Source organism: Anaerococcus tetradius ATCC 35098, from assembly GCF_000159095.1.
GTDB lineage: Bacteria > Bacillota > Clostridia > Tissierellales > Peptoniphilaceae > Anaerococcus > Anaerococcus tetradius.
Window position 1 is genome coordinate 28,288 of record NZ_GG666303.1, and the last position, 51,835, is coordinate 80,122.

Annotated in this window: 53 protein-coding genes, 1 tRNA gene and 4 pseudogenes; 56 read left to right on the plus strand and 2 right to left on the minus strand. The window is 33.4% G+C overall.

The annotated features are described in order from the left end of the window. Window positions 1–138: 138 nt before the first annotated feature. From HMPREF0077_RS08770 to HMPREF0077_RS08845, 17 genes and pseudogenes are all read left to right on the plus strand, one after another. Window positions 139–450 carry a hypothetical protein gene (locus HMPREF0077_RS08770; protein WP_004837651.1) on the plus strand — a complete coding sequence of 104 codons (312 nt, stop codon included), beginning with the start codon at window positions 139–141 and terminating at the stop codon, window positions 448–450. A 1-nt stretch (window position 451) separates the two neighbouring features. Continuing rightward, entirely contained in the window at window positions 452–610 is a 159-nt protein-coding gene (locus HMPREF0077_RS08775; protein WP_004837652.1) for a Maff2 family mobile element protein, read from the plus strand. Between the two features lie 140 nt (window positions 611–750). Next, window positions 751–945, plus strand: coding sequence for a helix-turn-helix domain-containing protein (locus HMPREF0077_RS08780; RefSeq protein WP_004837653.1), 195 nt, complete (start codon window positions 751–753; stop codon window positions 943–945). 822 nt (window positions 946–1,767) lie between these two features. Further along, window positions 1,768–2,214 (plus strand): hypothetical protein, encoded by a 447-nt coding sequence (locus tag HMPREF0077_RS08785; RefSeq protein ID WP_004837656.1) that lies wholly within the window; start codon window positions 1,768–1,770, stop codon window positions 2,212–2,214. Between the two features lie 222 nt (window positions 2,215–2,436). Beyond that, window positions 2,437–2,708: pseudogene (locus tag HMPREF0077_RS08790) on the plus strand (type II toxin-antitoxin system RelB/DinJ family antitoxin). 296 nt (window positions 2,709–3,004) lie between these two features. Beyond that, a complete protein-coding gene (locus tag HMPREF0077_RS08795) occupies window positions 3,005–3,319 on the plus strand; it encodes a hypothetical protein (protein WP_004837658.1) in 315 nt (104 codons plus the stop codon). 204 nt (window positions 3,320–3,523) lie between these two features. Continuing rightward, window positions 3,524–3,724, plus strand: coding sequence for a response regulator transcription factor (locus tag HMPREF0077_RS08800; protein ID WP_004837660.1), 201 nt, complete (start codon window positions 3,524–3,526; stop codon window positions 3,722–3,724). A gap of 16 nt (window positions 3,725–3,740) precedes the next feature. Then, a complete protein-coding gene (locus HMPREF0077_RS08805) occupies window positions 3,741–3,962 on the plus strand; it encodes a hypothetical protein (RefSeq protein ID WP_004837661.1) in 222 nt (73 codons plus the stop codon). A 35-nt stretch (window positions 3,963–3,997) separates the two neighbouring features. After that, window positions 3,998–4,159: pseudogene (locus HMPREF0077_RS10530) on the plus strand (ClbS/DfsB family four-helix bundle protein); the annotation flags it as partial. 107 nt (window positions 4,160–4,266) lie between these two features. Beyond that, window positions 4,267–5,829: a ribosomal protection-like ABC-F family protein gene (gene abc-f, locus HMPREF0077_RS08810; protein ID WP_004837663.1), complete on the plus strand. Its 1,563-nt coding sequence runs from the start codon at window positions 4,267–4,269 to the stop codon at window positions 5,827–5,829. A 68-nt stretch (window positions 5,830–5,897) separates the two neighbouring features. Beyond that, window positions 5,898–6,182, plus strand: a complete 285-nt coding sequence (locus tag HMPREF0077_RS08815; RefSeq protein ID WP_004837664.1) for a DUF3847 domain-containing protein — start codon at window positions 5,898–5,900, stop codon at window positions 6,180–6,182. A 339-nt stretch (window positions 6,183–6,521) separates the two neighbouring features. Then, window positions 6,522–6,743: pseudogene (locus tag HMPREF0077_RS08820) on the plus strand (MobA/MobL family protein); the annotation flags it as partial. Between the two features lie 181 nt (window positions 6,744–6,924). Then, window positions 6,925–7,440: a PcfB family protein gene (locus HMPREF0077_RS08825; protein ID WP_040349679.1), complete on the plus strand. Its 516-nt coding sequence runs from the start codon at window positions 6,925–6,927 to the stop codon at window positions 7,438–7,440. 176 nt (window positions 7,441–7,616) lie between these two features. After that, a complete protein-coding gene (locus tag HMPREF0077_RS08830; protein ID WP_040349680.1) occupies window positions 7,617–8,228 on the plus strand; it encodes a class I SAM-dependent methyltransferase in 612 nt (203 codons plus the stop codon). Window positions 8,229–8,309: 81 nt separating this feature from the next. Further along, window positions 8,310–8,528: pseudogene (locus HMPREF0077_RS11185) on the plus strand (phage replisome organizer N-terminal domain-containing protein); the annotation flags it as partial. 391 nt (window positions 8,529–8,919) lie between these two features. Next, entirely contained in the window at window positions 8,920–9,876 is a 957-nt protein-coding gene (locus HMPREF0077_RS08840) for a DUF3137 domain-containing protein (protein WP_004837670.1), read from the plus strand. Between the two features lie 8 nt (window positions 9,877–9,884). Beyond that, on the plus strand, window positions 9,885–10,538 hold the full coding sequence (locus HMPREF0077_RS08845) for a LemA family protein (RefSeq protein ID WP_004837671.1): 654 nt from the start codon (window positions 9,885–9,887) through the stop codon (window positions 10,536–10,538). A 328-nt stretch (window positions 10,539–10,866) separates the two neighbouring features. On the opposite strand, the gene HMPREF0077_RS08850 is transcribed toward HMPREF0077_RS08845, so the two are convergent. Continuing rightward, window positions 10,867–11,769, minus strand: coding sequence for a diacylglycerol/lipid kinase family protein (locus tag HMPREF0077_RS08850; RefSeq protein ID WP_004837672.1), 903 nt, complete (start codon window positions 11,767–11,769; stop codon window positions 10,867–10,869). Between the two features lie 121 nt (window positions 11,770–11,890). Here HMPREF0077_RS08850 and HMPREF0077_RS08855 point away from each other — a divergent pair, with 121 nt between their 5' ends. The 28 genes from HMPREF0077_RS08855 to rpe all read left to right on the plus strand — a co-directional run bounded on the left by HMPREF0077_RS08855 (window position 11,891) and on the right by rpe (window position 37,107). Next, on the plus strand, window positions 11,891–13,303 hold the full coding sequence (locus HMPREF0077_RS08855) for a CapA family protein (RefSeq protein WP_004837673.1): 1,413 nt from the start codon (window positions 11,891–11,893) through the stop codon (window positions 13,301–13,303). Beyond that, on the plus strand, window positions 13,300–13,866 hold the full coding sequence (locus HMPREF0077_RS08860) for a phosphatase PAP2 family protein (protein ID WP_004837674.1): 567 nt from the start codon (window positions 13,300–13,302) through the stop codon (window positions 13,864–13,866). The genes HMPREF0077_RS08855 and HMPREF0077_RS08860 overlap by 4 nt, the downstream gene beginning before the upstream one ends. A 26-nt stretch (window positions 13,867–13,892) precedes the next feature. After that, window positions 13,893–13,979: transfer RNA gene (locus HMPREF0077_RS08865), tRNA-Leu, on the plus strand. A 136-nt stretch (window positions 13,980–14,115) separates the two neighbouring features. Beyond that, window positions 14,116–15,504 carry an MATE family efflux transporter gene (locus HMPREF0077_RS08870; protein ID WP_004837675.1) on the plus strand — a complete coding sequence of 463 codons (1,389 nt, stop codon included), beginning with the start codon at window positions 14,116–14,118 and terminating at the stop codon, window positions 15,502–15,504. 72 nt (window positions 15,505–15,576) lie between these two features. Continuing rightward, window positions 15,577–16,293, plus strand: a complete 717-nt coding sequence (gene pyrH / locus HMPREF0077_RS08875) for a UMP kinase (RefSeq protein WP_004837676.1) — start codon at window positions 15,577–15,579, stop codon at window positions 16,291–16,293. After that, on the plus strand, window positions 16,293–16,853 hold the full coding sequence (gene frr, locus HMPREF0077_RS08880) for a ribosome recycling factor (protein ID WP_004837677.1): 561 nt from the start codon (window positions 16,293–16,295) through the stop codon (window positions 16,851–16,853). The genes pyrH and frr overlap by 1 nt, the downstream gene beginning before the upstream one ends. Beyond that, on the plus strand, window positions 16,854–17,948 hold the full coding sequence (locus tag HMPREF0077_RS08885; RefSeq protein WP_004837678.1) for a type II secretion system F family protein: 1,095 nt from the start codon (window positions 16,854–16,856) through the stop codon (window positions 17,946–17,948). Between the two features lie 9 nt (window positions 17,949–17,957). Beyond that, window positions 17,958–18,326 (plus strand): type II secretion system protein, encoded by a 369-nt coding sequence (locus tag HMPREF0077_RS08890; protein ID WP_004837679.1) that lies wholly within the window; start codon window positions 17,958–17,960, stop codon window positions 18,324–18,326. Further along, window positions 18,323–19,039 (plus strand): prepilin peptidase, encoded by a 717-nt coding sequence (locus HMPREF0077_RS08895; protein WP_004837680.1) that lies wholly within the window; start codon window positions 18,323–18,325, stop codon window positions 19,037–19,039. The genes HMPREF0077_RS08890 and HMPREF0077_RS08895 overlap by 4 nt, the downstream gene beginning before the upstream one ends. After that, on the plus strand, window positions 19,036–19,500 hold the full coding sequence (locus HMPREF0077_RS10385; protein ID WP_004837681.1) for a pilus assembly FimT family protein: 465 nt from the start codon (window positions 19,036–19,038) through the stop codon (window positions 19,498–19,500). Before HMPREF0077_RS08895 ends, HMPREF0077_RS10385 begins: the two co-directional genes overlap by 4 nt. Continuing rightward, the gene (gene comGE, locus HMPREF0077_RS08905; protein WP_004837682.1) at window positions 19,484–19,792 is read left to right on the plus strand and encodes a competence type IV pilus minor pilin ComGE; all 309 of its coding nucleotides are present in this window, start codon (window positions 19,484–19,486) and stop codon (window positions 19,790–19,792) included. Before HMPREF0077_RS10385 ends, comGE begins: the two co-directional genes overlap by 17 nt. After that, window positions 19,793–20,284, plus strand: a complete 492-nt coding sequence (locus HMPREF0077_RS08910; protein WP_004837683.1) for a PulJ/GspJ family protein — start codon at window positions 19,793–19,795, stop codon at window positions 20,282–20,284. Further along, window positions 20,281–21,081 (plus strand): hypothetical protein, encoded by an 801-nt coding sequence (locus HMPREF0077_RS08915; protein WP_004837684.1) that lies wholly within the window; start codon window positions 20,281–20,283, stop codon window positions 21,079–21,081. Before HMPREF0077_RS08910 ends, HMPREF0077_RS08915 begins: the two co-directional genes overlap by 4 nt. 65 nt (window positions 21,082–21,146) lie before the next feature. Further along, window positions 21,147–22,340: an acetate/propionate family kinase gene (locus HMPREF0077_RS08920; RefSeq protein ID WP_040349682.1), complete on the plus strand. Its 1,194-nt coding sequence runs from the start codon at window positions 21,147–21,149 to the stop codon at window positions 22,338–22,340. Between the two features lie 63 nt (window positions 22,341–22,403). Then, window positions 22,404–22,583 carry a 50S ribosomal protein L32 gene (gene rpmF, locus HMPREF0077_RS08925; RefSeq protein ID WP_004837686.1) on the plus strand — a complete coding sequence of 60 codons (180 nt, stop codon included), beginning with the start codon at window positions 22,404–22,406 and terminating at the stop codon, window positions 22,581–22,583. Between the two features lie 53 nt (window positions 22,584–22,636). Further along, a complete protein-coding gene (gene plsX / locus HMPREF0077_RS08930) occupies window positions 22,637–23,611 on the plus strand; it encodes a phosphate acyltransferase PlsX (protein ID WP_004837687.1) in 975 nt (324 codons plus the stop codon). After that, complete coding sequence (locus tag HMPREF0077_RS08935; protein ID WP_004837688.1) at window positions 23,608–23,832, plus strand: acyl carrier protein; 225 nt, start codon at window positions 23,608–23,610, stop codon at window positions 23,830–23,832. Before plsX ends, HMPREF0077_RS08935 begins: the two co-directional genes overlap by 4 nt. Further along, window positions 23,832–24,551 carry a ribonuclease III gene (gene rnc, locus HMPREF0077_RS08940; RefSeq protein ID WP_004837689.1) on the plus strand — a complete coding sequence of 240 codons (720 nt, stop codon included), beginning with the start codon at window positions 23,832–23,834 and terminating at the stop codon, window positions 24,549–24,551. Before HMPREF0077_RS08935 ends, rnc begins: the two co-directional genes overlap by 1 nt. Further along, the gene (locus HMPREF0077_RS08945) at window positions 24,544–25,623 is read left to right on the plus strand and encodes an elongator complex protein 3 (RefSeq protein ID WP_004837690.1); all 1,080 of its coding nucleotides are present in this window, start codon (window positions 24,544–24,546) and stop codon (window positions 25,621–25,623) included. The genes rnc and HMPREF0077_RS08945 overlap by 8 nt, the downstream gene beginning before the upstream one ends. Beyond that, complete coding sequence (smc, locus tag HMPREF0077_RS08950; protein WP_040349683.1) at window positions 25,614–29,132, plus strand: chromosome segregation protein SMC; 3,519 nt, start codon at window positions 25,614–25,616, stop codon at window positions 29,130–29,132. The genes HMPREF0077_RS08945 and smc overlap by 10 nt, the downstream gene beginning before the upstream one ends. A 44-nt stretch (window positions 29,133–29,176) precedes the next feature. Beyond that, window positions 29,177–29,653 carry a peptide deformylase gene (gene def, locus HMPREF0077_RS08955; protein ID WP_004837692.1) on the plus strand — a complete coding sequence of 159 codons (477 nt, stop codon included), beginning with the start codon at window positions 29,177–29,179 and terminating at the stop codon, window positions 29,651–29,653. After that, window positions 29,646–30,584, plus strand: coding sequence for a methionyl-tRNA formyltransferase (gene fmt / locus HMPREF0077_RS08960; RefSeq protein WP_004837693.1), 939 nt, complete (start codon window positions 29,646–29,648; stop codon window positions 30,582–30,584). Before def ends, fmt begins: the two co-directional genes overlap by 8 nt. Then, on the plus strand, window positions 30,577–31,878 hold the full coding sequence (gene rsmB, locus HMPREF0077_RS08965; protein ID WP_004837694.1) for a 16S rRNA (cytosine(967)-C(5))-methyltransferase RsmB: 1,302 nt from the start codon (window positions 30,577–30,579) through the stop codon (window positions 31,876–31,878). The genes fmt and rsmB overlap by 8 nt, the downstream gene beginning before the upstream one ends. Next, complete coding sequence (rlmN, locus tag HMPREF0077_RS08970; RefSeq protein ID WP_004837695.1) at window positions 31,859–32,884, plus strand: dual-specificity RNA methyltransferase RlmN; 1,026 nt, start codon at window positions 31,859–31,861, stop codon at window positions 32,882–32,884. The genes rsmB and rlmN overlap by 20 nt, the downstream gene beginning before the upstream one ends. A 2-nt stretch (window positions 32,885–32,886) precedes the next feature. Next, window positions 32,887–33,612, plus strand: a complete 726-nt coding sequence (locus tag HMPREF0077_RS08975) for a Stp1/IreP family PP2C-type Ser/Thr phosphatase (RefSeq protein ID WP_004837696.1) — start codon at window positions 32,887–32,889, stop codon at window positions 33,610–33,612. A gap of 8 nt (window positions 33,613–33,620) precedes the next feature. Then, window positions 33,621–35,579 (plus strand): Stk1 family PASTA domain-containing Ser/Thr kinase, encoded by a 1,959-nt coding sequence (gene pknB / locus HMPREF0077_RS08980; protein WP_004837697.1) that lies wholly within the window; start codon window positions 33,621–33,623, stop codon window positions 35,577–35,579. Beyond that, window positions 35,576–36,448 carry a ribosome small subunit-dependent GTPase A gene (gene rsgA, locus HMPREF0077_RS08985; protein WP_004837698.1) on the plus strand — a complete coding sequence of 291 codons (873 nt, stop codon included), beginning with the start codon at window positions 35,576–35,578 and terminating at the stop codon, window positions 36,446–36,448. The genes pknB and rsgA overlap by 4 nt, the downstream gene beginning before the upstream one ends. Further along, on the plus strand, window positions 36,442–37,107 hold the full coding sequence (gene rpe, locus HMPREF0077_RS08990; RefSeq protein WP_004837699.1) for a ribulose-phosphate 3-epimerase: 666 nt from the start codon (window positions 36,442–36,444) through the stop codon (window positions 37,105–37,107). The genes rsgA and rpe overlap by 7 nt, the downstream gene beginning before the upstream one ends. A 119-nt stretch (window positions 37,108–37,226) precedes the next feature. On the opposite strand, the gene rpmB is transcribed toward rpe, so the two are convergent. After that, window positions 37,227–37,415 (minus strand): 50S ribosomal protein L28, encoded by a 189-nt coding sequence (rpmB, locus tag HMPREF0077_RS08995; RefSeq protein ID WP_004837700.1) that lies wholly within the window; start codon window positions 37,413–37,415, stop codon window positions 37,227–37,229. 194 nt (window positions 37,416–37,609) lie between these two features. Between rpmB and murB the strand changes: the two genes are divergently transcribed. The 11 genes from murB to HMPREF0077_RS09050 all read left to right on the plus strand — a co-directional run bounded on the left by murB (window position 37,610) and on the right by HMPREF0077_RS09050 (window position 51,835). Further along, on the plus strand, window positions 37,610–38,512 hold the full coding sequence (gene murB, locus HMPREF0077_RS09000) for a UDP-N-acetylmuramate dehydrogenase (protein ID WP_004837701.1): 903 nt from the start codon (window positions 37,610–37,612) through the stop codon (window positions 38,510–38,512). Further along, window positions 38,512–39,372 carry an RNase adapter RapZ gene (gene rapZ / locus HMPREF0077_RS09005; RefSeq protein WP_004837702.1) on the plus strand — a complete coding sequence of 287 codons (861 nt, stop codon included), beginning with the start codon at window positions 38,512–38,514 and terminating at the stop codon, window positions 39,370–39,372. Before murB ends, rapZ begins: the two co-directional genes overlap by 1 nt. After that, entirely contained in the window at window positions 39,354–40,076 is a 723-nt protein-coding gene (locus HMPREF0077_RS09010) for a tyrosine-protein phosphatase (protein ID WP_004837703.1), read from the plus strand. The genes rapZ and HMPREF0077_RS09010 overlap by 19 nt, the downstream gene beginning before the upstream one ends. 12 nt (window positions 40,077–40,088) lie before the next feature. Next, window positions 40,089–40,991 carry a DNA-binding protein WhiA gene (gene whiA, locus HMPREF0077_RS09015; protein WP_004837704.1) on the plus strand — a complete coding sequence of 301 codons (903 nt, stop codon included), beginning with the start codon at window positions 40,089–40,091 and terminating at the stop codon, window positions 40,989–40,991. A gap of 12 nt (window positions 40,992–41,003) precedes the next feature. Then, window positions 41,004–44,456, plus strand: a complete 3,453-nt coding sequence (locus tag HMPREF0077_RS09020; RefSeq protein ID WP_004837705.1) for a DNA polymerase III subunit alpha — start codon at window positions 41,004–41,006, stop codon at window positions 44,454–44,456. A 9-nt stretch (window positions 44,457–44,465) separates the two neighbouring features. Continuing rightward, the gene (gene pfkA, locus HMPREF0077_RS09025; RefSeq protein ID WP_004837706.1) at window positions 44,466–45,425 is read left to right on the plus strand and encodes a 6-phosphofructokinase; all 960 of its coding nucleotides are present in this window, start codon (window positions 44,466–44,468) and stop codon (window positions 45,423–45,425) included. A gap of 8 nt (window positions 45,426–45,433) precedes the next feature. Next, window positions 45,434–47,206: a pyruvate kinase gene (gene pyk / locus HMPREF0077_RS09030; RefSeq protein ID WP_004837707.1), complete on the plus strand. Its 1,773-nt coding sequence runs from the start codon at window positions 45,434–45,436 to the stop codon at window positions 47,204–47,206. Beyond that, window positions 47,206–48,723: a class I SAM-dependent RNA methyltransferase gene (locus tag HMPREF0077_RS09035; protein WP_004837708.1), complete on the plus strand. Its 1,518-nt coding sequence runs from the start codon at window positions 47,206–47,208 to the stop codon at window positions 48,721–48,723. The genes pyk and HMPREF0077_RS09035 overlap by 1 nt, the downstream gene beginning before the upstream one ends. Window positions 48,724–49,128: 405 nt before the next feature. Beyond that, the gene (locus HMPREF0077_RS09040) at window positions 49,129–50,676 is read left to right on the plus strand and encodes a sensor histidine kinase (protein ID WP_004837709.1); all 1,548 of its coding nucleotides are present in this window, start codon (window positions 49,129–49,131) and stop codon (window positions 50,674–50,676) included. Next, the gene (locus HMPREF0077_RS09045) at window positions 50,648–51,253 is read left to right on the plus strand and encodes a response regulator transcription factor (RefSeq protein ID WP_004837710.1); all 606 of its coding nucleotides are present in this window, start codon (window positions 50,648–50,650) and stop codon (window positions 51,251–51,253) included. Before HMPREF0077_RS09040 ends, HMPREF0077_RS09045 begins: the two co-directional genes overlap by 29 nt. Before the next feature lie 330 nt (window positions 51,254–51,583). Further along, window positions 51,584–51,835 carry a hypothetical protein gene (locus HMPREF0077_RS09050; protein WP_004837711.1) on the plus strand — a complete coding sequence of 84 codons (252 nt, stop codon included), beginning with the start codon at window positions 51,584–51,586 and terminating at the stop codon, window positions 51,833–51,835.

The following is a 51,835-nucleotide window of genomic DNA, read 5'->3' on the forward strand; positions in this document are numbered from 1 at the left end:
TACTCAAAATTAGGAGGTTAATATGGTAAGGATAAGAAGTCCCACTTAAAACAATTTAATATATAAGGTATTTAGCGATTGAAATATAAGTTCAGTCGCTTTTTTAATTGAAATTTATAGATTAAGGAGAAAAAATTAATGGATAGAGAAATGATAAATATTAATGCAAATTTAGTTAAGGAAGCTGAATTTTCAGAAATTGAAAAAGATGGGAAAAGTGTTCAAGTAGCAAATTTTGCTCTTGTTAAAAATTATGGAAAGGGCAAAGAATACACAAATTGCTCAGTATATGGAATAAAGGTAGAAATTGTAAAAGAATTTGAAAAAGGAAATCTAATCCATGTTTTTGGATATTTCAAAGAAAACAAAAAAGGAGATAAGGTCTACAAGAACTTTGTAGTTAAATCACTAAATAAAATAGAAAATAAGAAAGAAAACGAGGAGGAATAATATGGAATTTTTTACAGCTGGAGTTGGAGTTTTAAAGACACTTGTAACTGCAATTGGTGCAGGTTTAGGAGCATGGGGAGTTATTAACTTGATGGAAGGTTATGGTAATGATAACCATGGTGCTAAATTTCAAGGTATTAAGCAATTTATGGCAAAATAAGGACGGAATAACACAACAAATTCTCTAAAACAAATCGCTAAATCAATGTAAGATTGAATGGAATCAATATTTATGCTGTAATTAAATAAATCTAATGAAGAGAAAAAGAGGGATGTTATGGCACTTAACTATAAACCATTATGGATACAGTTGGCAAAAAAAGGTTAAAGAAAACTGATGTAATAGCTATGGCAGGACTTACCACAAATGTTATGGCTCAAATGGGCAAAGATAAACCAATTACATTTAAGAATTTAGAAAGAATATGTAAGGCTCTATCTTGCACTCCTAATGATATTATTAGTTTTGAAGACAATTTTAGTGAAGAGGAATAGAAAATGAGTTTGAGGACAGAAGATCATGTCAGGGATTATGCGAAATTAGTATTAGGGTTTGATGAAGTTGAAGATGTTATAGAAATTCATAGAAATGAGGTGGAATAAAACTGGGAAATCTATAACAAATCGGAAGAGATGAAATGCTTGAATACCTAAATCATCTAAAAGAAATTCATACAGATGATGAGAGTAGGATAGCACTTAGCAAGATTGAAACAGTCTTAACTGAGAAAAAATATGAAATATGACGGAGACTTAGCAATCGAACTTATTCCATAACATTTAGGACTAATGTTTTTATGGGAAAATTAAATTCTAACAAAGTTCTAGGTGAGTATTCAAATTTTGAAAATGCAAACTTCGCATTGATATTTGAGTTATTTGAAAACATAGTCTATGTAATGGATAAATATGGAGATGAATATGTACCAGATAGTCCATAGGAATGGCTAGATAATTTCTCAACTTTTTCAATTTATCAAATTTTACCTCATAAGATTGAGTTATGGGATTAAATATAAAATCGGAAGAAGTTCATAAAAATATAAGACACACAGAAAGAACAATGACTACTCCCTTATTTCAATTAAGAGCACTGGAACTTGGTCTTTCCGTTTTATCCCTACTGACAATTTGACTTGTGAATGATATTTTTATAGAAAAGAATAGCAATTAATATAGATACAAGGAAGTAGCTACGCAAAAAGATTATGATAAATTTCAAGTCATTATGAAAGATGTTGACAAATTAAAATAGTTGTTTTAAAATGATAAAAAAAGTAGCTGTAGTTTTACGATAATTTAATTTGGAGGTTTAAAATGAGAAAAAGACATGTATTTATGACTATTGTTATTGCTTTTTTAATAGTTCTCACTTCTTGTAGGAGCAGGAAAAAACAAGACAAAATTGAAATATTTGATTCTAACAATATAAAAATTGCTGAAACAGAAAAACAAGAAGAGTTAGATTATTTTAGTAATTTTATAGGGATGAGCGTAGAAAATGTTAATGATAAGAAATTCGACAATTATTTTAAAGAAATACCTGACGATGCAATAAAATCTTATCATGTAATATTTACCAGCAAGGGTAAAGGCAGTGAGGCTGCAAAGATAGATTTCTATATTTATGAAAATTATCCTTATATTACAATGGAGGGAATACCTATGATTACAAGACCATTGACATGGCAACTTTCTAAAGAAGATTTAAAAGAATTTAATGATAAAGTACAAGAATTGAAAGACATGGATAATAAAAGATAAAGCGAAAATTTTAGGATTGTACTAAGCCCTAAAATTCGAATTAGAATTTAGGGGCTTTTTAATACTAAAATATACAAAAGAGTTTAAAGTGAAAATCGTTTTTGATTATTTATTATAAAAATCGAAAAGAGAATTTATTGCGTGCGTTATAATGACTATGCATAGACAATGTATTACTATGTGTAAATTTAGTCATATAATAGAGTGAAAGGAAATAATAATATGGCTACAACAAATTTGAATATAAGAACAGATAAAGAAATAAAAGAAGCTGCAGAAAAAATCAATTCTAGTTTAGGTTTAAATATGACTACTGCAATTAACATGTTTTTAAGGGCGAGCATTAGAGAAAGTGGCATTCCCTTTGAATTAAAACTTGATATTCCAAAAGATGAAACTATAAAAGCTAAAAAGAAGGAAGAATAATAGCAAAAGATAAGAAGTTCATAGATTACGATAATATAGATGACTTGAGGAAAGCCCTTGAAGTATAAGATAAAGTTTACAAGTAGATTTAAAAAGATCTAAAGCAGGCTAAAAAACAAGGGAAAGATATTGAAAAGCTCTTTGATGTTATTGAAAAAACAGTAAAAGATGAAGTAGAAATAACTGTTACATTTAAAGCGATAGACCTTGCAGTATCGATTTTAGAAGACTAGAAATAAGGTATATATAGGAGATAGAAATATTTTTGCTATAATACTACTATGCAACTAATAGACTAAGAATAGAAAATGAAAAAACTGGGTATAATGATATACAAAATTTGATTACTTTTAATGAGGTAATTATGAAAAGTTTAAAGTGGTATACCATAGCTGCATGTATTTGGATACTTATATTTCCTATAACAGGAATAACTGGGTGGGCTTTTATGATTAGTGGTCCACTTGTTATAGTAGGAAGCATCGTGAAATTTGTGTTCAAATTATTTAGAATAGACCTGTATTGGTTAACTAAACATAGCTTTCTTTTAGGAGTTTTACCAGACCTAATTATCTCTGTAATTGTTGGATTTTTACCAACTATTATTGGAATAGGGTTATGGAGAATCACTAAGAGATTATATCAATGGTTAGTCTTAATAAAGCCTGAGAATTGTTAGATTTAATTATAAAGAACATTTTAATACATGGGTTGGGTCAAGATGATAAAAGTTGGGATAAGGTAAAGGAGTATTTGAGAGAATACAATCAGATGATGATAGTAGGATTGCACTTGGCAAGATTGAAACAGCACAAACGAGAAAAAATATGGATTAGTTTGGGAAGAACACGAAGAAGAAGTAGATAAACAACTTGTTCATAATATGTCTGTTTTTAGAGGAATAGAAGTTTTAAGAGAGCTTGTAAAGGGAGATGATAAAAAGAAAATTACCCAAAAGCTTTTTATTAGCGAAAGAACTCTTTACAATCACCTGGCTAGTATTTATGACAAGCTAGGTGTAAGTAATGCCATAGGGGCTTATAACAAGGCAATGGACTTTGGTTACATTGACCCTGTGATGTAAAATGAAAGGATAATTTATGAAAAATACGAGAAAGTGCCCAAAGTGTGGGGCAAGTGATATTTTATTTGTGCCGGGATCTGCTGGGGCTTATGGGACTGGAAATAATATTATGACTGGCCATACAATTATGTCGGCAGTTTCTGTTGATAGGTATATTTGCACTAGATGTGGCTATAGCGAGGAGTGGATTGACCTTGACTACATGGATAAATTAAAAAAGAAATATGATGAGATTTAAATGAGAGTTAGTTTTATATGGGGGTGGGATAGATGATTAATGAAGAAGAGATATTTAAAGCTCATATGAGAAAATTGTCAGATGGAGCAACCAAAACTGCTACTTTGGAAGTATATAAGTTTCTTCATGTAAATACAGTAGCTCCCTTTGGAACATTTAGAACTAAGATTAGGAAATGGAAGAAGTTGGCACTATAATATTATAGAAAATTAAGATATCTAGGAGGTACAGAGCAATGGCAATTTATAAATTTTCTTTTAAATAGTTAGAGAGGTTAAGTCCTCTCAAAAAAAGAGGAGGATTTATGATATATATTGACAAATTAAAAAAGGAAGTTGGAACAAGAGAATTGTTTTTCATTGAAAAACTAAGCATAAATGAAGATGAAAAGATAGGACTAATAGGAAATAATGGAGTTGGCAAAACAACACTATTTAGAATACTTTTAGGAATAGATACTGAATATAGTGGTTATGTAGATGTAAAGATGAAAATTAGTTCTTTATTAAATAATGAAAAGAATGATTTAAAAGTTCAAAAATCTTACAGCCCTGGTGAATATCAAAGGCTAAGAATAGATGAAGTTTTATTAAAAGAGGAAAGTTTTCTTTTAATAGATGAGCCAACATCACACTTAGATATAGATCAGAAAGAAAAATTAGTAAAAGAATTAAAAAATAGAAACAAGGGATTTATAATTATTTCTCACGACCGAGATTTTATTAATCAAACATGTAATAAAATTTTTGAATTATCAAATAAAAGTTTAGAAGTTTATAATGGAAATTATACGTTCTACCTTGAGGAGAGAATAAAAAGACAAAAATTTCTACAAAGAGAATATTTTAATTATATTTCTGAAAAGAATAGACTATTAAGTGTAGCAAGTGATATAAAAAAACAGTCTTCAAGGGTAAAAACAACACCTAAAAGAATGGGGAATTCCGAAGCAAGACTTCATAAAATGGGTGGTCAAGAAAATAAGAAAAAACTTGATAAACAAGTAAAAGCTATAGAATCAAGAATTAATCAATTAGAAGTTAAAGAAAGACCTAAAGAAGAAAAAGCAATTGAGCTTTCAATGCCTGAAAATAGAAAAATCCATTCAAAAATTTTGATTAGGTCGGAAAAACTTAATAAAAGATTTGGAGATAAAGTTATCTTTAATAATGCAAAATTGGAAATAGAAAATAATAGGAAGATAGCTTTATTAGGTATTAATGGTTCAGGCAAAACTACCCTTATAAATATGATTATAAATAAAGAAGTGTGGGTTCATCCAAACTTGAAAATTGGTTACTATAGTCAATTAGGAGAAAGATTAAATCCATTAAATTCTATCTTAGAAAATGTATTAGAAACTTCAATTTATGACCAGTCTATAACAAGGATAATATTAGCAAGATTAGGTTTTAAAAGAAATGATGTATTTAAAGATATAAATATTCTTAGTGATGGAGAAAGAGCAAAGGTAAAATTAGCTAAACTAATAACATCAGACTTCAATTTTATAATTATGGACGAGCCAACAAACTTTTTAGATATTAGGGCAATAGAAGCTCTTGAGGGATTGTTAAAATACTATGATAGACCAATACTTTTTGTCACTCATGATATTTCATTTATAAATAACTTAGCAGATGAATTGGTGATGATTGAGAATAAAAAGCTTAATAGATTCATTGGAAATCTGAGCCAGTATAGAGAAAGTAAAGCAAGATCTTCTAAAAAGACAAGTTCTAAAGATTTTCTTATAGATTTTAGATTAACGGCGATAAGTAATCGACTTGCTATGGAAATTCCAAAGAGTGAAAGAGAAGACTTGGAGGAAGAATATAAAAATTTATTAAGTCAGAAAAACAAATAAGATATATAGCCTAGGCGATAGAAATTAAAAAATCTATCGTCTTTTTTATTACAAGAAAGGAGAACAGTATGAAAAAATTAGAACAACTAAGACAAGAGTCAAAAGTAATAAAAGACAAAATAGATGGTACAGAAGAAAGATTAAGGCAAGAAAAAAATCAAGAAAAAAAGATATTAAAACAAGACATAGTGAAAAAAAGAAAAGAAAGAACTCATAGGCTAATAACAAGAAGACCAATCTTAGAAAGCCTTATAGAAAATGCAGAAGAACTAACAGACGAAGAAATAACAATCATACTAGAAGAAGCAACAACCATTCGCTTTGGGTCTGCCCCAGCCAATTATCTCCAATGAAAATTTATTTGAGTTGTAGAGATAATTAGGCGAGTGTATTAAAAGTCAAGGGTAAATAAACTCGCTAACGCTCGCCCTTGACTTTTAAAATTTGAAATGAACAAAACAATTAAGCCGACTAACTGCCTGTACCCGTAAGGGTGAAACAACAAAAATTAATTCAGTAGTCGACTTTTTTAATTCTATCAGGTTCTACCCCTGCCAATCATTCACCACGAGCTTGCGAGTGGATTGAATGATTAGGCAAAGGGTATTTCAAAACGCTCTTTCACAAAATGGATATAAAAAATCTATTAAGCCTCCACCTAAAACAATCAAAAAAGAAAGGAAGTGATAAAAATGGCAGACAGTTTTCATTCTTCAGTAAACATAATATCAAGAGGAAAAGGCAAAAGTGCAGTAGCAAGTGCAGCATATATAAGTGGAGAAAAAATAAAAAATGAATGGGACGGAGTAACCCATGACTACACCAAAAAGCTAGGAGTAATTAGCAAGGAAATATTTTTGCCAGATCACGCACCAAAAGAATATAAAGACCGAAAAACCTTAGGTGGAAAGGTATTGTAAGCTATTTTAAAGTATAAAAGGTATAAATACCTAAGAAAGCTATAAAAACATCAAAACAAAGCATTCCACCACCAAGAACAATAAAATAAAAACAATCAAAGGGAAGTATAGAAAAATTAAAGCCTATACTTCCCTTTTTTTAATTCAAACAAAGGAGAGAAAACATGATAAACGAATAAATAAGCAAAAACCAGGTCAAGCAGCACAAACCATAATAACATACACAATAAAAGCAGCAAAAGAATCAATCAACTTAGACAAAGAAATAAGAAAAAAGATGAATGATACTTTAGAAAAAGCAAACGGAAACCTCAAAAGTCTTATGGGCGATGAAATGAAAATAAAAGACCTCTACAAAAAAGGACAACTAGAAAATATAAGAGTAGATCAAAGCGACCTTAAAGACTTAAAAAAAGAACTAAACAAACTTGGAGTAAGTTTCTCAGTAATGAAAAACAAAGAAAGCAAAAACTATGAAATATTCTTCCAAGCCAAAGACATAAAAGTAATGGGATATGCCTTTAAACAAATCCTAGCTAAGGAAAATAAAAAAGAAAAAGAAAGTATCTTAAAACAAATAAAGAAATATAAAGACCTATCCAAGAACAAGGATAAGGCAAAAGAGAAAGTCAAAAGGAAAGTAAAAGAAAAAGTAAAACCAAGCAAAAAAGATATGACCAGAGAAATCTAAGGGAGTAAGGAAAAGTTACACCTTTAGATACTAAAACAAGACTTCCGAAAATTGGAAATCAAGAATTTCTATTATCGAAAATCTGGAATATATCAATGTAGAAAGGATATAAAATTGAATAAACATAAAATTTATGATAAAATAACAATGATAATTGTTATCAATAGGAGATGAAAATGTTAAAAAAATTTTTTGAAAATGTAAAAAATCCTAAAAATAATTTCGGTGGTCGTTTCATGGTGAAACAAATGAACATTGGTCACGAAAAAATGGCGAAATGGGGCAGATCCTTTCTGAATATTAAAAGCTCGGATGTAGTTTTAGATTTAGGATGTGGTGGTGGACGTAATGTTCAATACTTCCTAACAAAGGCTAGAAAAGTATATGGAATGGACTATTCAAAAACAAGTGTAGATATTGCAAGTTCAGTAAATAGCGAAGCTATAAGAGATGGCAGGTGTAAAATTATTGAAGCAGACGTGGCTAAACTACCTTTTGAAGATGAATCCATAAATATAGTAACTGCCTTTGAAACAATTTATTTTTGGAAGAATATAGAAGTATCTTTTAGGGAAATCCATCGTGTTCTAGTAAAGGACGGTCAGTTTCTAATATGCAATGAAGGAGCATACAGAGAACATAAAAACATAAAAAAATGGGCTGACATGCTAGATTTTGAAGTTTATTCTCCAGAATATCTCACAGAAACATTGACTAAGATAGGATTTAAATGCGAACATCATCTAGACGAGAATGATCATCTAGTATTTTTAGCTAGAAAATTATAAAAAATTGTGAATAATGAAAAATAAATTTTTAGGAGAAGTAGAGAAAAAATCTACTTCTTTTTTATTGCAAGGAGGATTAGAATGGCAACAAACAAAAGGTATTATTGGATAAAATTAAAAAAAGAATTCTTCACAGGCAAGAGGATAAAAAGATTAAGGAGAACATCTGGAGGAGATACCTACACGATAATCTAGATAAAGCTTCTACTCCTGAGCCTAAAAGATGAGGGCGATTTCTATTATGATGGAGTAGAAAGTGATTTTATAAAAGAGTTAGCATTAACCATGGATGAAACAGATACTTTTGCTGTAGAGGATACTATGTGGATATAGTCGGCAGAAAAGATAATAAAAGAATATGTACAAAATCAAATTAAAGAAGGTTATTACACTGACCAAGTATGTAGCAAAGAATACTTTGACCCGTTTTGGGGAGAGGAAGTTAAATAAAAACAAATAAAAAAATAGTGATAGCAGTAGTAGGGAAAGTGGCGCATGTGATGAACCCTTGACAGCCCAAATAGGGGCGTGCCGGTATTCTTCTTATAGGCCCTGTGCAAACTGCCAGCTAAGCCGATAGCTTTGATTAAGGAGCTTAGCAAAGCTAAGGATTGTTTTATGCTATTGAAATTAATTATCATTAGATGTAATATAAAAGTAAGTAAACTAAGAATTGGAAAAGGGTTAGGGGATGACAAGAGATTATAGGAACGTTTTCTTGGATGATCAAATTATAATAAGACTAAAAGAAGCTGATAAGACTTTGACCATAAAAGATAGTCCAGCAGGTATTAAAGATTGCAAGGAAAGCAAGCCCTCAAATAAATTAAACTTGAAATTGATAATGATGGCCCTTGTGGCTATAATTGTTTTTCAATCTCATTATTATTTTCTCTTCATTTTTTTGTTGGCATACTTTATACTTATGAAAAAGCCACAAGCAAGTGAAGGTGAAGGAGAGAGTGATACTGAAATTGTCTATAAAGAAAATATTTTAAAGCCTATCTTAGCTGAGATTTGTCCAGGGACGAGCCTTGATTATTCTCCAGCTAATGATTACGATGTCTATGAAAAACTCCTTCCTAGGGCGGATAAATATTATTCAGATTGTCATATACAATTTGCTTTCGAGTCCAAGACAGAATTTTCTAATATGACAGCTTATCATTATAGGTCTTCATCCAAGGGCAAAAGAATTTATATCGAAGATTTTGATGGTCAAGTCATGTTGATTAGACAACAGACCAAGCTAAGGGGTCATATTAGGATATTCCCTAAAAAAAGTTATAAGGGGGAGGATTACAATCCCTATCTAAAAAAACTAAGGGATGAAAGAGAAATTATAAGTGAATCCTTATCTTTTAATGAAAATTATGCTGTATTTGCCACAGATGATTTCTATACGAAATTAATCCTAGATCCAAGTCTTATAGAAAGATTAAATGCTTGGAGCGAGAGGATGAATATTTGCCTATATATTAGTGAAAGCATTATTGCCATAGCCTTTGATTCCAAGGCTAGTCTTTTTCCTTGTCCATCTACAATAAATGAAGTTAAGAATTTAACTCTTGTAGGCGAATATGAAAGGGTCAGATATTTACTGGGAGATTATTATGAGTTAATCAATATAATTAGGGATAAATTATAGGAGTGAGGATGTATAAATCAATCATATATATATTGGTTCAATTATTTTGGATAGGAGTAGTTTTTGCGGTTATGAATGGAGTAGGATTAGATAAGTATATAAATGGCAAATCTCTTCACATCTTTTTGCCAGTGGCAGTTATACTTATAGTAGGCTTTGCCTTTATCAAGAAATCAAACAAATTGAAGAGGTATCGAATAATAATAGATGAGTCAAAGAAAAATGTGGATATTGCTCTTGCTAAGAGATACGATACAATTTTACAAATGATGAAAGTTGCAAAATCTTTTGCCTCATATGAAAAATCAACTTTTTCTGACTTGGTTAAATTAAGGCAGGGATCAAGTATAGACAATATCAACAACAAAATCACCAGGCAAGATGAAGCTATAAATAAGATTTATGCCTTGGCTGAATCCTATCCAGAATTAAAATCATCTGAAGAATTTCTTAACCTTCAATCTGAGATAGACGAAGAAAACGAACAATTGGCGGCTGCCAAGAGAATAGTTAATTCTAATATAAGTATCTTTAACCAAGAAATAGTTTCCTTCCCAACTTCACTTATAGCAAGGCTAAATGGTTTAAAGGAAGTTGAATTTTTAGATGAGGAAAAGATAGACGATAAAAGAAATATAGATAATTTCGATTATAATCTCTAGTTGTAGCTACAAGTAAAAAATTTTAAAGTAGATAAGGACGGCAGATAAAGCTGCTGTCTTTTTTTTAGCAAAGACTTCTGAGCGTTTTATTTTTAAAATAATTTTATCTTTGAAGTTTGTACTTATGTTTATTTATAAATATTGCCTACAATATAAGTAGGATGGCTTATGAAGGTAATTGAATTAGAAAGCTTGGGAAATTATAAAAGAAAGACTATAATATTTTCTATTTTACAATCGAGAAAATACCGTCTACACCCCAGAAGCCTACAAGAAAGCCATAGAAGTAGGCTATATAAATCCTCTTATCTAGTTTTAGAGACCTTACTTACTCAAAATAAATCCACCTAATAGCAGAAGGCAAAATCTTAAAGTCTATTTCTTTGGCGGTAAATATTTCACCGTCGATATTTCCAAGAAAGGCTTTACTTGAAGAAATTTTGCCACTTTTTATTTTGTATTCATTAAGATGAGGGCTTGTTCCGTGTCTACCCTTCTTGTATTTTAGGATAAGCAAGGGTAGCTTATAAAAAGGAATCTTGTCGGCACAAACTAGGTTTATTATACCATCATCAATTACAGCCTTAGGGGCAGGGTTAAAGCCTGAACCGTAAAAACCTCCATTACAAAGAGCACTTATTAGAAAATCACCAGAAATATTTTTTCTAGACCCATCATCCATAGTCATAGTTATATCTAGCTTTTCGTATTGAATATTTCTTAGAGATGATATGACAGCGTAGATATAGGCTTTTTTACCGATAGATGGCTTTTTGTGAAGGAAGCGATAGGCCTCTTCGAGGACTTGGGTATCAAAGCCGAGACTAGTTACATTTATACAAAGCTTGTCATTTATCGCTATAAGGTCGATTGGTCTTGTCCTAAAGCTAAGGGCCTTTTCTAGGGAAAAATTCTTATAGTCGAAATTTTTGGCAAAATCATTGCCAGTGCCCATAGGTATAAGACCAAGGGCTATATCCTTGCCATAACCAGCATTTACTAGTTCATTCAAAGAACCATCGCCACCACAAACTATGGCGTATTTGTCGGAAAGCTTATCTTTGGCGAAGCTATCAATAGCATCTTTTATGTGGCCCTTATATCTTGTTTCTACAATTTCTATATCAATATCAGAAGGAGCCTTATTAGTTAAAGCTATTAGATCCTCTTTTTTTATATCAAATTCTGTTTTGCCAGCCTTGGAGCTGATTATAAATAATAATTTTTTCATAATTTCACCTTATTCATTATACATGAAAAATGTTTATAGATAAAGTTTGCTTCTCCAGACTAGAATAAAGAAAAGATGCAATATTTATCAAATATGTTAAAATAAAATAAGGAGTGATTATATGAAAAAGACTATACTTAATATATTGACAAGCCTTACTTTACTTATGCTTCTTGTTGGGTGTGGACTTAATTCCAAGACTACAGTAGACACTAATGCTAAAAACACAAGTGATCTTCTTGAAAACTTAGATAAAGCCACAAATGAAGAAGTTTCTGAAGAAGAAGGCGACAAGATAACTGATTCGAAAAAATCTGACAGGGAAAATGCAAAATCAAGATGGGAAAGAAGTCTTGCAAAAGAAAAAAATGACAAAAAAGCCCAAGCCAAAGAAAAAAAAGAAAGGGCAATTGCCGATAAGGAAATAAAAAAAGATAAAAAAACAATCTCTAAGAACAAAGAAAAGGATGAAGATAAAGAAGGAGACTATACAAAAATCAAGGCCAAATTTTTTGGTGATACCATGGCCCATATTGGTCAGGTTCAATATGCTCTTGCCTATGGGGGAGGAGAGTATGATTTTTCTAACCAGTTTAGCTATATAAAAGACTATGTTAAGGATAGCGACCTTGCCATAACTAATTATGAGACCACAAGTGATCCAAATAGAGAATACTCTGGATATCCTGCCTTCAATACTCCAGCATCCTATCTTAAAAACATCAAGGAAGCTGGCTTTGATGTAGTAACAACTGCCAACAACCACGCCTTAGACACTGACGAAGAGGGCGTTCAAACGACAATTGAAGCTATAAAAGAAGCAGGCCTTGATTTTGTTGGAACTAAGGCAAAGGAATCTGATAAAATTCTCTATAAGGAAATAAACGGCATCAAAGTAGCCATACTTGCCTATACCTACGGGGCAAATGGTAAGGAAGACTTGCTGGATGTAAGAGATGAAGTTTCCTCCCTTAACTATTTGAATGAAGAAAATGTCAAAAGTGATATAGAAGAAGCCAAGAAAAATTCTTGCGACTTTATAATAGTCTATCCTCATTGGGGTATAGAATATGAATCTTATCCTACAGATGAAACGATAAAACTAGCCCATAAAATGGTCGATTGGGGAGCTGACCTTGTTATAGGCAACCACCCACATGTAGTCCAACCAGTAGAAGTTTACAAAAGTGAGGACGGAAGAGAAGGAATAATAGCCTATGCCTTGGGCAATTTCATATCCAAGCAATCCCTCGAAGTTAGCGGTGACATAAGAGTCGAACAAGCTTTAAGCATAGAAGTTACTCTCGAAAAAGACAAAAAAACTGGAAAGAAGAAGCTTAGCGATATGAAACTTCACCCCCTATGGGTTGGGACAAACTATGACCAATACGGAGCAAGTAGCAAAACCTATCTTTGCGAAGATTTCCTTGAAGGAGGAAGCAAATACGACTTGGTAGATGATAATATGAGGGCAAGAATCCAACAGGCATATGATATGACTATTAAAACAGCCAAGACAGAGGTAAAAGAATGATGGGACTTCAGGCCTACGAATTAGGAATCTTAAATGCTATCCAAAAGATAAGAACAGACAACCTAGACAGCTTTATGGTAACCATAACATCCCTTGGTAACATGTCCATCCTTTGGTTTAGCCTAATCTTAGTCTTTCTAACAACTAGAAGATACAAGGAAATAGGAAAAATAATCCTAATTTCCTTTATCCTAAACCTAATCCTAGTAAATATAATCCTAAAAATATCAGTTGGAAGACCAAGACCCTATGAAGCAGCCAACTTCACAAACCTATTAATAAATCATCTCTCCGACAACTCCTTCCCATCAGGTCATACATCTTATGCTGCATCATTTGCAACAATAATAATATTACTTGCAAAATCCCAAGCCCTAAAGTCCTATATAGGAACAATAGCAATCCTTATAGCCTTTTCAAGACTCTACCTCTACGTCCACTATCCAACGGACGTCTTGGCAGGAGCCATTATAGGCGTACTATTAGCCATAGCAGCAATAAAAATATATCAAAGTAAGACCTATGGGTATATAAAAGAAAAATATAATTTACATCGGGCTTAAATCATGGTATAATAAAAAGGTATTAGGCCGGTGTGTTGGAATTGGCAGACGAGACAGACTCAAACTCTGTTGTCCACTAGGGCGTGTGGGTTCGAGTCCCACCACCGGCACCAAATACCTTTAAAGCGTTGATTTTTCAACGCTTTATTTTTGATAACAAACATTATTTTTAATTGAGAATATTTATAACTATAATAAAAATATATTATGTGATAAAATATATAATAAGTATTTTTTTTAGGAGATTTTATGAAGAATGATAGAAGGGAATTGATTCTTCATGGTAATATATACAGGGCTATTGCTCTTATTTCAATTCCTATTATTTTAAATAATTTTATCCAGCAACTTTATTCTTTGGCGGATGCTTTTTGGCTTGGTAAGTTAGGGACGGCGGAGTTTGCTTCTACTTCATTTACCTGGCCTGTTATTTATTTGTTTAATTCTATTGGTATGGGCTTGTCTATTGCTGCCATATCGCTTGTTTCCCAACTTCTTGGCAGGGATGATATTAGAAGTGCACAGAAATATACCAATACTTTAATAAATATATCCTTGATTTTTTCTGTTATTTTTATGTTAGTAGGTTATTTTACAGCAGATATTATTGTAGCCATGATGGGGGCTAGTGGTAAGCTTTATAAGTTTTCGGTGATTTATCTGAAGTATTCATATTTTGGTATTCCCTTTATATTTTTATATTTCATTTATTCTGCTATATATTCTGCTCAAGGGAAAAATTCTATACCTACTCTTATTAGTACAAGTTGTGTAATTCTCAATATGATTTTAAATCCTTTTTTGATTTTTGATAATATTCCTATTATTGGCCTAAGGGGCCTTGGTATGGGAGTTAAGGGTGCTGCGATTGCTACAGTTTTTACTCAAGCTTTGATGTGCTTTATGGGTTTTGTCCATCTTAGGATAAACAAGGATTTGATTAAGCTTGATCTTAACTCACTTTTTATTATAAAGTGGGAAAGAGAAATTCTTAAAAGGATTTATAGGATAGCTGCTCCTTCTGTAATTGGTCAGATGGGAACGGCGGTAGGTTTTATAATCCTTAATTCATTTATCCAGTCCTATGGAACAGATGCGGTGGCTGCCTACGGTATGGTAAACAGGATTAGTGGTCTGCTTAATATTCCTCCTGGAGGTATTGGTTCAGCTATAACGAGTATTATTGGTCAAAATATTGGTAATAGAAATATTGAAAGAGTAAAGGAAACTTTCAAGAAAGCTTCTTTTATAGTAATAATCATGTCGGTAGTCATAGCTATAATTTCTTATATTTATAGATTTGAAATCTTGCAATTTTTTATTGATTCACCGAAAGATTCACCTTTGATGGTTAAGGCTGAGTCTTATATGTCCTATACCCTTCTTACTCTTTTGATGCTTAATATGTTTTTTATCTATCAGGGTCTCTTCCAGGGAACGGGCAATAGTAAGTATTCTATGTTTGTCGATTTATTGAGACTTTGGGGCATAAGGATACCTCTCTTATTTGCCTTTAAATATTTTACAAGTTTGGGCGTTACGGGTATATGGATTGCCATGTCTATATCGAATGTCTTAGTTAGTCTTATTGCTCATTTAATCTACATTAAAGGGGATTGGAAGAGTGGGTCTTTTTAAAAATTATTGAATTTTTTTCCTTGCAAATGTTAACATCAATAGGTTATAATTAATGTAAGTAGGAGGATTATTTTGCAAGATTACAAAAGAGTTGTTCTAAAGCTAAGCGGAGAAGCCCTAGCAGGGGATCGAGGTTTCGGCTTTGATGATGATATTATTATAAATATATGTGAAAATATAAAGGTTGTAGCAGAACTTGGTGTTGAGATAGCTATAGTTGTTGGTGGAGGCAATTTCTGGAGGGGCAGATCTGGTAAGGAAATTGATAGGGCAAGCTCTGATACTATTGGTATGCTTGGTACTGTTATGAACGGTTTGAGAGTTCAGGGAACTCTTGAACAAATGGGTCTTGAGACAAGATTAATGACTGCCATAGATATGAAGGAAGTTGCAGAGCCTTACATCAGAAGAAGGGCTGTTAGACATTTGGAAAAGGGTAGGATAGTTATATTTTCTGCAGGTACTGGCCTTCCATATTTCTCAACAGATACAACAGCAAGCCTTCGTGCCCTAGAGATTGATGCTGATGTTATTCTTCTAGGTAAGACTGGAACCGATGGTATTTATGATAAGGACCCTAATGTTTATCATGATGCAGTTAAGTTTGATAAGCTAACTTACAGAGAAATTCTTCATAAAGAATTAAAGATAATGGATACAACTGCTACATCATTGTGCATGGATAATGATATGCCACTATTTGTTTTTGGTATTGATGATCCAGCCAATTTAGTAAGAATATTTAAAGAGGAAAGTCCAGTAGGGACTATAGTAAAGGAGAGTTTTTAATGATTTATGAGCAAATTAAAAAGCAAGCAACTGACGAAATGAACAAGGCTGTAGAGTCTTTTGAGAAAAGAATTTCTACAATCAAGGCAGGTCGTGCTACTGAAGCAATTCTAGATGGCATTACTTTTTCATATTATGGAACAGAAACTCCAATCAATCAAGCTGCAACAGTTTCTATACCAGAAGCAAGGCTATTAGTTATCAAGCCTTGGGATAAGTCTAATATTGGTCCAATAGAAAAGGCTATACTTAAATCTAATGTAGGTATCACCCCACAAAACGACGGGGAGATTATAAGACTTCCTTTCCCACAACTAACAGAGGAAAGAAGAAAGCAATACACCAAAGAAGTAGACACCTATGCAGAAGATAGCAAGATTATAATTAGAAACAAGAGAAGAGAAGCTATGGAGGAAGTCAAAAAGAGTGAAAAATCTGGTGATATAACAGAAGATGACAGATATACACTCGAAGATGAGATCCAAAAAATTACTGATAAGAGAATAGAAGAATTAGAGAAAATTGCTGCTAAGAAAAACAAGGAGCTAATGTCAGTATAATTGAATAAGTTGAGTAAACAAAGGATAATTGAACTTTTGAATAAGGATATCATTCCTAGTAGGATTCCTGCTAGGATAGTATCTTTGTTTCTTAAACAATTATCCTTACTTTTAAATTCAGGCATAAGTCTTGATGAAAGTCTTATGATAATTAAAAATCAAAACATGGATAGGAAACTTACAAAAAGTCTTGATAATATCTTGGGACATTTGGATAAGGGCTTTAATGCCTATGAGGCCTTCTACAAGGAAAGAAAGGCCTTTAGTCCTATGTTAATAGCCTTCATTAAATCAGGGGATGAGAGTGGTCGCTTGGCTGATATCTTATCAGAATATTCTGATTATTTACTAGTTGATAGCAAAAATAAATCTCAGATTAGGCAAGCCTTTATCTACCCTGCAATCCTCCTTTTTGTAACTATAATAGTAGTTGTCCTTATAGTAAGTTTGGTTATTCCAAGTTTTAGCGAAAGTTTTGCAAATTATAATATGGCCTTACCCTTGATGACTAGGATACTCTTGGCAATTTCCTCATTTTTTATGAATTATGGACTTGTATTTTTACTAATGATTTTCGCCCTTGTTTTGGGATATCTTTACTTATACAATAGTAAGGACTATAGACTTAGGATTGATAGCTTTAATTTCAAATATCTACCCCTAAAGAAGTTTAGAATGTTAAGGGTTGAGTATGAATTAAGTTCGCTTCTTTACATCCTAAGGAGTGGTGATATTAATATCATAAGTTCCATAGAAATTATCAGACAAGCCTTTTTAAATACCTACATAAAAAGAAAACTAATCCTAATAGAAAAAGATTTGTTGGATGGTAGAAGCCTAAGCTATGCCTTTAAGGGGGCAGGAATATTTTCCAAACTTCTCATATCTATGATAGAGGTAGGCGAAAATAGTGGCGACATGGTTGCTTCTTTGAAGAAGACTTCAGAATATTTTTCTAATGAATATATTTATAGGCTAAAGAAATTATCACGTTTAGCTGAACCAGTTTTGATTCTAATTATGTCTATAATCGTTGCTTTTGTTGTATTTTCTGTAACAATACCGATGTTTGATTCGGTTAATTACTTATATTAAGGAGTTTCTATGAAAAAGAAAAAAGGTTTTACTTTGATAGAACTAGTAATCGTTATAGCAATTATAACAGTTCTAGCTGCTATTGCGATTCCTAGATATAATGTTTCAAAGAAAAGAGCAGCTATTGCTGCCCATAATGCTAATGTCCAAATGCTAACAAGTGCTGCTAATATGGCTGTATCTGATGGAATACTTGATAAGTCTTGGAAAAAAGAAGATGATGCAAAGGACTATGTAGAAAAATGGCCGCAAGTACCTAAGGAAGCTGGCGTGACTGGACAATCCTATGAGGTTAAGATTGATAAGGATGGAAAAATAACTGTTACGCCGGCTGCTGTAGATATCAAAGATGATAATACCAAAAAAGAAAATAAATGATTAATCTATTAATATTTTTCCTAGGAAGTATCTTCGGCTCTTTTGCCAATCTTGTAGTTAATAGAAGCATTTCCGGGGAAAGCATAGTCTTTCCTAGAAGTCATTGTGATTTTTGCAAGAGAAAACTTGAATGGTTCGAACTTATTCCCATATTTTCTTATATCTTCCTAAGGGGAAGCTGTAGGAGCTGTGGGAAAAAGATCGGGCCTTCTTATCTTTTGATGGAAGTAGGGGGAGGTTTTTTAGCCCTTATAGGATTTTTGCCTAATTTTAATTTAAAAGCTTTCTTTATCTTTGCCTCCCTAATTATTTCTATGATAATAGCTATAATAGACCTAAAAACTATGGAGATATTTCAAGGTCAGCTAATTTTCCTGATAGGCTTAGGACTTTTCTATAGGCTTATTTTTATTGGCTTTAGCGGTGCTTATTTGTTAGAGCTTTTCGGCTTTAGCATAATGTATCTTGCAATCTTTTACTTATCCAAGAAAAATATAGGCGATGGGGACTACTATTTCTACCTAGGACTTAGTCTTTTTATTAAAGATTCTAGCTTTCTTTTATTTATCCTTATATCAATCTGGCTAGGAGGACTTGTTGGTCTAATAATTCTTCTTAAAGAAAGAAAAAGAGGAATGAGGATGCCCTTTGCTATCTTTATTTTTATCTCTTACCTTTTAATATTAATCTTAGAAAGAGGAGCTTTCTTATGAAAAAGAGGGGATTTAGTCTTATAGAACTTATTGTAGTAGTAGCCATTATGTCCCTTATTTCCCTTGTGGCTCTTTTTAAATTCAATATTTTAAATAAAATAAAGGCCAAAAACGAAGTAAATTTATTGATTAATGACCTGTACTATGCAAAGGAGAGGGCCCTTGCAAGTGGTAAGGATGTTAAGGTCAAATTTAAAGATGACAAGTATTATATAAGTTTTTATAATAATTTTAAAAAACCTAAGTTACAAATAGAGAGGACTTTATCCTTTTTAGTGCTAAAGGTCAGCCATGAAGTAGAAAATGATACGAGAAATTTCGAATTTAAAGCGACAGGTTCAGTTGGAAATCCCCAAAGCATAACTTTTACTTGCAAAGATCTCTATGGTAATGATGGGGAACTTATAATTCACATTGGAGTTGCAGGAGGTTCGTTAAGTATTGATGAGAAAAAACAATAAGGGATTTACCCTAATAGAATGTATAGTAGCTCTTGGCCTAATAAGCCTTCTAACGGTAGTATTACTACCCAGTCTTAATTATCTATCCAAAGCTAACAACAAGCTTCAAAGAGATACTAGGATACTTTATGCCCTAGAAAGTGCCATAGAGAAAAATAAGACCAGCGATATTGGTGATTTCACAGATGATATAAATGGTTTTGAGATAAAGGTGTCGATAATCCGCTATGATGATAATTTAAAGAAAATAAGGGCAAGCTACGAAAACTATAGCTTGGATTTGGTAAGATAGATGAAAAGGCCTGCTTTTACCCTGATAGAGCTAATTGTAGCTCTTGCAATCGCAAGCCTACTTGTAGCAGCGATTTCTATGATACTCTCCCTGAATTTGAGTCTCACAAATAAGGCTTATCTGGATGAAAAGGCCTACAAACAAGCAAGCCATGCTGCCTTATACATAGAAGATAAAGTAAGAAGGGCTTACAAGATTGAAAAAAACGACTTGAGTGGGGATAAATTCACCCTCTACATATCTAGCTACAACAAAGATAAGAGGGCCTTTGAAGAATCTACCTATAAGTTTTTTCTGGATAATAAGGTCTTATATGCCCTAGTCTCTAATCTAGATACCCCCAGTGATAAGGGCGGAGAGGTTAGAATATGTGAACTTGAATATCTCAGCCTTAAATATGATAAGAAAAACCAATATGTAGAAATTATAGTCGAAGGCAAATCCAAAAATTCAAGAATAGAAACTTGTATAAATTTAGGAGAAAGAGAATGAAAAGGGGCTTTATTAGTATCTATGTTTTGCTAGTCCTTCTTTTCATATCAGTAAGCATAGCCTTCCTAGCAAGACAAGTCCAAAACAACACCGACATAGAATCAGACCTTTATGCAAAAAAAGAGGCTATCTACGATGCCCAATCCCATGTAAATATCTTTTACAAGAATGAGTTTGATAAAATCAAAGAATATGTCCTTGAAGATTTAAAAAGAACAAATGTAGATGGTATGAGTGATGAAAATTTTCAAAATGCAAAACTTTACCAGCTTACTTACAAAAATAAGGATACAATAATCTACATGGGTAGGGTTATAGACACTAAAATAAATAGAAAAAGGGATAAGATTTATAAAATTGCTAGTGTAATTGAAAGTGGCAATGTCAAAGCTGAGGCAAATATTTATTTTAAAATCAAAGAGCATATCCTAATTGATTCGGATTCTCCTATAAAATATAATGATATCAAAGACTCTCTTGGAAAGATTCAATTTAAGAAAGACTATTCTATTTATGGGTCAATCCCAGCTACTAGTCCTAGCCATCCCTACTATGGTCTTATTTGTATAGATAATGACTTAAATCTCGATAAGGATTTGTATATAAATGGAATCTTATTAGTAAAAGGAAAGATTAAGACTAATGGCAAAAAATTGAAAGTTACAGGCCAGCTTATATGTGATAATGAGAATTTTACTGGCATTGATTACACTAAAGATTATACTTATATAATTAATAGTGTAGAAAACAAGATGGATCTTATAGATGTGAAAATTATAATTAGGAAAGCTTTTTAGATTTTTTGCCTAGAAATAATTTATGGTATAATGAGAATAGTAAAATGAAAATAAATGGAGGAAAAATGAAAATTCTAGTAATAAACTGTGGTAGTTCATCACTTAAATATCAATTATTTGATATGGACAAAGAGGAAGTTATGGTAAAGGGTCTTGTTGAAAGAATCGGCATTGATGGCTCAAGACTTATCCAAGAAAAGGATGGGGACAAATACACCATAGAAGAAGATATGAAAGATCACACAGAAGCAGTAGCTCATGTATTTAACGCCCTAGTAGATAAGGAAAATGGTGTTATCAACGATCTTTCCGAAATTGATGCAGTAGGACATAGATTCGTTCATGGTGGAGAAAAAATCACCAAATCTTGTCTAATTGATAAAGAAGTAAGAGAAGCTATAGAAGAATATAGCAAATTTGCACCACTTCACAACCCAGCCAACCTTATGGGCCTTGAGGCTTGCGAAAAACTTCTTGAAGGCGTTCCAAATGTAGCAGTATTTGACACAGCCTTCCACCAAACAATGCCTGAAAGAACCTTCCTTTATGGTATTGACTACAAATATTATGAAGAAGATGCAATTAGAAAATATGGTTTCCACGGAACAAGCCACAACTTTATTACAAACAAAACAGCAGAAATCCTCGGTAAAGATGTAAATGAATTAAATATAATCTCTTGTCATTTAGGAAATGGATCATCAATTACAGCCGTTAAAGAAGGAAAGAGCTACGATACATCAATGGGTCTTACACCACTTGAAGGACTTATCATGGGAACAAGATCTGGAGATATAGATCCAACAGCTGTAACTTATATAATGAAGGAAAAAAATATAAGTGCTCGTGAAATGGAAGATATTCTAAACAAAAAATCTGGTGTACTTGGCGTTAGTGGAGTTAGCTCAGACTTTAGAGACCTAGAAGATGCAGCTAAAAAAGGAAATAAGAGAGCCCAATACGCCCTAGATATGTTTGTTACTAGAGCTAAAAGATATATAGCAGGCTATATGGCAGAAATCGGAAGAGTTGATGCTATAGTATTTACAGGCGGAATCGGTGAAAACTCAATCGAAATGAGAAAAGACATCATGGAAGGTTTTGCTCAATTCGGTATCGAAATTGATGATGAGAAAAACAATGTTCGCGGTGGAGCTCACGAGATTTCTAAAGATGGATCAAAGGTTAAGATAATGGTAGTTGCAACCAACGAAGAGTTGATGATTGCAAGAGATACAAAATCTATAGTAGAAGCTTGACAAAGGACTCTTACCATTATATAATATAAAGGATTGCTAAACTGATAAGAGGAGGTGTTAAAGATGGCAGTACCAAAGAGAAGAACATCAAAAACAAGAAAAAATAAAAGAAGAGCCTCAGCTTATACTTTGAAAAGATCAAACTATGTTGAGTGTCCAAATTGTCATGAGCCAAAACTTCCACACAGAGTTTGCCCAAACTGTGGTGAATACAAAGGCGAAACAATTCTTGATGTAGAGTAAGAGATAGTGTTTTACACTATCTTTTTTAATATAATAATTTAAAGAAGGAAGATATGAAAATACTTATAGATACTTACGGTGCAGACCAGGGTGAGAAGGTTCTAGTTGACGGAGCCATCCTTTGCAAAGAAAAAAGAGATTTCACTCCAGTTTTTATAGGCAACAAAGAAAAAATAGAAAAGCTAATAGCAGGAAGAATTTCTGACTACGAAATAATCCATACAGACGAATTTATTTCTAACGATGAAGATCCAGCTAGGGCTATTAGAAGGAAAAAAGATGCTTCAATAGTTATTGCATTCGAAAAAGCCAAAGAAGAAGCTTATGATGGCATTCTTTCAGCAGGATCGACCGGAGCTCTGCTTGCAGGAGGACTCTTTATAGCTAAAAGAATAAAGGGAATCGACAGGGCCTGCCTTGCAACAAGCCTTCCAACTCTAGAGGGAACGACTCTTTTGATGGATACAGGAGCTAATATGGACTGCAAGAAAGAATTTTTGGAAGAATTCGGATTAATGGGTAAAGTATATCTAGAAAATGTGCTTGCTATAGAAAATCCAAAGATTGGCCTTCTAAATGTAGGAGTCGAGGAGCATAAGGGCAATAAATTAACTAAGGAAACTTACGTCCTCCTTAAAGAAGCAAATATGAATTTTGTAGGAAATATCGAAGCAAGGGACCTATTAACAGGAAAGGTCAATGTCGTACTAGCTGACGGCTTTGATGGGAATATTGCAATAAAAACTGCAGAAGGGGTTCTAAAATTATTAGCAGGTCAGATGAAGGACGTATTTTATAAGTCTTTATTAAATAAACTTGCTGCAGGAATCTTAAAGAAGGACCTAAAAGCTATGTTTAATAAGTATTCGGCAGACGAAGTTGGAGGAGCACCTCTTTTAGGGGTTCAGGCCTATGTCTACAAGGCCCACGGAAACGCCAACGAGCTTGCTATTTCTAATGCTTTGCTAGGATTAATGGATTATATAGACAAGAAAGTTATTGAAAAGATAGAAGGAGAACTGATTTGATTAGAGAAAGATTAAAAGAATTGGCTATAGAACACCTTGATATCAACCCAGAAGAGATTGATTTTGATAGCAAGATTTCTGATTTAGATATTGATTCCATCGACCTTGTGGATTTCATAATGGTACTTGAGGATGAGTTTTCAATAGAATTTTCTGATGAAGAATTAGACGAGATTGAAACTCTCGCTGATATAGTAAGTTTAATTGAGAGCAAGAATTAATGGCTATTTCTAAAGATAGACTAAAAAAAATTGAAGAATTTGAGGAAAAAATCGGCTACAGCTTCAATGACAAGGAATTGATAGATGTAGCCTTTACTCATTCGTCTTATACTAACGAGGTTAAGGGCAAAAAGAAAAGCAACGAAAGACTAGAGTTTTTGGGTGATTCAATCCTTGATATGATAGTTAGTGAGATTCTTTTTAAGAATTATTCACAAAAACCAGAAGGCTGGCTAACCAAAACAAGGTCAAGGCTAGTCTGCACTTCTTCTTTTGCCAAGGCTTGCGAAAAATTTCAGATGTCTTCATATCTAAATTTTGGCAATGGTGAAAAACAAGGTGGAGGAGAACTAAAAAAGCATGTAAAGGCAGATACTTTCGAAGCAGTCTGTGCTGCCATCTATTTAGATAGTTCTTATGAAAATTTGTTCAATTTCCTTGTGACAAATTATAAGGCTGAAGCCTTGCATGTAATCAATGATGATTCGATTTTTAATGATTATAAGACTAAACTTCAAGAATACCACAATGCTAAGGATAAAAAAATATTAAAATACGAATTAACTAAGGAAGAAGGCCCAGAACACTCCAAGACCTTTACCATGGCTGTTAAGTTAGGCAACAAAATCTTAGCTTATGGTGTTGGAAAAAACAAGAAGCAAGCAGAACAAATGGCTGCCAAGGCTGCCTTCGAGAAAATTAACAAAAAAAATGGCTAAGAAAGAATATATAATACCAATATTTATTCCTTTTTTAGGTTGTCCTCACGATTGTGCCTTTTGCAATCAGCTAAAGATTACAAACTTTAAGGATAAGCTTGATAGGGAAAAAATAATTGCTGAAATCGAAAAAAATTTATCTTACTTTCCCCAAGCCAAGGCTACAGAACTTGCATTTTTCGGAGGCTCCTTTACAGGTCTTGATGAGGATGTCATGAAGGGATATCTTTCTATCGCCAAGGAGTACAAAGAGAAGGGAATTATTGATAGAATCAGATTATCGACAAGACCTGATTATATAAATAATTCTATTCTAGAAATACTAAAGGCCTACCAGGTGGATATTATAGAACTTGGCATCCAATCTCTTGATCAGGAAATTTTAGATGCTAATGAGAGGGGGCATTCAGTCGATGACTCTCTTATGGCAAGTGAGCTAATAAAGTCTTTTGGCTTTAGTCTAGGTCATCAAGTAATGCCGGGCTTATTTAGGGATACAAAGGATAAGTCTATCCAAACGGCCATAAAATCTGCAAATATGAAGCCAGATATGGTGAGGATATATCCGACACTTGTTATAAAGGATACAAAACTTGAAAAGCTCTATCAGGCTGGCATCTATAAGCCCTTAGACCTTGATAGGGCTGTTAGCTTGTCAGCAGAAATATATATGATTTATAGGGCCAAAGATATTGATGTTATAAGGATTGGCCTACAGACTACAGAAAATATAAATGATAAAGAAGATGTAGTAGCAGGACCCTTCCATCCTGCCATTAGACAATTGGTTGAAGGCTATATCTATAAGAAATATCTCGAAGAGTTGATAGGAAAAGAAAAGCTTGAAGGAGAGCTTGCAATTCACACATCTTCTAGGAATATTTCCATCATAGCAGGAAATAAAAAGATAAACAAGAAATATTTTTACGATAAATATGGGATAGTTATGTCCTTTGTTTCTGACAAGGATGACTTTATTGAAAATAAGGATAAGAAAATCCAACTTGATATGGCTAGTTTCATAAAATCTTATGTGAAGAAAACTTACGGTGGTGATTTAGTATTAGATTAGAAAGTATTGAACTAAAGGGCTTTAAGTCCTTTGCTGATAGGACGAAAATTGAATTTGACGAACAAATTACTGCTGTTGTTGGTCCTAATGGATCTGGAAAGAGTAATATTTCGGATGCCATAAGATGGGTCTTGGGTGAGCAATCCGCCAAGTCCTTGCGTGGGGCAAAGATGAATGATGTAATTTTTCAAGGCGGAGAAAATTCTAAGTCCTTAAATCTGGCAGAGGTAAATCTAAATTTTTCCAATGAAGATAAGGCACTTGATCTTGCCTATGATAAGGTCAAAATCTCAAGGCGTATCTTTAGAGATGGAGACAACGAGTATAGGATTAATGGCAAGAAGGTTAGACTAAAGGATGTAAGAGAATTATTCCTAGATACAGGAGTCGGTAAGGAAGGTTATTCCATCATCTCCCAGGGTAGAATCGAAGAGATTATTTCATCATCAGCCAAGGATAGGAGAAATATCTTCGAGGAAGCTAGCGGTATAGCCAAGCATAAATTTAGGAGAGATGAGGCAAATAAAAAACTAGAAAAAGTTACTGATGATTTGGAAATAATCGACAGGGAATGGGAATACAAGAAAAAGGACTTGGCCCTTCTTAGTGGCTACAAGGATAACTTCCTTAAAAACAAGGCTTTAACTGAAGAATTAGATGAAAAATCATATTTTTATATGAAAGATAAGTCGAGAAGTCTTCTAGATAAGAAGGAAAAGCTTCTTGGTAAAATCGAAAAACTTGACCAAGAATTAACTGCATCGACAAGTGAGCTTGATGAAATAAGAAAAAAGCTCAGTCCCTACAAGAAAAATCAAGAAAGTCTCGAAGAAAAAATAAAAATCATCCGAGAAAATATTGATAAATACACAAAAGATATAGAAAAATCGGAAAATAAGCTTCTCCTAAATAAGGAAAAATCTGCCTATAATAATAAAGATATGACCAGGCTTTTGGAAAATATCAAGTCAAATGAAGATAGGCGAGCTAAGGTTAAAAAGGATTTAGAAAAAGAAGAAGCTAATCTTTTAGCCTATAAGGAAAAATTAAAGGACAGCGAAGATAAGAGTAAGTTAAATGAAAATAATATAGAGGGCCTAAGAGTTGAGATAGAAAAACTTAAAAGCCTAAAGAATGAAGAAGAACTAAAGCTAGAAAAGCTAAAAGAAGAAATCTACAATTATGAGGTCGACCAAAAGTCCAAGGCCCTATTTGACCAAAAAAAGGCTGAAGAAGATAAGAAAAGGCTTGAGAAGCTGAAAAAATTAGAAGATGAGCATAAGAATCTAAATATGGAAAGGCAAAAGCTCGACCAAGAAATTATCTCCGATGATAAGGATAGAAAAGACTTTGCCCAAAGGCTCAAAGCTAAGGCAGAAGAGCTAAGTAAAAAGAAAAGTGACTTGGAAGAGCTTATCAAAGATAATAATGATAACAATATAAAATTAAAGACTTCCATATCTGAGTTCAAGCTTCAAAAGGAAAATATAGATAAAAATAGGGGCTATATTTATTCAATCCAAGATTTCCTTAACAAGACTAAGGAAAATGGTCTGGATAAACTCTACCTAGATTCTCTAGCAAATCTTATTAGTGTAAAAGAGGGCTATGAGGATGTAATTGATAATCTTATGGGAGCGAGTCTCCAAAACATTGTAACGAAAAATAAGGCTGATACAAGAGATCTTATTAACTTCGTAAATAAGATGAAGCTTGGTAGAATAACCTTCCTACCTATTGATTCCATAAAATCTTTTAAGAAGGAGAGGCCAGATGAAGAAGAAGTGATTGCTATGGCCTATGATTTGATAGAAGCACCAGACAATCTAGCTAATATTATTGACCACTTCCTAGGCTCAACAGTAGTAGTATCAGATATCGACAAGGCGGTAAGTCTTTCTAATAAGCTAAAGGGCTATAGGATTATAAGCATGAATCTCGACATAATTAACACTTGGGGGTCCATGGTTGCTGGTAATGATAAGAATAGGAAGAAAAATACAAATCTACTAAATAGAAATAAGAAATTAGATGACCTAAAAGAACTTATTTTAACTTTGAGAAATAAGAAAGACAGCTATAGCAATTCCTACAAAGACCTTATGGAAGCTGTAAGTAGGAATGAAGAAGAAATTGACCTTGCTAGAAAGGACTTTGACCTAAAGGAAGAAGAGAGGAGATTGAGAAAATCTAAGCTAGAATCTCTTGATTTAAGGTTAGCAAATATACAAGTGAGGATTAAAGAGCTAGGAGAAGAAGATGAAGGCTATGTATCCTTACAAGATAAGCTTGATATTAATGAACTTAGGTCTAGGCTTGATAAGCTAAAGAAGGAAATTTCAGACAAAGAAGAAAGCCTAAGCGAAAAAGAAGCCTTGCTTAGAGATTGCGAAGATGAGATAATAAGACTTGAAAATACTATAGAGATAATAAAACGTGACATAAATCTCTTGCTAAATTCAACAAACAAGCTCAGAAATACGCTAAATGACCTAGATAATTCTGATAGATTAGAAATTAAACTAAGAAAAGAAATTGAAAATTCCATAGCAGAGCTTAAAGAAAATGATGATAAGCTAAGAAAAATAATAGAATTTTCTAGGACGAACATGGCTAAGGAAGAAGAAGGCCTTAAGGAAAGTATCAAAAAACTTGACTCTATGACCTTGGAAAATGCTAATATGGTTGATAGGGACAAGGCCCTTGATGAGAAGATAAAAAATTTCAATCTAGAAAAGGTGAAACTCGACTATGAGCTAAGCTCCATAAATTCTAAATATAATTCAATTGTTGATGAAGTAAAGCCCTTTATTAGCATGAGTTTAGATAACTTAGAAGAAAAGTTTAAGGATAAGGAGCCGGTAAAGACAAATAAAACATCTCTTATAGAAATTCAAAGAAAACTCAACTCAATTGGATTTTTTGATGAAAACTCCCTAGAAAATTACAAAGAGGCGAATGAGGCCTTTGATTTTCTGGATAAGCAAATGAAAGACTTGATCAACTCTAAGGCTGATATAGAAAAGATGATCCAAAAGCTCGAAAAAGAAATGAAGGAAGAGTTCATCAAAAACTTTAACATTATCAATGATAAATTTATGAGGATATTTAAGACCCTCTTTATAGGTGGCGATGCCAAGCTAATACTCGATAGTGATGATAGCTTAAATGCGGGAATTGAAATAGAGGCAAGACCTCCATCTAAATCCCTAAAGTCCATTTCCCTCCTATCAGGTGGGGAGAAATCTCTTACTGCTGTAGCCTTGCTCTTTGCAATATTCGAGACCAATCCTGCACCCTTTGCCATCCTCGATGAGATTGATGCGGCCTTGGATGAAACAAATATCAAAAGATATATAGAATACTTAAAAAGCTTATCTGACAAAACCCAGTTTATAATGATAACTCACAGGCAAACGACCATGCAATTGGCTGAGAGGATTCATGGAGTAACTATTGGGGATAATGGAAAAAGCAAGATATACTCAATAGACTTTGCAAATAATTGAAAATAAGCTTTGCAAAAGTACAATAAATTAGATAAGGAGGAAGTATGGCAATTAGAAATATAAGAAAAGAAGGGGATCCTATTTTAAGAAAAATTTCGAGAAATGTCCCTGAAATTACTGATAGAATAAAAGTTTTGCTTGATGACATGGCTGATACCATGTATGAAGCTGATGGTGTCGGACTTGCTGCTCCTCAAGTTGGAATATTAAAAAGAATAATCGTGGTTGATCCACATGATGATAGTACAGGACTAATCAAATTAGTAAATCCTGAAATAATAGAAGAAGATGGAGAGCAAGTGGGAATCGAAGGTTGTCTTTCGATACCTAATTTTAATGCTACTGTAAAAAGACCAGAGCATGTAAAAGTAAAATATTTGAATGAAAATGGCGAGGAAAAGATTTGGGATGCCCATGGTTTTCCAGCTGAAATCTTATCTCACGAGATAGACCATCTTAATGGTATTTTGTTTAGGGATAAGGCAATCGAAGAGGTTAAATACGATACAGAAAATGATTAATATATGTTTTATGGGCAATCCAAAGTTTGCGGTGCAGACTTTGGATATTCTTTATAATGATGAAAATATAGATGTAAAACTAGTCGTAAGCTCCCCTGACAAGAAGAGAAATAGGGGAAAAGTTACACCAACTGAGATTAAAAAATATGCCCAAGAAAAAGGAATCGAAGTTGTTTGTCCAAAGACTGTAAATACCAAGGAGTTTGTAGAAAGCCTAAAAGACTTAGATATTGACTTCATAGTAGTCGTAGCTTTTGGTCAGCTAATAGGTAAGGACTTATTAGAAGCTTATGAGGATAGGATAATCAATCTTCATCCTTCCCTTCTTCCTCTTTATAGGGGGGCAAGTCCTATGCAATTTACTCTCTTAAATGGAGATAAAATAACTGCGGCAACAACCATGCTTATAGAAAAGGGTATGGATTCTGGTGATATCCTTATCCAAGAAGAAGTTGAAATAAAGGATGATGATAATTACACAAGCTTGGAAGAAAAGCTAAGTGAAATTGGCTCAAAGGCAGTAAGGGAAAGTATCCTAAATTATGATAGGCTTTACGAAAATAGGAGAAAACAAGACGCCAGCAAGGCAACTTTCTGTACAAAAATTACAAAGGAGATGGGAAAGATTGACTGGAATAAGTCATCAGCTGAAATTATAAACCAAATTCGAGCCTTTGTAGAGTATCCGAATAGCTATTTTTCCTATGAAGATAAAAACATCAAGGTCTACGATGCAGAAATTGCGACAGGCTTTGAACAAAGACCAGCCTATGTTTACGAAGCAAATGCTAAAGCAGGCATAGTAATAGGTACAAAAGATGGTGCCATAAGGCTAAAGAAAATTCAATTTCCTGGCAAAAAGGCCATGGATGTCAAGGCTTTCTTGATGGGCAATAGCTTCAAGGAAAAGATTAGTCTAGAAAATGAATGATTTAGAATTAATTTGTAATAGCCTTGTAAATATAATCTATGAAGATAAGAAAAGTAACGATGAGATTAACTATCTAGCCAAAAAAGTCCAAGGACTTGCCTATGCGACTAAGTTAATCTATGGTGTACTTGAAAATAAAATCTACCTAGATTATATGATTGGCAAATTATCGAAGGTAAAAATTAAAAAAATTCACAAAAATGTCCTAACTATTCTAGAAATGGGACTTTATAACATCCACTTCCTAGCAACTAAGGACTATGCAATAGTTGATAAACTTGTTGAATTATGCAAAAAGAAGAACAAGCGTTCGGCAAATTTTGTTAATGCTATCCTTAGAAATTTCATAAGAAATGAAGAGGACCTAGCAAAAATATATATCAATGACGATATCAAAGCCCTATCAATCAGATATTCTATGCCAGAAGAAATAAGTAGATATATTTATGATAACTATGGCATGGCTTATACTAAAAATTTCCTAAGATATACTAATGATGAGGCCCGCCTTTCTATTAGGGTAAATTCCCTAAAGACTGATAGGGAAAGCCTTAAAAAACGACTAGAAGCTTTGGGTTATGAACTAAGCCTATCAAAAATTAGCGATAGGGCACTTATAATCCACAACCCATCTGGCCTTGCAAATAGCCTTGAGTTTAAAGAGGGGCTTTTTACCATCCAGCAGGAAGCGAGTATGAAGACAGTTGAAGTTCTTAATCCTAAGAGAAATTCTAGGATTTTAGATATTTGTGCAGCCCCAGGAACAAAGACTTCCTATCTGGCTGAATATACGTCAAATACTGGTAAAATAATAGCGAACGATATTTCCACAAACAAGCTTTGTCTTATCAAGGAAAATATCGAGCGTTTGGCTCTCACAAACATCGAGATAAAAAGCTTCGATGGAAGTGTATTTAACAAAGAATACGAAAAAAGCTTTGACTATATTCTAGTCGATGCTCCATGCTCAGGCCTTGGAGTCATGGCGAGAAAACCCGAGATAAGATACAATAGGAGTCTTGATGATATAAGGACTCTGAGCATCCTTCAAAGGGAAATTTTGGACACTTCCATAAGATACTTAAAGGATGGTGGAGAGCTTGTTTATTCTACTTGCACCCTAGGGCCAATCGAAAACCTAGATAACTTTAACTATCTAAAAGGCCATGACCAATTGGAACTTGTACAGGTAGAAGGCAAAGATTACATAGAATTTGTTTGTTTTGAAGATAAAACAGATGGATTTTTTATAAGTAAATTTAAGAAGAAAAATTATGACGAAAACACTAAATGACAAGTCTATAAAAGAAATCGAGTCTATATTTATCAAGGAAGGCTACCAGAAATTCAGGGCCAAGCAAGTCTATAGGCAAATTCATGTAAAAAGAATAAATGACTTTGATAAGATGACTGACCTATCGAAGGAAATGAGAGAAAAATTAGGGGAAAACTATGCTTTTCCAAAGATGAAATTATTAAAAGAATTTGTTTCCAAGCTTGACTCTACAAAAAAATATTTATTTTCCTTAGATGATGGAAATATAATTGAGGCAGTTTTTATGGACTATGACAAGAGAAAAACCATCTGCATATCATCTCAGGTAGGTTGTAGGATGGGTTGTAAATTTTGCGCCTCAACTAAAAATGGACTTGTAAGAAATCTTACAGCAGGAGAACTTATTGAAGAAGTATATGAGCTTGAAAGAATCAATGGAGAGATAAATAATATAGTAATCATGGGTATAGGCGAACCCCTAGATAATTATGATAATATTGTTAAGTTTATAGACCTTATAACCAATGCTGATGGAAGAGACTTATCTCACAGATCAATTACCCTTTCAACATCAGGTCTTGCTCCAATGATTAGAAAACTTGCTGATAGTAAGCTTGATGTAAATCTTGCCCTAAGCCTTCACTATGCCAATGATAAGAAAAGGCAGAAATTTATGCCAGTTGCCAACAAATACAAGATAGAAGACTTGCTTGAAGCAACAGATTATTATTTGGCAAAGACTAAAAGGCGAGTGAGCTTTGAGTATGTTGTAATAGACGGAGTTAATAATACAGATAGTGATGTAGACAATCTTTATTCATTACTAAAAAATAAAAATGTCCACATCAACCTTATTCCCCTAAATCCCATAGAAGAGTTTGCCTATAATAGGCCAAAAAGTTCGGCTTTGACAGAATTTAGGGATAAGTTAGTTAAAAGAAAGCTTAATGCAACCATAAGAAGATCAATGGGATCGGATATTGATGCTTCTTGTGGTCAGCTTAGAAACAATTATGCGAGGTGAGCATGAAATTTAGTACAATATCGAATATTGGAAAAGTGAGGCAAGAAAACGAGGATGCCTACGCTAATACCTCTCTTGGCGATTTAGACTTTTTTATTGTCGCTGATGGGATGGGAGGTCATAGCAGGGGAGAAGTTGCAAGTAAACTTGCAAGTAAATCCTATATAGACTTTGTTGAAAATGCAAAGATAAATGACTATCCTTCACTAAGTATCCTCCAAGAAGACGCCATAAAGTATGCCAATGAGAAAATCTATTGTCTATCAGATGATAGTGAAGGGCTTAGGATGGGGACTACGGTTGTCTGCATGGTTATAGATGAAAAAAACAGAACTTATCATATAAGCCATGTCGGCGATTCTAGAATCTATATCTATCAAGATAAGAAACTAAGTCTAAAAACTCGTGATCATTCACTAATTAATGACTTAATAGATACAGGCTCTCTTACAGAAGATGAGGCCAAAAACTTTATCAATAGGTCCGCCATTACCAAGGCTGTCGGTACTGAAAAGGAGATAGAACCTGAAAGCTCTACTTTTTCTATGAAAGATGGGGATGTAGTATTGATGTTTACAGATGGTCTATCAAATGAACTTAGTGATGAAGAGATAACAAAAGTTGTAGATGACAATGATGATGCTTACGAAATCTCATCAAAACTCATCGAGCTAGCACTAAATAAGGGTGGTCGTGACAATATAACTGTCACAACCATTTTGATATAAGGGGTAATATGGAAAAGATAATTTTGGACAATAGGTACGAGATTATAGAGCAGATTGGTATAGGCGGTATGGCCAAGGTCTATAAGGCAAAAGATAGGCTCTTGGATAGATTCGTAGCCATCAAGGTTTTAAAGGAACAATATGCTGAAGATGAGGAATTTCTAAAGAAATTCAACAATGAAGCCCAATCAGCTGCCAAACTAAATCATATAAATATTGTAAATGTTTACGATATAGGTCAAGACCTATTAGAAGGTAGAAAAATATACTATATAGTGATGGAATATGTCGAAGGAGAAACTCTCAAAGATCTTATAGATAGCGAGGGCCATCTTTCAAATCACGATATAATTGATTATTCTGTTCAAATAGCACAAGCCCTTAAATCAGCCCATGCTTCAGGCATTATCCATAGGGATATTAAGCCACAAAATATCTTGATAGATAAGTTTGGCTTAGCCAAGGTTACAGATTTTGGTATAGCAAGGGTTTCATCAAACGCAACTATAACCTACACATCATCAATTCTTGGTACAGTTCATTATATTTCACCAGAACAAGCCAAGGGCAAGATTGTCGATGAGAAAAGCGACTTGTATTCTCTAGGAGCTGTGATGTATGAAATGGCAACTGGAAAGGTGCCTTTTGATGCAGATAACTCAGTAGGAATAGCAGTTATGCATATACAAGATAAGCCAAGACCTGCCAAGGAATTAAACAATGACTTATCTGACCATCTAAATTATATAATAATGAAGCTTTTGGAAAAGGAACCAGGCAATAGGTTCTTGAACGCAACTGAACTTATTTCAAGTCTTGAAGACCAAAATTCCTTTAGCAATAATAAGGCCCTTGATGAAACAGCAAGGATACCAATAGTTGTACCTTCCAAGGAAAAGAAAAAAAAGGCAAAGGAGAAAAAACAGAAAAAAGCCAAGGCTGAAGAGGCAGTTTATGTTTCTCCAACTGATGAAAGTCCAAAGACAAAAAGCAAGTCCAAAAAAGTCAATATCTGGCCACTTGCTCTGCTTGCCTTAGTTTTAGTTGCTGCAGTCTTCTATTTTATAAACAAGCCTAAGGGAGATAGCCTAGAAGTTCCAGCTGTTATAAATCTAAGTCAAGATATGGCCGTAAAGGAACTTGAGAAGAGAGGTCTCAAGGCGAATATCTCAAGGACAGAGGAAAGTGATGAATACGATAAGGGTAAGGTAATGAGTCAAGACCCTGAGGCTAACACTAAAGTAAAGGTCGGAACGACAGTAAACTTAGTAATTAGTGCAGGTAGAGAAGTCGAAGTACCCGACCTTTCCAAATTAACAGTAACAGAAGCAGAAGAAAAGCTAAAAGACATGGGACTAAGTCTTGGTAGTACAAGCACAGCATACAGTGATGATATAGAAAAAGACCTAGTAATAAGCCAAGAGCCAAGGGCAAACACTACCCTACAAGCAGGAAGCAAAGTAGACTTGGTTGTATCTGCTGGTCCTGAAAAAAAAGTTGAAAATGTAACAGTGCCAAACCTCATAGATGTAAGTGAAGACCAAGCCACTAGCCTTATCACTCAATACGGCCTAAAGCTAAGAAATCTTGACTATAAGGAAAGTGATGATGTAGAAAAGGGTCATGTCATAAGTCAATCCATAGCAGAGGGCACCGAAGTTGCCAAGGGTTCACAAATAGACATAGTTGTTAGTAGCGGTAGCAAGCAAAAAGAAGCTAGCAGGTCCAATAGGGTAAAGAACGTAGATTTAAGATTAAGTGTCGGTTCTGATAGGGATAGATTCAATGTAAAAATTTATAAGCTTGATGATAATGACAGAAGAGGAGATATCCTCTATGATCAAAATCATACAAAAGATGAGTTAAATGATCAATCAATCTTACAACTTAACTTTCAAGCTAGCCTAAATACCAAGTTTGAAGTCCTTATAGATAATGAAAGCTATGGAGTGTACACTGTAAATTGAAAAAAGGAAAGATAATAAAATCACAAAAAGAACTATATTATGTAGCTTGTGATGATAAAACATTTATGGCTAAGGCTAGGGGCAATTTTAGAGTCAAAAAAATAAAGCCCCTAGTAGGCGATAATGTTATAATAGACGACTTAACTGATGGAAAAGCCTATATAACAGATATTTGTGAGAGGAAAAATGAAATCAAAAGGCCAAATATTTCTAATATTGACCAAATACTTCTATTTGCAACTATCAAAAATCCACCGCTAAATATCTATAACTTAGATAAATATTTAGCCATGTGCGAGTACAAGCATATGGAAGTCGTAATAATCTTATCTAAAATCGATCTTTGTGATGAAAGTGAAATAGATTATTTTACAAATATCTACAAGAAGATTGGCTATAAGCTTGTTTGCATAGACAACTATTGCAATTTTCCTAAAGAGGAGATATTAGACCTATTAAAGGATAAGACTTCGGCTGTTTCAGGAGCAAGTGGAGTTGGTAAATCTACTTTTCTTAACAACTTGGTAGACCATGATGTTGAAATAGGATCTATATCTGAGAAGAGTAAGAGGGGGAAAAATACAACCCGTCATACAGAGATTTTCAAAATCGCCGATAATACCTTCCTTTTTGATACGCCAGGCTTCGATTCATTCGATATTGACTTCATAGAAGATGAAAGAGAGCTAAAGTATTTATTTAAGGAATTTAGGGATAAGGCTTGTAAGTTTAAAGATTGTAATCATATCAACGAACCTAATTGTGCTGTAAAAAGTGCTCTTGAGAAGTCTTTGATTGATGAGGGTAGATACAAAAATTACCTCATGCTTTTTGAGGAAGTAAAAAAAAGGAGAGAGAATAAATGGTAGAACTTGCACCTTCTATACTTTCTTGTGATTTTTCAAAATTGCAAGAGGATTTAGATGCTACAAAAGATACAGGACTAAAGATGATCCACATAGATGTTATGGATGGCTTATTTGTACCAAACATATCCTTTGCCTTTAAAATCATCAAGGACATTAGGGACAAAAATGATTATTTCTTCGATACACATCTTATGATAGTTGACCCTATAAGATACATAGATAGATTTGTGGAAGCTGGCTGTGATAGGCTTACCATCCATTATGAGGCTAGCGATAGTCCCCTAGAAGCTATTAAAAAGATAAAGGCTTGTGGCATTGAGGCAGGCATAAGCTTGAAACCAAAAACAGCTTGTGAGAAAATCCTTCCCCTATTGGCATATGTGGATGCAGTCTTGGTTATGAGTGTAGAGCCAGGTTTTGGTGGACAAAGCTTTATGGAAGAAAGTCTTGATAAGGTGAAATTTTTAAGAAAGTACATAGATGAAAATAAGCTTTCTTGCAAAATCGAAATAGACGGTGGAATTAAGACTGAAAATGTTAGAAGAGTAATAGCTGCCGGTTGTGATGAAATAGTCTCAGGATCAGATATCTTTGCTAAGGAAGATATAAGGGGTCAAATTGAAAAATATTATCAAATCTTTAATGAAGACTCACATTAAGAATTAAGTTTTTTATAGTAGAAAAAAATTAGATTTAAACATAGAAATAGGATGGGGAAAATTCCTCATCCTTTTTAATACAAAATTATTTAATTTAAAATAAAAAAAACATTTTGCAATTATGCTTTTTCTACTTTACCGCTTTTTAGACATTTAGTACATACGTTTAATGTTTTAGGTGTTCCATCTACTAAAGCTTTTACTTTATGCACATTTGCTTTAAATGTTCTATTGATTTGTCTGTGAGAGAAAGTTACAGTCTTACCTGATTGGGTTCCCTTACCGCAGATATCACATGCTCTTGCCATTCTTACACCTCCTAGCTTTTATTCATCTTTATTATTCTACCAAAGATTAGGATAAATTACAAATATTTTTGTTAGAAATTTAAAGATTATCCTCCCCAAGAGTCAATAGAGAATCTCCATCATAGTTATATAAGCCTAATTATGGTATAGTCCTTGTAGAAATAAAAAGATTTAAATGAATCTTAGGAGGGAATATGGACTTAAAATCTATATACGATAAGGAAAATGTGGGAGAAGTTCTCGCAGATGAAATAACCAAAGACTACACTACTTTTGGTATCGGCGGTAAGGCTGATATTTTGATTAAACCAAACAATGAAGAACAATTAAAAAATATATTAAAGATAAATCACAGAGAAAATATTAAGACAACTGTTATTGGCAGGGGATCAAATCTTTTAATCAGCGATAAGGGTATCAGGGGTTGCGTTATAGTTCTTTCCTCTAATTACGATGAAATAAAGCTTGAAGGCGATATTCTTACTGCTTATGCTGGAACAAGCCTAAATGAAGCAGCTCTTTTTGCAATTGATAAGGGACTTGCTGGCATGGAGGAGATATCCGGCATACCTGGATCTATTGGTGGAGCTGTAGCTATGAATGCAGGAGCCTACGGGGGAGAGATAAAGGATATTTGTGTAAATGTAAAGGCCTTCGATTTTTCTGGCAAGGAATACAATTTTACCAATGATCAGATGAACTTTTCTTACAGACATTCCAAAATATTTGAAGAAAATCTCATTGTTTCTCAAGCAAGCTTCAAGCTAAGAGCAGGCAATAAGGAAGAGATAAGAGAAAGATATGAAGACTTCACCCACAGGAGGGTGAGTAAACAACCCCTTGATAGGAAGTCTGCAGGATCAACATTCAAAAGACCTCAAGGTTCTTACGCTTCAAAGCTAATTGATGAATGTGGACTTAGAGGCTACAAGAAGGGAGACTGTCAAGTTAGCGAAAAGCATTGTGGCTTTATCATTAATGTCGATAAGGCAACTTGCAAGGACATGCTCTCCTTTATCAAAGAAGTTTCAGGAATTGTAAATGAAAAAACAGGTTTTATATTAGAAAGAGAAGTTAAACTAATAGGAGAATTTTAATGATTCTTAAAATTATCACAGGCCTTAGTGGATCAGGCAAGACTTCAGCCCTAAGGGCCTTCGAAGACATGGGATATTATGCAATGGATAATGTGCCAGCCTATCTAATAGAAAAATTTATAGAACTTAACAATAATCAGAAAAATCCAATAGAAAAGATGGCTGTGGTAATTGATTTTAGGTCATATTCTCTAACAGATGATTTATACGAATCCCTCCTTCGACTAAAAAAAGCTAATATAGATACAGAAATTATCTATATCTACTCTTCAGATGAGGCTATTTACAAAAGATACAATGAACTAAGACGTCCCCATCCCTTGGGTGAATATGGAAATGTAAGCGAGGGAATCGAAAAAGAGAAAGACTTGCTAAAACCAATTAGAAAGATCGCCGATAGATTTGTAGATACTACAAATTACAAGATAAGCGAGCTAAAAAAAGTAATAGAAGATTCAGCCTACAAGAAAGATAAGACTATAATAAATCTTATATCTTTTGGTTTCAAATATGGCCTAAGTGATAATTTTGAATTTGTATTTGATGTTAGATTCTTGCCAAATCCTTATTATATTAAGGAACTAAAGGATGAAAATGGAACTAATAAAAAACTAAAGGATTTTCTGGATGGCTTCGAGGCCTCCAAGGCCTTTGAAGATGATCTTTGTAAGCTTATTAAAAATTTGGTTCCAGAATTTTACAAACAAGGTAAGGATATTATCAATATAGCCATAGGCTGTACTGGTGGCCAACATAGGTCTGTTTATATGGTTGAAAGACTCTATGAAAGATTAAAGGATGAAGATTATATACTAGTGAAAAAACACAGAGAGAAGGATAGATGGAAGAAAAATATATGAAAAGGTACCCCCTTAGGAATGTAAAGAATGTTAGAGATTTGGGAGGAGTACCCACTCTTGATGGCAAAGTTACTAAGTGGGGGAAATTTATTAGAGCTGCAAGCCTAGATGATAGCAAGGATGATGATCTGGCTTATCTTAAAAAACTTGGCGTAACAGCTATAATAGATTTAAGAAGAGAAGGGGAAATAAATCCCAAGCTTAGCTCTATCGAAAAAATCAAGGAAGAATTCGACTATTATAATATTTCCTTGGCAGGAGATAGGGAGTTTAGAAAAGAAGATATTGAAAGAATAATTAAAAAAGAAGTAAGCATAGGAAGAACCTATATAAATCTTATAGATAACTACAAGGCTATTAGACAAATTATGGAAGTCTTTGCAAATAACGATGGAGTAAGCCTCTTCCATTGCCAGGAAGGCAAGGATAGGACGGGGATAATCTCTATGATTCTTATGGGCTTATCTGATGTAGGAAGGTCAGATATCATAGCTGATTATGAAATAAGCTCAGCCCTCCTAGGCTATATAGAAAGATATGATGAAGATGATGAGCTTTCTATATTTAGGATTACCAGCCCTTACAATATGAGAGAAGCCTATGATTATATATTAAGAAAATACAAGACTTTCGATGATTATCTTCTCTACGCCAAGGTCGATAGATGCACAATAGATAAAATTAGGGAGAAATTAGCGGGTTAGCTGGGGTGGAATATGTCTTTTTCCAAAAGATGTAAGAAAGAAGTGTTAAAAAAAGAACCTATATCTACTTTAGGAGAGTTGCTTTCTATAATTCATTTTATAGGATCAATTAGGATAAATAGGGGAGCCTATAATGTCAAATTCGAAACTGACTCAAACTCCAATGCTAGATATATTTACAATCTAATCAAGAATCTCTACGATTACTCACCAACTTTCGAAATTTTCGATAAATCCTATAAGGATAAAGAGAGAATCTTTACGGTTCTTGTTGAAGATAACGAAATATCTGAAGATTTGATAGAAAAAAAGAGTGAGGGTTTCATAGATAATTTTTCTGATATAGAAGATGTATCCCTTGATGATATCAAATCTTTTTTAAAGATTGCCTTTATCTATAAGGGCTCTATTAACGACCCCCAAAGAGGCTACAATCTTGAAATTATAGCAAGGGAAGAAAAGGAACTTAGGCTTATAAAAGAATCTATGGATACCTTCGACCTTAATGCAAAAATCAATGATAGGGGAGATTATTATATTGTCTATATCAAGGATTCTGATAAGATTTCTGATTTTTTGGCTATAATTGGAGCCAATAGATCCCTTTTTGAATTAGAAAATGTAAGGGCGATGAAGTCTATAAGAAATAATATTAATAGGCAAACCAACTTTGATAAGGCAAATATAGACAGGACTGTCAAGGCTTCTTTAAGGCAAGTTGATGCTATAAAGCTTGTTATAGAAAGTGATAAATACGAAAAGCTTTCATCTGAAATGAAAGAGATAGCTAGCCTTCGCTTGGAAAATCCTTATTTATCCATAGAAGAGCTGGGAGAGATGATGGATCCTCCTATGACTAAGGCTAAGGTGAATTATAGATTGCAAAAATTTATAAAGCTTTCTGAAGAACTGTAGGAAGGATGGGAAATGACAGGGAATTTTACTCATTTGCATGTACATACTGAATATTCACTTCTTGATGGTTTCTCAAGAATCGACCTCCTCCTAGATAGGGCAAAGGAATTGGGAATGGAGTCAATTGCCATTACCGATCATGGGTCTATGTATGGGGCTATAGAATTTTATAAGCAAGCCAAAAAACGTGATATTAAGCCTATAATTGGTTGCGAAGTCTATGTCAGCGAAAAAGATCACAAGATAAAAGATTCTACAAACAGGAGATACTACCATCTGATTCTTTTAGCTAAGAGTAAAGAAGGCTACAAAAATCTCATAAAAATTGTATCAGAAGCCTATGTCAATGGTTTTTACTATAAACCTAGGGTATCTTTTGATTTCATCAAAAAACATGCAGGAGATATTATAGCCCTATCAGCCTGCCTAAATGGAGAAGTTAACCAAAAAATCCTAGAAAATGATTATGAGGGAGCAAAGAAGGCTGCACTTAATTATGAAGAAGCCTTTGGCAAGGGAAACTACTTCCTAGAGCTTCAAAATCATGGCATAAAGGAAGAAAGTTTGGTAAATGCCAAGCTTAACAGAATCCACCAAGAAACAGCAATCCCCCTAGTTGCTACAAATGATGTTCATTATGTAAATAAAGAAGACTTCTACTATCAAGATGTCCTCTTGTGCATCCAGACTGGAAAATTAATCAAGGATGAGGATAGGATGAGGATGCCCTCAAGCGAGTTTTATCTAAAATCTTATGAAGAAATGGAAGAGATTTTTGCTGATTATGAGGACGCCTTGACCAATACTAAGCTTATTGCTGATCAATGTAAGCTTGAATTTACTTTCCATGAGCCTCACTTACCTTACTTTAGTAAAGTTGAGGAAGGCCTTAGCAATTTAGAATATCTCAAAAAATTAGTTGACCAGGGTCTTATCAAAAAATATGGAAAAATCGATAAGGAGATAAGGTCAAGGGCAGATATGGAAATAAATGTAATCTCCTCTATGGGTTATGTAGATTATTTCCTCATAGTTTGGGATTTTGTAAGATATGCTAGGGATAATGATATAGCAGTTGGCCCTGGAAGGGGCTCAGCGGCAGGCTCCATTGTATCCTACGCCCTAGACATTACCCAAATTGATCCTATCAAATACAATTTGATTTTCGAGAGATTCTTAAATCCCGAGAGAGTTTCCATGCCTGATATAGATATTGACTTTGACTATGTTCTTCGTGATAGGGTGGTCGATTATGTTAATGACGTATATGGCAGAGATCATGTTTCACAAATTATCACCTTTGGTAGGATGCAGGCGAGAAATGCTATAAGAGATGTAGGTAGGGTCTTAGATATAAGCTATGCTAAGGTAGATAAGATAGCAAAACTCATCCCTTCTACTCTAGGTATGACTATAGATAAGGCCTTTGAAGCATCTAGCAAATTCAAGGAAATATATGAAAGTGATCTTGAAGGCAAGAGATTAATTGATACAGCAAGAAAGCTAGAAGGCCTTCCTCGCCATACCTCTATACATGCGGCAGGAGTTGTAATATCTAAGGAAGCTCTAACAGATATAATTCCCCTTGCCCTATCTAATGATCAATTGGTAACCCAATTCGATATGACAGAAATTGAGGAGTTGGGCCTACTAAAGATGGACTTTTTGGGTCTAAGAAACCTCACTGTCATAAAAAATACCATCAAGGACGTAAAGAAAAATCGTGGTATTGACGTTGATTTAGGAAAAATTGACGTAAATGACAAAAAGGTAATCGAGCAGTTTAACAAGGCAAAAACAATAGGAATCTTCCAATTTGAATCGGCAGGAATGAGAAATTTCTTAAAAAATCTTAGACCTACAGTTTTTGATGATCTAATAGCTGCAAACTCACTTTTTAGGCCGGGACCTATGGATGAGATACCCAAATATATCCACAACAAGAACAATCCAAAGGACGTTAGTTTTATTACCCCTGCCTTAAAGCCAATCCTTGATGTTACCTATGGGATAATAGTTTACCAAGAGCAAGTAATGCAAATTGTACAAAAACTTGCTGGCTATTCTCTAGGGGAAGCTGATAATCTAAGACGAGCTATGTCTAAGAAGAAGATGGCAGTCATGGAAGAAAATAGGGAAATATTTATCCATGGTAGGCTTGATGAAAAAGGCGAGGTTGAGATTGCTGGATGCGTAAGAAATGGGGTTGATGAGCTTTCCGCTAATCAAATTTACGACGAAATGATTTCTTTCGCCAAATATGCCTTTAACAAGTCCCACTCGGCAGCCTATTCCCTGGTTGCTGTACAAACTGCCTACCTAAAGCACTATTATCCAGAAGAATACATGGCTAATCTTATTTCTTCTGTAATGGATCAATCAACTAAGCTTTATCTTTATGTTAACGAAACTAAGGCCCTGGGCATAGAAGTTTTACCCCCTGATGTAAATAAGTCCTTGGCAGAGTTTAGGGTTGAGGAGGGAAGAATTATTTTTGGTCTTTCAGCCATCAAAAATCTCGGTATAAATATGATTTCTGCCATAGTAAGGGCGAGAGATAAGGGAGGAAAATTTGAAAACTTCAAAGATTTTCTCCAAAGAGTGGATGAAGTTGACCAAAGAGCCCTTAATAAGAAGGGGATAGAATCCCTAATTAAGGCAGGGGCCTTCGATAGGATGGGCTATAATAGGTCTTCACTAATGGCAATATATGAAAAGGCCATGGCTAGTGTTTCAGAAAATAGAAAAGTAAACTTGAAAGGCCAGCTCAATCTATTGGATGATTTTTCAAGCGTAAGCAAGAAAAGTGATGATGTTAAAATCCAAAATATCAACGAATACCCAAAAAAGACCAAACTAAAGCTAGAGAAGGAAGTCCTAGGCTTTTATATTTCTGACCACCCACTTTCTGATTTAGCTGATAGGTTGAATGATTTTGTAAATTTCACGAGTGATTATAAGGATAATCTTAGTGATTTGGAAATTCAAATGTTAGATAAGAAATTCGTCTCTATGGCAGGTGTAATCACCAACAAAAGTGAGATTATGACCAAGAAAAAACAATTAATGAGCTTTGCCAACCTTGAAGATATGTATGGGTCAATAGAGATGGTGATTTTCCCGGAAGTCTATAAAAAATATAGAAATATCATAGACGAAGACAGTGTTGTCCTCGTTAAGGGAAATTTACAAGTTGATGAAAGGGATGTAAAATTATTAACATCTGAATTTATTGATATTAATCAAATAAATTTAAAGACTTTATACTTAAAAACTAAATACTTAAGGTATAATGAATTAAGAAACATTCTAGTACGCTACAAGGGCGATACGCCAGTTGTAATTTATTTTTCGGATAAGAAGAAAAGCGTAAAGCTCGATAAGAAATTATGGTTTGATATTAATGAAAAAAGCATTAAAGTATTAGAAGAGTTTTTAGGAATAGAAAATGTTAAGATAAGTTAAGGAGTTTTTATGAAAACTATAGGAATACTAACAAGCGGAGGCGATGCTCCAGGCATGAACTCTGCTATAAGAGCGGCAGTAAGAACTGCTCTAAATAGTGGTATGCGTATCAAAGGCATAAGAAATGGTTATGATGGACTTATGCAAGGAGATATTTACGAGATGAATGTTTCCTCAGTTGCAGATATTATCCACAAGGGTGGTACTATTCTAGGAACTGCAAGAAGCTTGGAGTTCCAAACACCAGAAGGACAAAAAAGGGGAGCCCAAATTCTAAGTGATTATGGAATAGAAGGTTTGATTGTTATTGGTGGAGATGGATCCTTTAAGGGAGCTAAGGCCCTATCTGATTTAGGTATAAACACAATTGGTATACCTGGAACAATAGATAATGATATGGGATATACAGACTTTACCATAGGATTTTTCACAGCCATAGAAACTGTAATTGATGCTATTGGAAAATTAAGAGATACATCAAGCTCTCACGGCAGGGCAGTTGTAATAGAAGTTATGGGACGTAATTGTGGAGATCTTGCTTTATATTCAGGTCTTGCTGGTGGAGCAGAATCTATTATAGTTCCAGAGCACAACTTCTCAATCAATGAAATAATTGATAAGATGGAACATGGTAGAAAAAGAGGAAAATTACACCACCTTATAACTCTCGCTGAAGGAGTTGGCGATCCATATTCTCTAGCAAAAGAGCTTGAAGAAAAAACTGGAATCGAAACCAAGGTAACAATCCTAGGCCATGTCCAAAGGGGTGGCTCACCTTCTGCTGTTGATAGACTCTTGGGATCTGCAATGGGATCTAGGGCTGTTAATTTGCTTAGTGAAGGCAAGACAAATCTTGCCATCGGTTATGTAAATGGAAATATTATAGAAGTTAGTATAGATGAAGCAGTTAGCAAGAAATCAGAATTTGATGAAAATCTATATGATCTTGCAAATTCTTTATCAAGATAGGAGTAATGATGAAAACAGAAATTTTAAAAAAGACCAAAATTGTATGTACAATCGGACCAGCTAGTGAAAGTCAAGAAGTTCTTGAAGAATTAATCAACAACGGCATGAACGTTGCAAGACTTAACTTCTCCCACGGAACTCACGAAGAACACCTAGCAAAGATTAAGACAATTAGAAGAATCAGAAGAAAACTAAACAAACCTATAGCTATCATGCTTGATACTAAGGGACCAGAAATTAGAACAGGTAACTTCAAAGTTAAAGAAATCTTCCTAAAACCAGGTGACATCTTCACCCTAACAACTAGAGATGTTGAGGGAGATCAATCAATTGTATCTGTATCTTACGAAGGCCTTCCAAAAGATGTAGCAGTTGGTAGCGAAATTTATATAGATGATGGACTCGTTCAATTAGAAGTTCTTGAAATAAAAGACGGAACAGACGTTGTATGTAAGGCTCTCAACAATGGTATTCTATCAAATCACAAGGGAGTTAACCTTCCAGGATCAAAGACCAATCTTCCAGCAATAACACCAAAAGACGTAGATGACATCAAATTCGGTATAGAAAATGACATTGATATCATCGCTGCCTCCTTTGTTCGTAAAAAAGAAGACGTATATGATATAAGAAAAGTTCTAGAAGACCATGGTGGAGAACACATCAAGATTATTTCCAAAATTGAATCTCAAGAAGGTGTTGATAACGTAGATGAAATCATTGAAGCAAGTGATGGAATAATGGTTGCTAGAGGAGACTTGGGAGTAGAAATTAGAACTGAATTAATACCATTAGTTCAAAAAGAAATCATCAGAAAATGTAATGATGCTGCAAAACCAGTAATTACTGCTACCCAAATGCTTGACTCTATGATTAGAAACCCAAGACCAACAAGGGCTGAAACAACTGACGTTGCCAATGCCATCATAGATGGTACTGACTGTGTAATGCTTTCAGGAGAAACAGCAGGCGGAAAATATCCAGTAGAAGCAGTAAAAACTATGAGAAACATCTGTATAACAACAGAGCTTTCAGATGACTTTTACCAAAATGTCTATGACGTTAAAATCCATTCTGCAAACACTACTACAAACTCAATCGCAAGATCAACCAAAAACATCGCAGAAGAGCTTAACGCCAAGGCAATTATCTCTTGTACAGCAAGTGGTAACACATCAAGAATCATATCTAAATTCAAGCCAAAAACTAACATAGTTGCGGCAACAGTAACAGATAGGGTTGCAAGACAACTATCAATAGTTTGGGGTGTATATCCAATAGTAATCCAAGAAGCCAAAGAAACAGATGAGCTAATCGAAAGAGCCATAGTAGGAGCCCTTGCCGAAGGATATGTAGAAGAAGGAGATCTCACAGTAGTAACTGCAGGAATACCTCTAGGAATATCTGGAACAAGTAACCTAATCAAAGTTCACGTAATAGGAAATATCCTAACAAGCGGTACAGGAATCGGAAGCAAGTCTGTATCTGGAAAAGTCGTAATAGGCTCAACCAAAAAAGAACTTGAAGGCAAATTTGAAGAAGGCGACATCATAGTAGCTAAATTCACCGATGCAGATATCACTGAATATATAGAAAAAGCCTCAGCTATAGTAACAGAAACTGGTGGACTAACAAGCCACACAGCAGTAGCAGCAGTTCACTTTGGAATACCAGCAGTAGTGGGTGCTGTAAACATAATAAACCTAGTAGAAGCAGGTGAAACAATAACAGTCGATCCAATCGGCGGAGTAATATACAAAGGAGAAACAAAAGTTATCTAATGATCGTAAAAGACATCAAGATAATTGATATCCTACAAGATGGCAGAGGAGTTGGAAAAGCGGAATCGAAAGTCTATTTCATAGACGGGGCAAGCTATGGTGAAACTTGCGATATAGAAATATCTAAGGAAAATAAAAACTTCATAGAAGCCAAAAAGCTAAAAACAACCCAAAAAAGCTGTCATTACACACAACCTCCATGTCCATATTATTATGAATGTGGAGGTTGTACTATTATGGACATCAATTACCAACAACAACTAAAACTAAAAACAAATCTAATAAAAAATGCCATCAAGAAAACGTGCAAGATTGATCTTGACGAAATCGAAATAATTCCTAGCAGACAACTAAATTACAGAAATAAAATAAGACTACAAGTAGACGAAAATGGAGATCTAGCCTATAACAAAAAAGCATCAAATGACCTAGTAGCCATAGAAGATTGCCTCCTTGCTAACGAACACATAAGAAAAAAACTCCCACAAATACAAAAAATCAGCCAAGATATAAACAAAAAATTTGGGAAAATAATCAAGGAAATCAGCATAAGAAGCAATGGCGAAAAAATCCTCCTTAACATCTACACCAAAGACGAAAAAACCTTATACAATTACCTAAAAGATAAGAATAAAGACTTTAACATCAATCTAACAAACAAAAAATCCACTCTAACAATAGGAGACAATTATCTTATCCACCGAGTAAAAGATAAAAAATTTAAAATATCAAAAGACGACTTCTTTCAAGTAAATGACAGTCAAATAGAAAATCTTTACTCTGAAGCCAGCCAATATTTAGAAAAGGACAAAAAACTCCTAGACCTCTTTTGTGGATCAGGCATATCATCCATGGCCCTTGCAAATGATCACATAGTTGGAATAGAAATCAACAAAAGCGCCATAAAAGATGCCATAGAAAACGCCGAGGCCAATGGCTTAAAAGACTATAAATTCATAGCCAAAAACGCCAACTACATAGATCAAAAATTCATCAAAAAAGAAAAAATAGGAACAGTAACAATAGATCCACCAAGAGCTGGCCTAGACAAAGAAATAATAAAAACCCTAGCCAAAACACAAATAAAAAACATAATCTACATCTCCTGCAACCCCCAAACACTCGCCCGAGACATCAAAAGATTTATGGATAGAGGCTACGAACTAAAAAGAATAAAAGCAGTAGATATGTTTGCTCAATCTATGCATGTGGAGACGGTGGCTCTGTTGTCCAAACTAAATACAGAACATCATTTAGATATAGAAATAGGGGAAGATGAATTATCTGAAATTGACTTTTCAAAAGATGCAACTTATGGAGAAATTAAAAAGTATGTTTTGGATAAATATGGACTAAAGGTTTCAAGTCTATATATTGCACAAATAAAAAGGAAACATGGTCTTATAGAAAGAGAAAATTACAATATTAGTAAAAAAGAAAATCAAAGAGTACCAAATTGTCCAGAAGAAAAAGAAAAAGCGATAGAAAATGCTCTAAAATGGTTTGGTATGATATAATTAGGATCAAATATTTTAATTCAATATCGTTGACTATAAATGGGAAATAGAAGTATGGTAAATCTAATTTAAATAAGAAAGAATATAACAAAGATACAGAGAGATAAATATCGGCAGTCTTCGGACTGTCTTTTTTTTTGTCATATTGAAACAGATTGTATAATCATGTCATGTAATTTCGCTTAGTATGATACACAAAAGTTAGCTGTAATTATATCTTAATACGTCTATAATAGTATTAAAAGCTGAAGTTAAAATAGAAAAACAAAATATCACAATATATTAAAATTTGTAATTAATACCAGAATCTCATGTATAATTTTAATAGATTTTTTTTCGGAGATAAGAAAATGAAACTGTATATAGATAAAGATTATCTGGTTTAAATTTTAAAAGGAGGTCAGGATGAAAAAACAAAACTTCATTTTAATTACACATATATTATTGCAATTTATTTTGTTCATCCCCTTAGCATCATTCATAAGATATCAGTATTCATTAGATATTGGAATTGTAATAGTATTTTTACTAAGTGTTATAAACTTTTTAGCTTATATTATATGCGTGTTAAATACTGAAAAAAATTATATACTAATGCATAGCTTAGTTGTTGAATTATTTATTATTTTCATTTTTTTACAAGATGGAATATTAAGAAATCTTTCGATAGGAAAGTATATCGAACTATTTCTCTATAGCTTGATACTATTTGCAAGTTTCAATCTTTTAAACTCATTGAGTAGGATTAAGCTCATTCCATTAATTACAACAATGGGGATTACCATATCAATAATAATGATGAAATTCAATACTTATTTAGCATCTTCAATATTTGATTATATTGTGATCATTTTATTATTGACTCCAATCATATTTTATTCAAATGATAAAAACATTCGAAAATATGAAAGTAAGACAATTATAACATTGCAAACTTTATTTATAATAGCTTTTTTCCTATACAAGAAGTATGAAGCTGAGGGTCTTGTTTCTATAAGTGAGTATCAACTGTTTACATGTATCTTCATTGAATCTATATTGCTGTATAGGATTAGTAAGACAAAAATCAAAAGCGGTTTATTATTTTTATCATGTTCTTTGAAAAAAATATTTCCTGAATTTATAATTTTGTCTCTGATGCTCTATTTCATATTATTATCTTTTTCAGGAGTGATACTATTTTCTTTAAGCTTTTTTATGTTTTTGGTAGAATTTAGCCTGTTCGAAAAACATAGAAAATCCAATTATATAACTTTCGAGGAGATGTTGGATAACTATTATGTTGAAAAACATAGAAATTTAGAAATTGATAAACTGAATACTTTAAAGATACAGACATTTTTACATGATGACATTCTACAGATTATAATAGCTATAAGAAGGTGGATAGAAGATAATCTTTCAGGATCTGGCAAAAAATACATTATAGAAAATTTGGATAAACTAAACGATTTAATCCGTCATGAAATAAATTCATTTAATCCAATGCTAAATGATTATAGCTCTCTATATGACGCATATAGCAGACTTATAGTTGATATAGAAAATATGTATTTAGATAATGAAATGCTTATAGAATTTGAATGTGATAGAAATATAGATTTGCCCAGTCCGTATGCTGAATTGATTTACAAATGTATCAATGAATTATTAATAAATGCACTAAAACATTCAAAAGGATATAGTACAGATATTGTTCTAATAATTTTAGAAGATAAAATTCATCTTACCATAAAAAATTATGGAGACTATTTAGAAGATGAAGAAAAAATAGTAGAGGGAAATATAGGATTAAATATACTAAGATTGAACTTAAGAGAATATGGCGGAAAATTCGATTTTAATTTTTTCAATAATCAAAATGAACTAGATGAATCATTTGTAGAATTTAAAATAGAAATTCCAGTAGAGAGGAGTGTAGTAAATGAAAATCTTATTAATAGAAGATCATAAAATGGTCGCAACTTCTTTAAAAATGAGCTTAGAGACGGACGAATCTATTTCTGTAGATATAGTAAATAATGTTAGAGACCTTAGTATAAATGAATCTGTCCTTAACTATGACTTGTTACTAGTAGATATAAATTTGACAGGTATAGAAGGAACAATAAATGGTTTAGATGTGGCTGAAGAATTGATTAATAAGTATGAAGATCTAAAAATAGTAATATTAACAGCATATAAGTTGGACTTTTATATTAAAAGAGCAAGAAAAATTGGATGTAAAGGATTTATTTCCAAAGAAGAAGATACATCTAAACTAATAGAAGATATAAAATCTATCGCCTTGAAAGGCAAAGCGATTTTTCCAGAGGATAATCATATGTTAGAGCCATTAACGGAAAGTGAAATTCATATAGTTAAACTATATTCAAACGGACTATCAAGGAAAGAGTTAGCTAAAGAAATAAATACAAATGTAAGAAGTCTGGCAGTATCTTTATCAAGAATATATCAAAAGTTAGGCGTTAGAAATTACCAAGAAATGATCGATAAAGTGCGTGAATTAGGATATGTTGATTCATTTTAGAGACAAGCATTAGAATTTTATAATTCTAGTGCTTTTTTATTCACAAAAGTTAGCTGAAATAGAATTCAAAAAAATATAAAATTAAGGAAAGGTGGAAATTAATAACATTTAAGGTTGGTAAAGCAATGAATTATTCTAGTAAACTGAAAAAATAAATAAAAATAGTTAGGAATAACTAAAGAATAAGAACTTAAGACTTTAGATTTTAATGAAGTATAAGTTTGTATCAAGGCTGTTGATAGTAAACGATTTTTAGTATGCATGATTATTTTGATGATACAATTGTGAATCAACAGATAAATAGATTTTCAAATTTAAGGAGGATGTTTAATGGCTTTAATTATAGATAAAGTGAAAAAAATATACAAACAAGGAGAAATAGAAGTCAAAGCAGTAAATGATGTAAGTTTTACTGTTAAGGAAGGAGAATTTTTATCTATTATTGGAGACAGTGGTTCGGGGGACAGTGATATAATGATGACAGATACAATAAATCCATTAAAATCAAAGTTTAAAGGCTTCCACAAAACTTTTAAACAAGACGATTTAGGATTAAGTCTGTCATCTTTTTTATTAAATTAG

Coding starts and splice junctions, on each gene's coding strand:
- HMPREF0077_RS09050 (WP_004837711.1), top strand. CDS start 51,584: ATGGCTTTAATTATAGATAAAGTGAAAAAAATATACAAACAAGGAGAA.
- rlmN (WP_004837695.1), top strand. CDS start 31,859: ATGACGAAAACACTAAATGACAAGTCTATAAAAGAAATCGAGTCTATA.
- HMPREF0077_RS08945 (WP_004837690.1), top strand. CDS start 24,544: ATGGCTAAGAAAGAATATATAATACCAATATTTATTCCTTTTTTAGGT.
- fmt (WP_004837693.1), top strand. CDS start 29,646: ATGATTAATATATGTTTTATGGGCAATCCAAAGTTTGCGGTGCAGACT.
- HMPREF0077_RS10385 (WP_004837681.1), top strand. CDS start 19,036: ATGAAAAAGAGGGGATTTAGTCTTATAGAACTTATTGTAGTAGTAGCC.
- HMPREF0077_RS08915 (WP_004837684.1), top strand. CDS start 20,281: ATGAAAAGGGGCTTTATTAGTATCTATGTTTTGCTAGTCCTTCTTTTC.
- HMPREF0077_RS08795 (WP_004837658.1), top strand. CDS start 3,005: ATGAAAAGTTTAAAGTGGTATACCATAGCTGCATGTATTTGGATACTT.
- rnc (WP_004837689.1), top strand. CDS start 23,832: ATGGCTATTTCTAAAGATAGACTAAAAAAAATTGAAGAATTTGAGGAA.
- HMPREF0077_RS08890 (WP_004837679.1), top strand. CDS start 17,958: ATGAAAAAGAAAAAAGGTTTTACTTTGATAGAACTAGTAATCGTTATA.
- HMPREF0077_RS08850 (WP_004837672.1), bottom strand. CDS start 11,769: ATGAAAAAATTATTATTTATAATCAGCTCCAAGGCTGGCAAAACAGAA.
- frr (WP_004837677.1), top strand. CDS start 16,293: ATGATTTATGAGCAAATTAAAAAGCAAGCAACTGACGAAATGAACAAG.
- HMPREF0077_RS08845 (WP_004837671.1), top strand. CDS start 9,885: ATGTATAAATCAATCATATATATATTGGTTCAATTATTTTGGATAGGA.
- rpmB (WP_004837700.1), bottom strand. CDS start 37,415: ATGGCAAGAGCATGTGATATCTGCGGTAAGGGAACCCAATCAGGTAAG.
- plsX (WP_004837687.1), top strand. CDS start 22,637: ATGAAAATACTTATAGATACTTACGGTGCAGACCAGGGTGAGAAGGTT.
- HMPREF0077_RS08785 (WP_004837656.1), top strand. CDS start 1,768: ATGAGAAAAAGACATGTATTTATGACTATTGTTATTGCTTTTTTAATA.
- rapZ (WP_004837702.1), top strand. CDS start 38,512: ATGATTCTTAAAATTATCACAGGCCTTAGTGGATCAGGCAAGACTTCA.
- HMPREF0077_RS08840 (WP_004837670.1), top strand. CDS start 8,920: ATGACAAGAGATTATAGGAACGTTTTCTTGGATGATCAAATTATAATA.
- HMPREF0077_RS08775 (WP_004837652.1), top strand. CDS start 452: ATGGAATTTTTTACAGCTGGAGTTGGAGTTTTAAAGACACTTGTAACT.
- HMPREF0077_RS08815 (WP_004837664.1), top strand. CDS start 5,898: ATGAAAAAATTAGAACAACTAAGACAAGAGTCAAAAGTAATAAAAGAC.
- HMPREF0077_RS08860 (WP_004837674.1), top strand. CDS start 13,300: ATGATGGGACTTCAGGCCTACGAATTAGGAATCTTAAATGCTATCCAA.
- HMPREF0077_RS08770 (WP_004837651.1), top strand. CDS start 139: ATGGATAGAGAAATGATAAATATTAATGCAAATTTAGTTAAGGAAGCT.
- pfkA (WP_004837706.1), top strand. CDS start 44,466: ATGAAAACTATAGGAATACTAACAAGCGGAGGCGATGCTCCAGGCATG.
- HMPREF0077_RS09045 (WP_004837710.1), top strand. CDS start 50,648: ATGAAAATCTTATTAATAGAAGATCATAAAATGGTCGCAACTTCTTTA.
- pyk (WP_004837707.1), top strand. CDS start 45,434: ATGAAAACAGAAATTTTAAAAAAGACCAAAATTGTATGTACAATCGGA.
- pknB (WP_004837697.1), top strand. CDS start 33,621: ATGGAAAAGATAATTTTGGACAATAGGTACGAGATTATAGAGCAGATT.
- HMPREF0077_RS09020 (WP_004837705.1), top strand. CDS start 41,004: ATGACAGGGAATTTTACTCATTTGCATGTACATACTGAATATTCACTT.
- def (WP_004837692.1), top strand. CDS start 29,177: ATGGCAATTAGAAATATAAGAAAAGAAGGGGATCCTATTTTAAGAAAA.
- murB (WP_004837701.1), top strand. CDS start 37,610: ATGGACTTAAAATCTATATACGATAAGGAAAATGTGGGAGAAGTTCTC.
- HMPREF0077_RS08800 (WP_004837660.1), top strand. CDS start 3,524: ATGTCTGTTTTTAGAGGAATAGAAGTTTTAAGAGAGCTTGTAAAGGGA.
- HMPREF0077_RS08805 (WP_004837661.1), top strand. CDS start 3,741: ATGAAAAATACGAGAAAGTGCCCAAAGTGTGGGGCAAGTGATATTTTA.
- HMPREF0077_RS08975 (WP_004837696.1), top strand. CDS start 32,887: ATGAAATTTAGTACAATATCGAATATTGGAAAAGTGAGGCAAGAAAAC.
- whiA (WP_004837704.1), top strand. CDS start 40,089: ATGTCTTTTTCCAAAAGATGTAAGAAAGAAGTGTTAAAAAAAGAACCT.
- HMPREF0077_RS08895 (WP_004837680.1), top strand. CDS start 18,323: ATGATTAATCTATTAATATTTTTCCTAGGAAGTATCTTCGGCTCTTTT.
- HMPREF0077_RS08910 (WP_004837683.1), top strand. CDS start 19,793: ATGAAAAGGCCTGCTTTTACCCTGATAGAGCTAATTGTAGCTCTTGCA.
- HMPREF0077_RS09040 (WP_004837709.1), top strand. CDS start 49,129: ATGAAAAAACAAAACTTCATTTTAATTACACATATATTATTGCAATTT.
- rpe (WP_004837699.1), top strand. CDS start 36,442: ATGGTAGAACTTGCACCTTCTATACTTTCTTGTGATTTTTCAAAATTG.
- HMPREF0077_RS08830 (WP_040349680.1), top strand. CDS start 7,617: ATGTTAAAAAAATTTTTTGAAAATGTAAAAAATCCTAAAAATAATTTC.
- HMPREF0077_RS09035 (WP_004837708.1), top strand. CDS start 47,206: ATGATCGTAAAAGACATCAAGATAATTGATATCCTACAAGATGGCAGA.
- abc-f (WP_004837663.1), top strand. CDS start 4,267: ATGATATATATTGACAAATTAAAAAAGGAAGTTGGAACAAGAGAATTG.
- HMPREF0077_RS08920 (WP_040349682.1), top strand. CDS start 21,147: ATGAAAATTCTAGTAATAAACTGTGGTAGTTCATCACTTAAATATCAA.
- rpmF (WP_004837686.1), top strand. CDS start 22,404: ATGGCAGTACCAAAGAGAAGAACATCAAAAACAAGAAAAAATAAAAGA.
- rsmB (WP_004837694.1), top strand. CDS start 30,577: ATGAATGATTTAGAATTAATTTGTAATAGCCTTGTAAATATAATCTAT.
- HMPREF0077_RS08780 (WP_004837653.1), top strand. CDS start 751: ATGGATACAGTTGGCAAAAAAAGGTTAAAGAAAACTGATGTAATAGCT.
- comGE (WP_004837682.1), top strand. CDS start 19,484: ATGAGAAAAAACAATAAGGGATTTACCCTAATAGAATGTATAGTAGCT.
- HMPREF0077_RS08855 (WP_004837673.1), top strand. CDS start 11,891: ATGAAAAAGACTATACTTAATATATTGACAAGCCTTACTTTACTTATG.
- HMPREF0077_RS08870 (WP_004837675.1), top strand. CDS start 14,116: ATGAAGAATGATAGAAGGGAATTGATTCTTCATGGTAATATATACAGG.
- HMPREF0077_RS09010 (WP_004837703.1), top strand. CDS start 39,354: ATGGAAGAAAAATATATGAAAAGGTACCCCCTTAGGAATGTAAAGAAT.